Annotated in this window: 62 protein-coding genes and 1 tRNA gene (2 of these 63 only partly in view); 52 read left to right on the forward strand and 11 right to left on the reverse strand. The window is 61.8% G+C overall.

Translation table 11 applies throughout. The features are described 5' to 3' along the window. The 4 genes in view from AC4NN3_RS02215 to AC4NN3_RS02230 are tightly spaced (at most 22 nt apart) and all read right to left on the reverse strand, a layout consistent with a single transcriptional unit that may run on beyond the window. Positions 1-739: the 5' portion of a C4-dicarboxylate TRAP transporter substrate-binding protein gene (locus tag AC4NN3_RS02215; RefSeq protein WP_491925517.1), read on the reverse strand. Its footprint begins 341 nt before the window's first position; 739 of the gene's 1,080 nt are visible here — the first part of the coding sequence; it begins with the start codon at positions 737-739; the stop codon falls past the left edge of the window. 22 nt (positions 740-761) lie between these two features. Next, positions 762-1,166 (reverse strand): YciI family protein, encoded by a 405-nt coding sequence (locus AC4NN3_RS02220; RefSeq protein ID WP_491925518.1) that lies wholly within the window; start codon positions 1,164-1,166, stop codon positions 762-764. Next, on the reverse strand, positions 1,163-2,332 hold the full coding sequence (locus AC4NN3_RS02225; RefSeq protein ID WP_491925519.1) for a CaiB/BaiF CoA transferase family protein: 1,170 nt from the start codon (positions 2,330-2,332) through the stop codon (positions 1,163-1,165). The genes AC4NN3_RS02220 and AC4NN3_RS02225 overlap by 4 nt, the downstream gene beginning before the upstream one ends. Before the next feature lie 21 nt (positions 2,333-2,353). Beyond that, on the reverse strand, positions 2,354-3,163 hold the full coding sequence (locus AC4NN3_RS02230) for a citryl-CoA lyase (protein ID WP_491925520.1): 810 nt from the start codon (positions 3,161-3,163) through the stop codon (positions 2,354-2,356). Positions 3,164-3,264: 101 nt separating this feature from the next. Between AC4NN3_RS02230 and AC4NN3_RS02235 the strand changes: the two genes are divergently transcribed. From AC4NN3_RS02235 to AC4NN3_RS02250, 4 genes are all read left to right on the forward strand, one after another. Beyond that, the gene (locus AC4NN3_RS02235) at positions 3,265-4,098 is read left to right on the forward strand and encodes an IclR family transcriptional regulator domain-containing protein (protein WP_491925521.1); all 834 of its coding nucleotides are present in this window, start codon (positions 3,265-3,267) and stop codon (positions 4,096-4,098) included. Between the two features lie 87 nt (positions 4,099-4,185). Beyond that, a complete protein-coding gene (locus tag AC4NN3_RS02240; RefSeq protein WP_491925522.1) occupies positions 4,186-5,058 on the forward strand; it encodes a DODA-type extradiol aromatic ring-opening family dioxygenase in 873 nt (290 codons plus the stop codon). Beyond that, a complete protein-coding gene (locus tag AC4NN3_RS02245) occupies positions 5,055-5,420 on the forward strand; it encodes a hypothetical protein (RefSeq protein ID WP_491925523.1) in 366 nt (121 codons plus the stop codon). The genes AC4NN3_RS02240 and AC4NN3_RS02245 overlap by 4 nt, the downstream gene beginning before the upstream one ends. Positions 5,421-5,590: 170 nt before the next feature. Continuing rightward, positions 5,591-7,057, forward strand: a complete 1,467-nt coding sequence (locus tag AC4NN3_RS02250) for an amidohydrolase family protein (RefSeq protein ID WP_491925524.1) — start codon at positions 5,591-5,593, stop codon at positions 7,055-7,057. A 66-nt stretch (positions 7,058-7,123) separates the two neighbouring features. Here AC4NN3_RS02250 and AC4NN3_RS02255 read toward each other — a convergent pair whose 3' ends face one another. After that, positions 7,124-8,161, reverse strand: a complete 1,038-nt coding sequence (locus tag AC4NN3_RS02255; RefSeq protein WP_491925525.1) for a LacI family DNA-binding transcriptional regulator — start codon at positions 8,159-8,161, stop codon at positions 7,124-7,126. A 235-nt stretch (positions 8,162-8,396) separates the two neighbouring features. On the opposite strand from AC4NN3_RS02255, the gene AC4NN3_RS02260 reads away from it, so the two are divergent. From AC4NN3_RS02260 to AC4NN3_RS02285, 6 genes are all read left to right on the forward strand, one after another. After that, positions 8,397-10,715 (forward strand): alpha-L-rhamnosidase, encoded by a 2,319-nt coding sequence (locus AC4NN3_RS02260; protein ID WP_491925526.1) that lies wholly within the window; start codon positions 8,397-8,399, stop codon positions 10,713-10,715. A 58-nt stretch (positions 10,716-10,773) separates the two neighbouring features. Next, positions 10,774-12,072: an ABC transporter substrate-binding protein gene (locus tag AC4NN3_RS02265; RefSeq protein WP_491925527.1), complete on the forward strand. Its 1,299-nt coding sequence runs from the start codon at positions 10,774-10,776 to the stop codon at positions 12,070-12,072. Between the two features lie 77 nt (positions 12,073-12,149). Next, on the forward strand, positions 12,150-13,055 hold the full coding sequence (locus AC4NN3_RS02270; RefSeq protein WP_491926449.1) for a carbohydrate ABC transporter permease: 906 nt from the start codon (positions 12,150-12,152) through the stop codon (positions 13,053-13,055). Beyond that, the gene (locus AC4NN3_RS02275; RefSeq protein WP_491925528.1) at positions 13,052-13,879 is read left to right on the forward strand and encodes a carbohydrate ABC transporter permease; all 828 of its coding nucleotides are present in this window, start codon (positions 13,052-13,054) and stop codon (positions 13,877-13,879) included. The genes AC4NN3_RS02270 and AC4NN3_RS02275 overlap by 4 nt, the downstream gene beginning before the upstream one ends. Before the next feature lie 4 nt (positions 13,880-13,883). Continuing rightward, the gene (locus AC4NN3_RS02280; protein WP_491925529.1) at positions 13,884-14,963 is read left to right on the forward strand and encodes an ABC transporter ATP-binding protein; all 1,080 of its coding nucleotides are present in this window, start codon (positions 13,884-13,886) and stop codon (positions 14,961-14,963) included. Between the two features lie 277 nt (positions 14,964-15,240). After that, positions 15,241-19,167, forward strand: coding sequence for a CHASE domain-containing protein (locus AC4NN3_RS02285; protein WP_491925530.1), 3,927 nt, complete (start codon positions 15,241-15,243; stop codon positions 19,165-19,167). Between the two features lie 6 nt (positions 19,168-19,173). On the opposite strand, the gene AC4NN3_RS02290 is transcribed toward AC4NN3_RS02285, so the two are convergent. From AC4NN3_RS02290 to AC4NN3_RS02300, 3 genes are all read right to left on the reverse strand, one after another. Next, positions 19,174-19,545, reverse strand: a complete 372-nt coding sequence (locus tag AC4NN3_RS02290; RefSeq protein WP_491925531.1) for a response regulator — start codon at positions 19,543-19,545, stop codon at positions 19,174-19,176. A gap of 108 nt (positions 19,546-19,653) precedes the next feature. Further along, the gene (locus tag AC4NN3_RS02295) at positions 19,654-19,806 is read right to left on the reverse strand and encodes a hypothetical protein (RefSeq protein ID WP_491925532.1); all 153 of its coding nucleotides are present in this window, start codon (positions 19,804-19,806) and stop codon (positions 19,654-19,656) included. Between the two features lie 101 nt (positions 19,807-19,907). Continuing rightward, positions 19,908-20,495: a HupE/UreJ family protein gene (locus AC4NN3_RS02300; protein ID WP_491925533.1), complete on the reverse strand. Its 588-nt coding sequence runs from the start codon at positions 20,493-20,495 to the stop codon at positions 19,908-19,910. Between the two features lie 199 nt (positions 20,496-20,694). Between AC4NN3_RS02300 and AC4NN3_RS02305 the strand changes: the two genes are divergently transcribed. Continuing rightward, positions 20,695-21,087, forward strand: a complete 393-nt coding sequence (locus AC4NN3_RS02305; RefSeq protein WP_491925534.1) for an MAPEG family protein — start codon at positions 20,695-20,697, stop codon at positions 21,085-21,087. 56 nt (positions 21,088-21,143) lie between these two features. Next, a tRNA-Trp gene (locus tag AC4NN3_RS02310) sits at positions 21,144-21,219 on the forward strand. Positions 21,220-21,270: 51 nt separating this feature from the next. Here the strand turns inward: AC4NN3_RS02310 and AC4NN3_RS02315 are convergent. Then, a complete protein-coding gene (locus AC4NN3_RS02315) occupies positions 21,271-21,552 on the reverse strand; it encodes a hypothetical protein (protein ID WP_491925535.1) in 282 nt (93 codons plus the stop codon). A 245-nt stretch (positions 21,553-21,797) separates the two neighbouring features. Between AC4NN3_RS02315 and secE the strand changes: the two genes are divergently transcribed. The 40 genes from secE (at position 21,798) to AC4NN3_RS02515 (ending at position 53,926) form a co-directional block, all read left to right on the forward strand. Then, positions 21,798-21,992 (forward strand): preprotein translocase subunit SecE, encoded by a 195-nt coding sequence (gene secE, locus AC4NN3_RS02320; protein ID WP_449527828.1) that lies wholly within the window; start codon positions 21,798-21,800, stop codon positions 21,990-21,992. A gap of 41 nt (positions 21,993-22,033) precedes the next feature. Further along, the gene (gene nusG / locus AC4NN3_RS02325) at positions 22,034-22,564 is read left to right on the forward strand and encodes a transcription termination/antitermination protein NusG (RefSeq protein ID WP_193335620.1); all 531 of its coding nucleotides are present in this window, start codon (positions 22,034-22,036) and stop codon (positions 22,562-22,564) included. A gap of 196 nt (positions 22,565-22,760) precedes the next feature. Continuing rightward, positions 22,761-23,189, forward strand: coding sequence for a 50S ribosomal protein L11 (rplK, locus tag AC4NN3_RS02330; RefSeq protein WP_491925536.1), 429 nt, complete (start codon positions 22,761-22,763; stop codon positions 23,187-23,189). Positions 23,190-23,192: 3 nt separating this feature from the next. Beyond that, positions 23,193-23,879, forward strand: coding sequence for a 50S ribosomal protein L1 (gene rplA, locus AC4NN3_RS02335; protein ID WP_491925537.1), 687 nt, complete (start codon positions 23,193-23,195; stop codon positions 23,877-23,879). Positions 23,880-24,190: 311 nt separating this feature from the next. Further along, entirely contained in the window at positions 24,191-24,712 is a 522-nt protein-coding gene (rplJ, locus tag AC4NN3_RS02340) for a 50S ribosomal protein L10 (protein ID WP_193335623.1), read from the forward strand. Between the two features lie 66 nt (positions 24,713-24,778). Then, positions 24,779-25,150: a 50S ribosomal protein L7/L12 gene (rplL, locus tag AC4NN3_RS02345; RefSeq protein WP_491925538.1), complete on the forward strand. Its 372-nt coding sequence runs from the start codon at positions 24,779-24,781 to the stop codon at positions 25,148-25,150. Between the two features lie 351 nt (positions 25,151-25,501). After that, positions 25,502-29,644, forward strand: a complete 4,143-nt coding sequence (rpoB, locus tag AC4NN3_RS02350) for a DNA-directed RNA polymerase subunit beta (protein WP_491925539.1) — start codon at positions 25,502-25,504, stop codon at positions 29,642-29,644. Positions 29,645-29,724: 80 nt separating this feature from the next. After that, positions 29,725-33,909 carry a DNA-directed RNA polymerase subunit beta' gene (rpoC, locus tag AC4NN3_RS02355; RefSeq protein ID WP_491925540.1) on the forward strand — a complete coding sequence of 1,395 codons (4,185 nt, stop codon included), beginning with the start codon at positions 29,725-29,727 and terminating at the stop codon, positions 33,907-33,909. Between the two features lie 614 nt (positions 33,910-34,523). After that, complete coding sequence (gene rpsL, locus AC4NN3_RS02360; protein WP_046136734.1) at positions 34,524-34,895, forward strand: 30S ribosomal protein S12; 372 nt, start codon at positions 34,524-34,526, stop codon at positions 34,893-34,895. Between the two features lie 12 nt (positions 34,896-34,907). Continuing rightward, entirely contained in the window at positions 34,908-35,378 is a 471-nt protein-coding gene (rpsG, locus tag AC4NN3_RS02365; RefSeq protein ID WP_193335627.1) for a 30S ribosomal protein S7, read from the forward strand. Positions 35,379-35,390: 12 nt separating this feature from the next. Further along, positions 35,391-37,481, forward strand: a complete 2,091-nt coding sequence (gene fusA, locus AC4NN3_RS02370) for an elongation factor G (RefSeq protein ID WP_491925541.1) — start codon at positions 35,391-35,393, stop codon at positions 37,479-37,481. A 55-nt stretch (positions 37,482-37,536) separates the two neighbouring features. Continuing rightward, entirely contained in the window at positions 37,537-38,727 is a 1,191-nt protein-coding gene (gene tuf / locus AC4NN3_RS02375) for an elongation factor Tu (protein ID WP_491925542.1), read from the forward strand. A 68-nt stretch (positions 38,728-38,795) separates the two neighbouring features. After that, positions 38,796-39,104, forward strand: a complete 309-nt coding sequence (gene rpsJ, locus AC4NN3_RS02380; protein ID WP_056232628.1) for a 30S ribosomal protein S10 — start codon at positions 38,796-38,798, stop codon at positions 39,102-39,104. Between the two features lie 84 nt (positions 39,105-39,188). Further along, positions 39,189-39,890, forward strand: coding sequence for a 50S ribosomal protein L3 (rplC, locus tag AC4NN3_RS02385; protein WP_193335630.1), 702 nt, complete (start codon positions 39,189-39,191; stop codon positions 39,888-39,890). Continuing rightward, positions 39,891-40,511 (forward strand): 50S ribosomal protein L4, encoded by a 621-nt coding sequence (gene rplD / locus AC4NN3_RS02390; protein ID WP_491925543.1) that lies wholly within the window; start codon positions 39,891-39,893, stop codon positions 40,509-40,511. Then, positions 40,508-40,801: a 50S ribosomal protein L23 gene (locus AC4NN3_RS02395; protein ID WP_193335632.1), complete on the forward strand. Its 294-nt coding sequence runs from the start codon at positions 40,508-40,510 to the stop codon at positions 40,799-40,801. The genes rplD and AC4NN3_RS02395 overlap by 4 nt, the downstream gene beginning before the upstream one ends. A 16-nt stretch (positions 40,802-40,817) precedes the next feature. Continuing rightward, positions 40,818-41,657, forward strand: a complete 840-nt coding sequence (gene rplB, locus AC4NN3_RS02400; RefSeq protein ID WP_193335633.1) for a 50S ribosomal protein L2 — start codon at positions 40,818-40,820, stop codon at positions 41,655-41,657. Between the two features lie 3 nt (positions 41,658-41,660). Continuing rightward, on the forward strand, positions 41,661-41,939 hold the full coding sequence (gene rpsS, locus AC4NN3_RS02405; protein WP_193335634.1) for a 30S ribosomal protein S19: 279 nt from the start codon (positions 41,661-41,663) through the stop codon (positions 41,937-41,939). 1 nt (position 41,940) lies between these two features. Next, positions 41,941-42,321, forward strand: coding sequence for a 50S ribosomal protein L22 (rplV, locus tag AC4NN3_RS02410; RefSeq protein ID WP_193335635.1), 381 nt, complete (start codon positions 41,941-41,943; stop codon positions 42,319-42,321). Then, a complete protein-coding gene (rpsC, locus tag AC4NN3_RS02415) occupies positions 42,321-43,067 on the forward strand; it encodes a 30S ribosomal protein S3 (protein WP_193335636.1) in 747 nt (248 codons plus the stop codon). Before rplV ends, rpsC begins: the two co-directional genes overlap by 1 nt. A 15-nt stretch (positions 43,068-43,082) precedes the next feature. Beyond that, positions 43,083-43,496: a 50S ribosomal protein L16 gene (rplP, locus tag AC4NN3_RS02420; RefSeq protein WP_193335637.1), complete on the forward strand. Its 414-nt coding sequence runs from the start codon at positions 43,083-43,085 to the stop codon at positions 43,494-43,496. Positions 43,497-43,507: 11 nt separating this feature from the next. Next, positions 43,508-43,702, forward strand: a complete 195-nt coding sequence (gene rpmC / locus AC4NN3_RS02425) for a 50S ribosomal protein L29 (protein ID WP_108459098.1) — start codon at positions 43,508-43,510, stop codon at positions 43,700-43,702. Between the two features lie 12 nt (positions 43,703-43,714). Then, positions 43,715-43,972 carry a 30S ribosomal protein S17 gene (gene rpsQ / locus AC4NN3_RS02430; protein WP_193335638.1) on the forward strand — a complete coding sequence of 86 codons (258 nt, stop codon included), beginning with the start codon at positions 43,715-43,717 and terminating at the stop codon, positions 43,970-43,972. Next, a complete protein-coding gene (gene rplN, locus AC4NN3_RS02435) occupies positions 43,969-44,337 on the forward strand; it encodes a 50S ribosomal protein L14 (RefSeq protein WP_046138380.1) in 369 nt (122 codons plus the stop codon). Before rpsQ ends, rplN begins: the two co-directional genes overlap by 4 nt. Continuing rightward, positions 44,337-44,648, forward strand: coding sequence for a 50S ribosomal protein L24 (gene rplX / locus AC4NN3_RS02440; RefSeq protein ID WP_193335639.1), 312 nt, complete (start codon positions 44,337-44,339; stop codon positions 44,646-44,648). Before rplN ends, rplX begins: the two co-directional genes overlap by 1 nt. After that, positions 44,641-45,198 carry a 50S ribosomal protein L5 gene (gene rplE, locus AC4NN3_RS02445; protein WP_193335640.1) on the forward strand — a complete coding sequence of 186 codons (558 nt, stop codon included), beginning with the start codon at positions 44,641-44,643 and terminating at the stop codon, positions 45,196-45,198. The genes rplX and rplE overlap by 8 nt, the downstream gene beginning before the upstream one ends. Positions 45,199-45,228: 30 nt before the next feature. Further along, complete coding sequence (gene rpsN / locus AC4NN3_RS02450) at positions 45,229-45,534, forward strand: 30S ribosomal protein S14 (protein ID WP_193335641.1); 306 nt, start codon at positions 45,229-45,231, stop codon at positions 45,532-45,534. A gap of 12 nt (positions 45,535-45,546) precedes the next feature. Beyond that, positions 45,547-45,945 carry a 30S ribosomal protein S8 gene (gene rpsH, locus AC4NN3_RS02455; RefSeq protein ID WP_193335642.1) on the forward strand — a complete coding sequence of 133 codons (399 nt, stop codon included), beginning with the start codon at positions 45,547-45,549 and terminating at the stop codon, positions 45,943-45,945. Positions 45,946-45,984: 39 nt separating this feature from the next. Then, a complete protein-coding gene (gene rplF, locus AC4NN3_RS02460; RefSeq protein ID WP_491925544.1) occupies positions 45,985-46,518 on the forward strand; it encodes a 50S ribosomal protein L6 in 534 nt (177 codons plus the stop codon). Positions 46,519-46,530: 12 nt separating this feature from the next. Next, on the forward strand, positions 46,531-46,893 hold the full coding sequence (gene rplR, locus AC4NN3_RS02465) for a 50S ribosomal protein L18 (RefSeq protein WP_193335644.1): 363 nt from the start codon (positions 46,531-46,533) through the stop codon (positions 46,891-46,893). A gap of 22 nt (positions 46,894-46,915) precedes the next feature. Then, positions 46,916-47,446 (forward strand): 30S ribosomal protein S5, encoded by a 531-nt coding sequence (gene rpsE / locus AC4NN3_RS02470; protein ID WP_193335645.1) that lies wholly within the window; start codon positions 46,916-46,918, stop codon positions 47,444-47,446. Positions 47,447-47,458: 12 nt separating this feature from the next. Next, a complete protein-coding gene (gene rpmD / locus AC4NN3_RS02475; RefSeq protein ID WP_193335646.1) occupies positions 47,459-47,647 on the forward strand; it encodes a 50S ribosomal protein L30 in 189 nt (62 codons plus the stop codon). A gap of 16 nt (positions 47,648-47,663) precedes the next feature. Next, on the forward strand, positions 47,664-48,164 hold the full coding sequence (gene rplO, locus AC4NN3_RS02480; protein WP_491925545.1) for a 50S ribosomal protein L15: 501 nt from the start codon (positions 47,664-47,666) through the stop codon (positions 48,162-48,164). Positions 48,165-48,295: 131 nt separating this feature from the next. Further along, a complete protein-coding gene (gene secY, locus AC4NN3_RS02485; RefSeq protein ID WP_193335648.1) occupies positions 48,296-49,633 on the forward strand; it encodes a preprotein translocase subunit SecY in 1,338 nt (445 codons plus the stop codon). After that, on the forward strand, positions 49,630-50,199 hold the full coding sequence (locus AC4NN3_RS02490; RefSeq protein ID WP_491925546.1) for an adenylate kinase: 570 nt from the start codon (positions 49,630-49,632) through the stop codon (positions 50,197-50,199). The genes secY and AC4NN3_RS02490 overlap by 4 nt, the downstream gene beginning before the upstream one ends. Before the next feature lie 175 nt (positions 50,200-50,374). After that, positions 50,375-50,743: a 30S ribosomal protein S13 gene (gene rpsM, locus AC4NN3_RS02495; RefSeq protein WP_305579684.1), complete on the forward strand. Its 369-nt coding sequence runs from the start codon at positions 50,375-50,377 to the stop codon at positions 50,741-50,743. Positions 50,744-50,828: 85 nt separating this feature from the next. Then, complete coding sequence (rpsK, locus tag AC4NN3_RS02500; RefSeq protein ID WP_035102656.1) at positions 50,829-51,221, forward strand: 30S ribosomal protein S11; 393 nt, start codon at positions 50,829-50,831, stop codon at positions 51,219-51,221. A 100-nt stretch (positions 51,222-51,321) separates the two neighbouring features. Beyond that, positions 51,322-52,347, forward strand: coding sequence for a DNA-directed RNA polymerase subunit alpha (locus tag AC4NN3_RS02505; protein WP_232846842.1), 1,026 nt, complete (start codon positions 51,322-51,324; stop codon positions 52,345-52,347). A 32-nt stretch (positions 52,348-52,379) separates the two neighbouring features. Beyond that, a complete protein-coding gene (gene rplQ, locus AC4NN3_RS02510; protein ID WP_193335652.1) occupies positions 52,380-52,805 on the forward strand; it encodes a 50S ribosomal protein L17 in 426 nt (141 codons plus the stop codon). Between the two features lie 77 nt (positions 52,806-52,882). After that, positions 52,883-53,926, forward strand: coding sequence for an NAD-dependent epimerase/dehydratase family protein (locus tag AC4NN3_RS02515; protein WP_491925547.1), 1,044 nt, complete (start codon positions 52,883-52,885; stop codon positions 53,924-53,926). On the opposite strand, the gene AC4NN3_RS02520 is transcribed toward AC4NN3_RS02515, so the two are convergent. Next, positions 53,923-54,462: a P-loop NTPase family protein gene (locus AC4NN3_RS02520; RefSeq protein WP_491925548.1), complete on the reverse strand. Its 540-nt coding sequence runs from the start codon at positions 54,460-54,462 to the stop codon at positions 53,923-53,925. The genes AC4NN3_RS02515 and AC4NN3_RS02520 overlap by 4 nt on opposite strands. Before the next feature lie 101 nt (positions 54,463-54,563). Then, on the reverse strand, positions 54,564-55,023 hold the final stretch of the coding sequence (locus AC4NN3_RS02525) for a type III PLP-dependent enzyme domain-containing protein (protein ID WP_491925549.1). 722 nt of this gene lie beyond the right edge of the window; only the last 460 of its 1,182 coding nucleotides appear in the window; its start codon lies off the right edge, out of view — the gene reads right to left on this strand; it ends in the stop codon at positions 54,564-54,566.

Raw genomic sequence — 55,023 nt, forward strand, 5'->3', positions numbered from 1 at the left:
TGTTGATCGCGATCGCGCCGGAGAAGGCGGCCGCCGCGTCAAAGCGGTTGATATAGGGGGCCACTTCGTAAAGCTTGATCGGCAGCACACCGAGCGCCAGGCTCAGTGCACCGTCGGACACGCCGGTCTGCACGTCGGTGTAGAATGTGGTCAGGGCGCCATCGACGGCATTGGCGCCGGTGCCGCGCAGCCAGCTGCCGAGCACGCCCGGTGCCGACAGCTTCATGCCGGAGATGTCGGCAATGCCTTCGAGCGGCTCCTTGGTATAGATGTCGTAGAGATCGGTAGCGGTCAGGCCCAGCACCTTGACGTTGTGGTTTTCCCATTCGGCCTTGAAGGCTTCGTTGCTGACCAGCAGTTCATCGATGACTTCGAGCAGCGCCGGCACGTCGGTCACGGCAAAGGGCGTATTGGTGGACACCTGGCTGAGTGGCAGCTGTGCCGGCTCGAGGAAGGAGAATACCCAGCCTATATCGGTGATGCCATCCTCGACCGAGGAAAGCGTGGCATTGGCCTTGTAGAGCTGGCCGCCAAAGGCCTCGTTCCAGTTGATCTTGTAGGTGCCGGTCTCGGCCAGCAGCTCGTCGGTGCGGGCCATGAAATGGGTCTGGATCATGCCCACCCAGGGCACCACCGTCGGGTGGCTCGAGGCCACGGTCAGGCTGATCTGTTCCTGTGCGGAAACACCGGCCGGCAGCACCAGGGCTGCGGCGGTCAGGACGGCTAGAAACGCTTTCATTGTATTCCTCCCTTTGAAGCGATTAGTTGATGTCGAAAGTCTGCGACGAGAAGTCGACGCGCACCGTGATCGAGCCCTCATTGACCATCCAGGGCCGTATCCGGAAGGTCCGGGCACCGGAGCGATGCATGGGGTCCTGCTCGGCGATTGCCCTGGCGGCCCCTGCCGATTCAGCCCGGATGATGACCATGCCCTCGCCCTCCCAGGAGAGTTCGTCGTCGGTCCAGAGTGGGCCGGCGGCAAACATGATCCCCTGCTTTTCCAGGCTCATCTGGAACTGCAGGTGTTCTTCCATCTGCGCGAAAACCGGGCCGAGTCCGTTGGTCGGGCTGGTAAAAACGGCATAAAGCTGTTTTTGCAGCATGCCGCTGGATGCCGCGCGGACATCCTGTGCCGGCACTGTTTTCAATGCCTGGTCGTCACTCATGAACTCCTCCCCTGGCGTGCTGCCTGGCCGGATTGTTCCATGGCCAATTCAGCGCGGATTTCGGCGCCATGCTCGTCGAGCGTTGGCGGTGGCACGATGGCGAGTTCGGGCTGGCCATCGAAATTGTAGGGCGCCCGCACGGTGGTGAAGGTGCCCATTTCGGGATGCTCGGCCGAGACCTTGATCTGCAGATGCCGTGCCTGCGGGTCCTCCAGCGCCTCGTTGGCGTCATAGGCCGGCGAGAACGGCACTTCATGGGCATCGAGCAGGGCGCACCATTCGGCGCGGTTCTTCTGCCGGAAGATGGGGGTAAAGACCGCGATCAACTCGTCCTGGTGCTGGATGCGCGCCAGGCGCTCAGCAAAGCGCGGATCGTCGTTGAGCTGCTGCTGGCCGGTCGCCGCCAGCAGGGAATCCCAGAACTTGGTGGGCGAGGACAGGTGAAAGGCGATCCAGGTGCCGTCGGCGCATTCGAAGGTATAGGATTGCGACACGACGGGCCGGGACAGCGGCCCCATGATCTCCCCGGCCGAGTAGTAATGGGTGAAGCTGTCGAGGTTGAAGTGAGTCATGGCCTCGAGCATGGAAATGTCGATGCGGCGGCCGGCGCCGCTCTTGCCGCGCTCCAGCAGCGCCGCCAGGATCGCCATGGCGGCATATTGCCCGGTGATGGAATCGGCGATGGCCGGGCCTATGACGCGCGGCTGTTCCGGTGGCGTCAGCAGGCGCAGATAGCCGCTGGCCGCTTGCGCCACCGTGTCATAGACTGGCCGGTGGCTGGCCGGACCGGTATTGCCGAGGCCGGAAATGGCGCAATAGACCAGCGACGGATTGATGCGGCGCAGCTCTTCCTCGCCGGCGCCGAGCTTTTCGGCCACGCCCGGCCGAAAGTTCTGGATGAAGACATCGGCGGAGCGGATGAGGGCGTGGAACACCGCCAGGTCGTCTTCCTGCTTGGTGTCCAGCGCAATCGAGCGCTTGTTGCGGTTATAGGTCTGATAGTGCGGCGAATAGAGCCCGCCCTTGAAGGCGCGGAACGGGTCGCCCGTACCGGGCCGTTCGACCTTGATGACATCGGCGCCCAGGTCGGCCAGGTGCATGCCGGCGGCGGGACCGGTGATATAGGTGCCCAGTTCGATCACCCGCACGCTTTTGAGTATCTTCACCGCAAATTCTCCCTGGCCCGCTCAGCGGGTCTTGATTTCTTTGCCGGACAGCTTGCCGTCATAGGCAATGGCGCGGTCGGCCTGGTTGCTCATGATGAAGCCGATCGAGCGCATGGATTCTTCGAACAGATGGGCGGAAAGGCCTGCCGTGCGGGCCAGCAGCGGCACGGCCTTGAGCGCGCCGAGCGGCCAGCCGGCGTCGAGCATGACGGCGGGGATGGCGCCCGACACATTGATCGGCAGCGGGCGTTCGATGATGCCGGGAGCATGCTCGGCCAGGATGCGCAAAGCGTCGACATAACGGCCCGAGATCCCCAGTTCGTCGGCAATCTCCAGCAGGCGGTGGGCCCGCGGGTCGCCGCCGCTATGCTGCGGGTGACCGAGGCCGGGGACTTTTTTCTTTGCGGCCTTGAGCGCGGCAAGGCTGGTCTTGGCGGCTGTCTGGACGTCAGTGCCGTCACGGGCGGCCTGCTGCAGCACCTCCTCGAGATAGAGGCCGGCGGTTTCCGAGCTGCCGGCAACCACGCTGCCCATGCCCAGCAGGCCCGCCGCCATGGCGCCCTGCCAGGCCTCGGGACCGGCAGCCAGTGTCATGCGCGCCGCCTGCACCGAGGGGACAAGTCCATGCTCGGCGATGGCAACCAGGCAAGCGTCCAGCATCTGGCGCTGCGCCGGGCTGCAGCGCTCGCCCAGCACCAGCAGCCAGAAGTAGTCGGTGAAATTGATCTGGCCGATCAGGTCGGCGCACAGGTCCTCGCCGCGGACGGTGATGGAGTCCGCGTCAGAGGTGGCGATGGCCGTGTTGGCATTGTCCTGCTTGCCGATCCGCATCGTCGCTCCCAAAGTTTTCGCATACCGAAAATAATTGCTCTTGCCGAAAACCTAGCCCTGACTTAGGCTGGCGTCAAGTTACGATCCTGCTCGAGGTAAAAATGGCTTCGGCTCCGGCCCCTGCGCTCCGACCAGACCACACCGACCCACGGCCGCCCGAATTCGTGGAGGCGCTGGCCAAGGGCATCGGCATTCTCGAGAGTTTTGATGCCGCCCATCCCGAAATGACGCTGAGCGACATTGCCCGGCGCGTCGGGCTGAGCCCGGCCGCGGCGCGGCGCAGCCTGATCACGCTGCAGGCGCTGGGCTATGTCGGGCAGAACGGCCGACGCTTTCACCTGCGCCCCAAGGTGCTGACCCTGGGGTCGGCACTGTTCTTCTCGGCGGGAATCGGCGAGGTGCTGCAGCCCGATCTGCGCGAACTGGTCGAGCAGTTCGGTGATGCCTCCTCGATCGGCACCCTCAGCGGCGATGACGTCATCTACATCGCCCACAGCTCGGTGCAGCGGGCGCGCCGCGCCACCGCGACCATCGGCGCGCATTATCCGGCCTATGCAACCTCGCTGGGCCGGGTGCTGCTGGCCGGCCTGCGCGATGACGAACTCGAGGACTATCTGGAGAGGGTAAGGCCGGAGGCGCTGACCTCGAAAACGGTCACCGATGCTGCGGCGCTGCGCACCCTCATCCTGGCGGTTCGGGTGGACGGCTACTCGACCACTGTCGACCAGCTCGACTACGGCATTACCGCGCTGGGCGTCGCCATCAAGGGCCCGGACGGACGGACAGTGGCAGCGCTCAATACCTCGGGCTATTCCGGCATGGTGACCCCGGCCCAGCTCATTGCCGAGCGCCTGCCAACGCTGCATGCCGCCGCCGCGCGCATCGGACAGGCGATCATTCGCTACCCGATCCTGCAATCGATCATGGGCCCCTAGGGCCGCATTGAACACGGTCGTCACCGCGACCCGCCAATGGCGCCCTGCCTGGCACAACGGTGACGCCATTACTGAGGAGGACGCACCTTGGCTGAACTCGTTGCCACCCTGGCTTCAACCCACCATCCGTTTTACCTGCGCGCCACCACCGCTCCGCCCGAGCAGCAGATGCCGCAGGCGCCCGAGTGGAAGCGCAAGGTCGAGGCCTATCGGGAAACCCTGAGCCGGGCCAGGCCGGACATTCTGGTGATGATCGGCTCGGACCATTTCCACCAGATATTCCTCGACAACTGCCCGCAATTCCTGATCGGCAAGGCCGAGCGCTACGACGCTACCTTCTGGAACGAGGAGCGCGAATTCGGTATTCCCAAATATGTGCTGGAGGGCGACGTGGAAATGTCGCGCTTCATGCATCGCGACCTGATGGATCAGGGCTTCGACCTGGCCTTTTCCAACGAGCTCAAGATCGACCATTCCATTATCTGCCCGATCATCACGGTGCGCCCGGACAATGATCTGCCGGTGGTGCCGATCTATACCAATATCTTTGCGCCACCCTTGCCCTCGCCGCGCCGCTTCTACGATCTGGGCCGGGCCATCCGCAAAGCCATTGACGCCTTTCCCTCCGACAAGCGGGTGGCCGCGATCGGCACCGGGCACCTGTCGCTCGAACTGGGCGGGCCGCGGCAGTTCATGGAATCCGGGCCCGATCCGGTATTCGACCGCCAGGCGCTGGAATGGTTCCGCACCGGCGATATCGACGCCATCCTCGCCAGCGTCACCCATGAAAGCATGGCCAAGAGCGGCAATGCCACCCATGGCTTCCTCAACTTCATCCTGATGATGGGCGTCGCCGGGCCGCAGCCGGCCGACTATGTCGACTTCCTCGACCTGTTCCACACCATGGAAGCCTATGTCACCTGGTACCCGCAAGGCGATACAAAGGAGCAGGCAGCATGAGCCGGTATTACGTCAACAAATTCCTCTATCAGGTTGATCGCAATCCAGATTACCTCAAGCGCTATGCCGAGGATCCCAAGAACTTCGTCGCCACCTGGGAGCAGTCGATCGGCCCCAGGCTCAACGAGGTCGAGTTGTCCACCGTGCACAGCCTGACCGAGGCCGAGCGCCGGGCGCTGGTGGAGCATGATTTCGTCGCCCTGTTCGAGATGGGCGCACATTTTTTTCTCAACCTGACGCTGTTCATCGGCATCTATGACGAGCCCTTCATGAAGGAAAACGGCCCGCTCGCCTTCCAGCGCGAGTTTGCCAAAAAGGTCGGCCACTGGACGGGCAAGGATTATCCCAGCGTCGAAAGTTGAGGCCGAAACGGGGGCGACGCTGAATGCAGCGCGCGCCTCGGCGATTACCGGCGTCCGGAGGGAGGAGCCTTCGGGCGTCGCACAGTGAATGAAGCGCACACAGGGAGGAAACCATGTGCAGACTTTGTGATTCGACCCAGCCTGATCTGCCCTGTCCAACCCGGCGCGATGTGCTGACGACCACCGCGGTCGGTGGCGCCGCCTTGCTCGCCAGCGTGCTGCTGACCAATAGTGCCGTCGCCCAGCAGACGGCGCTGTCGACGCTGCCCGAAGGTATCGGCGCGCCGGGCCGCAAGACCCTGATCAAGGGCGGCATCGTGCTGTCGGTCGATGACGCCGTCGGCAATTTTCCGGTCGGCGACGTGCTCATCGAAAATGGCCGCATTATCGAGGTTGCCGCCCGGATCGATGCGCCCGACGCCGCCGTGATCGACGCCACCGGCAAGATCGTCATGCCCGGCTTCATCGATACCCACCATCACCAGTTCGAGACGGCGCTGCGCAGCCAGCTGGCGCACGGCATCCTGATCAATGACGGGCGGGCGGTGAACGCCACCAATTACTACGACACGGTGCTGCAGAAATTCTCCATGGTCTACCGCCCGCGCGATGTCTACATCAACGAGCTGTTCGGCGGCATTGCCCAGCTCGATGCGGGCGTGACCACGGTGATGGATGTCAGCCAGATCCACCATAGTCCCGAGCATTCGGACGCAGCCATCGAGGGGTTGCGCGACGCCGGCCGCCGCGGCGTGTTCGGCTATTTCGAAGGCTGGGGCGAGGGGGCGCGCTATCCCGACGATGCGCGTCGCATCCGCGAGCAGTATTTCGCGTCTGACGACCAGCTGACCACCATGGTCATGGGCGGGGAAATTTACCTGCCGGGCTATGAAAAGGCCTGGAAAGTGGGACGCGACCTTGGCCTGCCCATTGCCCTGCATGTGGTAGGCACCTTCGGCATGCAGCCCACGTTTGACGAACTGGGTGCGGCGGGCTGGTTTGCCGACGACAATATCTTCATCCACATGACCGGCATGTCCGAGGCCGGGTGGAAATATGCGGCGGATGCTGGCGCCCATGTGTCGATGGCGGTGCCGATCGAAATGCATATGCGGCACGGCACGCCACCGATCCAGACCGCGCTCGATCTGGGCATGGGCCTGTCGCTGTCCTCCGATGTCGAATGCACCATGACGGCCGACATGTTTACCCAGATGCGCAGCCTCATCACCCTGCAGCGCATGTTCGTCAATGCGGCGGCGCTCGATGGCGCAGAGGATTTCCCCGACCTGATGCAGCCCATGGATGCCATCCGCCATGCCACCATTGCCGGGGCCGAAGGGCTCAAGCTGGGCAAGGTCACCGGCAGCCTGACACCGGGCAAGGCGGCCGACATCGTGCTGCTGGACGCCCAGGCGCTCAACGTCGCCCCGCTCAACAATGTCGCCGGGGCCGTGGTGACGCTGATGGAACGCAGCAATGTCGATACCGTCATCGTCAACGGGCAGGTCAAGAAGTGGCAGGGCCAGCTGATCGGCGTCGACGTCGAACGCCTCCGCAGCGAGCTGACGGCCAGCCGTGACTATATTTTCGAGCAGGCAGGCATAGAGGTCGACCTGTTCGGCGAACCTGGTTGAACGGGCAAGCCCTGCCTGCCGTCTCTGGCGGCAGGCAGGGCTTGCCGCAGCAGCCTCTGCTCCGGGCTATCGCCTGGTACTGCCGCGTGCGCTCACCACGGGGGTGGTGACATAATGGGCCGCCGTGGTGCGCCCCGCGATGCGTTCGAGCAGTAGGCGGACCGCCTGCCGGCCGATTTCGCGACCGGACTGGTCGATGCTGGTCAGATCGTTCTGGGTGAAGGAACAAGGCTCTGAATTATCATAGCCGATGACGCCGATATCCTCGGGTACCCGCAGCCCCAGGGAACGCACGGCGCTGAGCACTTCGAGGGCGTAATAGTCGGCCCAGCCAAAGATGGCGTCCGGTGGTTCGGGGCTTTCGAGCAAAGCGCGCACGGTGGCGGTGACGTCGTCCAGTTCGGCCTCGGCGGCCTCGATATGGACATGGCGCCCCAGGCCTGCGGCATGCATGGCCTTGGCAAAGCCGACCTCGCGCCGGTCCGACACATCGACCCGGCCCAGTTCGGCCCGGCTGAGGGTGATCATGGCGGGGCGCCGGTAGCCCTGGGCCAGCAGGTGTTCCACCACCAGGGCTCCGCCGCGCTCGTCGTCATTGTTGATGGTGTCGAAGGCGGTGGCAGTGGGTTCGTGATGGGCTACGACCACGACCGGCAGGCTCCTGGCAACGTCGATGAGCCCGGGCGTGTCGAGACGCTGGCCGATCATGATGATGCCATCCATCTGCCGGTCGACCATGGCGTGCACGATGGTGGTTTCGATGGCGGCAATGCTGCGGCCCAGGCCGATCAGCGGGATGTACTGGGTGCCTGAGAGCCCATCATTGATGCCTTCAAAGATCTGCGGGTAGAACGGGTTCTTGATGTCGGCCATCAGGACGCCGATCGTATAGGTCTGGCCGCGCATGCCGCGGGCCGCCGCGTTGGGGCGATAGTTGAGCTCGGCGATCGAGGCTTCGACATTGGCCCGCAGGGCGGCGCTGACGCCATATGCATTGCGCAAGACCTTGGACACGGCCGCGACCGAGACCCCGGCATGTTCCGCCACGGTGCGAATGGTCACGCGCCCCGAGCGGGCTGTTGTCATGTCGCTGTTCTGGCTCACGAAACGTCCTGAAATCTGCTGTGGGACGGGTCTAGGACAGGTCGACCGCCTGCGCAAGCACCGACGCAAAGCTCTCCTCACAGACCGGCTTTACAAGTTTTGTGTATCGGTCTACGGATATCGTTATACGAAATGGCGCAAGCAGACGCCAGAGACTATCGGAGGAGGTTTCGTGGACAATTTGATGCCGCAGGCGGGCGCAGCTCTGGCCCCTGCAATGGCCTGGACGGCGCGCATGATTGCGCCCCTGGCCGACAAGGGTGTCGGCACGCCGGCCAGCTTCGTGCAGCAGGTCTTTACCCTCGATGGCGTGGCCGGCACCGAAGTCCTCCATATCAGCGCGCTTGGGCTTTATCGCTGCTTCATCAATGGTCAGCGCGTCGGCAATGATCTGCTGACGCCGGGCTGGACGAGCTACCACGAACGGCTGTCCTACCAGAGCTATCCGGTGAGCCAGTTGCTCAAGGCAGGCGAGAACACGATCGAAATCTGGCTGGCCGATGGCTGGCTGCGCTCTCCGCTGATGTGGGGCGGCCATCCCATCGTCAATACCTGGGGCAAGGACATCGCCGCCATTGCCGAACTGCGCGCCGGCCCGGGTGCGGCGCCGACGCTGCTGGTCACCGATGACAGCTGGAAGAGCGGCGAATTGCCGATCCGCAAATCGGGTATCTATTTCGGCGAAATCTATGACGCGCGCATCATGCCAACCATTTCGGCCGGGACGCGGGTGCTCGAGCATGACGCCGGGGTTCTCATTCCCCATGAGACGACGCCGGTGCGTGAACTGGCGCCGCTGGTGCCAGTCAGGAGCTGGACCGACGCCGAGGGCCGGACGATCCACGATTTCGGGCAGAATGTCGGCGGCTATGTCGCCTATGGGGTGCAGGGCACGGCTGGTGCCACGGTCACGGTCGAGCATGCCGAAGTGCTCGACAAGGACGGCAATTTCTACAACGTCAATTTCCGTACGGCCGAGGCGATGACCCAGTACACGCTGGCCGGCACTGGCGTTGAGCACTATCGCCCGCACTTCACATTCCAGGGCTATCGCTATGCGCGGGTGACGGTGCAGGGCGACGCCACGCTCACCGCGGTGACCTCGGTGCCGATCAGCTCGATCACCGAGCAGACGGCCAGCTTTACCTCGGCCAGCCCGCTGGTCGACCGGCTGGTGCTCAATACGCTGTGGAGCCAGCGCGGCAATTTCATCGAAGTGCCGACCGACTGTCCGCAGCGCGACGAGCGGCTGGGCTGGACCGGCGATGCCCAGGTCTTTGCCGGTACCGCCGCCTACCTGGGCGACGTGCACAGCTTCCTCACCAAGTGGATCCGGGACGTGATGGCGGACCAGCGCGAGGATGGCGCGGTGCCCCATGTGGTGCCCGATCCGACGCGGCAGGACCCGACCCACTATCCGGGCTTTTACGGCTCCACCGGCTGGGGCGATGCCATCGCCATCGTGCCCTGGCAGCTCTACCTGCATTATGGTGATACCGGCATCCTCAGCGAGGCGCTGCCGGCGATGACCAGATGGGTCGATTTCGTCTGGTCGATCAGCGACGGCCCGATCGTCAATCCGCCCCGGGCCTGGGGCGCACGCGGCTTTTCCTTCGGCGACTGGCTGCAGCCGAGCGGGCCCAGCGCCAAGCCGCTGCCCACCATCAGCGATGAGGCCTCGGCGACGATCTCTCTCTATATCACCTCCTCGCTGGTCGCGCGGATCGCCGGCATTGTCGGCGATGTGGCGACGGCGGAACGGCTGGGCGCCATGGCCAACAGGGTCAAGCAGGCATTCGTGCAGGAGTTCATCACCCCGGCTGGTCGCGTCGGCAGCGACGACCAGACCTCCTATGCCCTGGCTTTCCTGCATGACCTCATCCCTGCCGATCGGCAGGATGCGGCGCGGCAGTATTTCCGCAATGCCATCGCCCGATGCGATGGCCGTATCGGCACCGGCTTCATCGGTACGCCGGCTTTGCTGCCGGCGCTGGTCAAGATCGGCGAGATTGGTCTCGCTGCCGATGTGTTCCTGCAGGAAGAGGTTCCGGGCTGGCTTTACCAGGTCAAGATGGGGGCCACGACGATCTGGGAGCGCTGGGATGCCATCCAGCCCGATGGCACGATCTACAATCCGCAGATGAATTCGTACAACCACTATGCCTATGGCGCGGTGTGCCAGTGGCTGCTGGAGGGAGTTGCCGGTTTCCGGCCGGACGAGAGCGAGCCGGGCTTTGTCAGCATCATTTTCGAGCCCACCATCATTGGCGAACTGTCGCCGGTCAAGGCGAGCCATGCCAGTCCGCGGGGGCTGATCCGGGCCGAATGGACCGTTACCGGCGACAGTGTGCGCTACGCGGTCGAGGTGCCGGCCGGCGCGCATGGCAGGCTGCGGCTCAAGCCGGATTACCGCCAGGCCAGCGTCGATGGCGTGGCCTGGGATGGCGCCGGCGAGCGCGCGCTGGCGGCGGGCCCGCATGTCATCACCTTCACCTATACACCGGTGCCGCGCGCCACGCGGGATCACAACAGCATCAATGCGCGCACGCCCTGACCAACAGGCGGCCGCTGCGAACAGCCCGCATGGTGCGGGCGCAATGGGAGAGAGACCAATGACCACGACGACCCGCAGGACCATGCTGGCCGGCTTCTCAGCCGGCTTGCTGGCCATGACCGCCCTGACCGGCGCCGCCTGGGCGCAGAGCATCAACCTCACCTATCTCATTCCGAGCGGGGCCGACGGCGTGGCCGTGGCCGAGGAGCTGGTGAAGTCGTTCGAGGCGGCCAATCCCGATATCAATATCGACATCGAGACGCGGCCCGGCGGCTCGGAAGGCGACAACCTGGTCAAGACCCGGCTGGCCACCAGCTCCATGACCGACATCTTCCGCTACAATTCCGGCTCGCTGTTCCAGGCCATCAACCCGCAGCAGTTCCTGGTCGATCTGAGCGGCGAGCCCTGGCAGGCCGATGTGCAGGATTCGTTCAAGCAGGTGGTGACGGCGCCCGACGGCACCGTGCGCGGGGCGCCGATGGGCGCGGCCATGGGCGGCGGCATCTATTACAACCGCGCCATCTATGCAGAGCTCGGCCTCTCCGTGCCCAAGACCTGGGCCGACTTCATGGCCAATAATGAAAAGATCAAGGCGGCCGGCAAGGTCGCGGTGATCCAGACCTATGGCGATACCTGGACCAGCCAGCTCTTCGTGCTGGGCGATTACTACAATGTCTCGGCCGCCGATCCGGAATTTGCCAGCCGCTATACGGCCAACGAAGCCAAGTTCGCCACCACGCCGGCTGCCCTGCGTGGCTTTGAAAAGCTGCAGGAAGTGTTCGAGGCCGGCTATCTCAACGAGGATTTCGGCGCCGCCAAATATGACGACGGCATCCGCATGGTCTCGGCCGGGGAGGGCGCGCATTATCCCATGCTGACCTTTGCCACCACCGCCATTGCCGCCACCTATCCAGAAAACATCGCCAATGTCGGCTTTTTCGCCCAGCCCGGCGACGACGCGGCCAGGAATGGCCTCACCGTGTGGATGCCCGATGGGCTCTACATTCCGCAGACGACGTCCAACCTGGATGCCGCCAAGCGCTTCGTGGCCTTTGTCGCCAGCGTCGAGGGCTGTGACGCCCAGACCCGGGCCGGCGGCGCATCCGGCCCCTATCTGGTCAATGGCTGCACGCTCCCTGATGACGTGCCGCCGGCGGTGACCGACATGCTGCCCTACTTTGCCGAAGGCGGCCAGAACGGGCCGGCGCTGGAATTCCTCTCGCCCATCAAGGGCCCGGCGCTGGAGCAGATCACGGTCGAAGTCGGCTCGGGCATCCGCCCTGCCGCCGATGGCGCCGCGCTCTACGACGAGGACGTGCGCAAGCAGGCCCAGCAGCTTGGCCTCCCGGGCTGGTAGGCTCTTGCACTTGAGGCGGCCCCGGGTGTCTGCTCGTGCCCGGGGCTGCCGACCTTGAGGAGGCGTTGATGGCCGTTATGACCCAGTCCGGCATGGCACAAGCCGCCGGCAGACCCAGAGCCGTGCAGCGCCGCTCACCCTATCCCGGCTGGTTCTTCATTCCGGCGGCGGTAATCTATATCGTGCTGTTCCTGCTGCCGACCTTCGCCTCGCTCTATTTCAGCCTGACGCGGTGGACCCTGTTCAACTCCACCTTTATCGGGCTGGAGAATTTCGCCCAGTTCCTGCGCGAGCCCTTTCTGATCAAGGGGCTGATCAATACCGTGCTCTATGCCGCCATCACCTCGGCGCTCAAGGTGGTGCTGGGCCTGCTGCTGGCGGTGCTGCTGACCAGCCAGATCGCGGCGCGCGGCTATCTGCGCTCGGTGGTGTTCTTTCCCGTTCTCGTCTCGACGGTGGGCGTGGGCATTACCTTTACCGTGCTGATGCACCCGACCAATGGCATGATCAATGAGGGCCTGGCGCTGCTGGGCATCAGGGGGCCGGGCTGGCTGGTCGATCCCAATCTGGCGCTGTTCTCGGTGGCGCTGGTGGATGTGTGGAAGGGCGTGGGTCTGGCCACCGTCATCTACATTGCCGGCATCGTCGCCATTCCAAAGGATTATTACGAAGCCGCCCGCATCGATGGCGCCACCAGGCTGCAGAACTTTTTCTATATCACCCTGCCGCTGAGCCGGCCGGCGACGACGACCGTCATCATCCTCAGCTTCATCGGCGGCCTGCGCACCTTTGACCTGATCTGGGCGATGACGCGGGGCGGGCCGGGCTTTGCCTCCGATACCGTGGCCTCGGTGATCTACAAGCAGTACCAGTCGGGCTTTTACGGTCTCAGCACCGCCGGCAATGTCGTGCTGTTCATCCTGATCGCCGCGCTGGTCATTCCGCTGACCATGCTGCTCAACCGCAAGGAGGGGCATGAATGAGCCTGATCCGCAATTACTGGCTGAGCGCGGTGGCGATCCTGGTGTCGATCCTCGTTTTCCTCGTGCCCTTCGCCTTCATCATCCTGATGACCTTCAAAGGGCAGAAGCAGGCGGCGCTGCTCGATTTTTCCTGGCCTGAAGGCAATGCGCTCTGGGGCAATATCGTCGAGGTGGTGACCACGCGGAACTGGATGCTGGTGACCGCCTTCGTCAATTCCTCCATCCTCACCGTGGTCAGCGTGACGCTGCTGGTGGTGTTCGGGGCCATGGTCGGCTTCGTGCTGCAGCGGCGCAAGACCCGGTTCAACGGGCTGATCGAGTTCCTGATCCTGGCCGGGCTGATGCTGCCACCGGCCGTGGTACCCACCATCTGGCTGCTGCAGGGCATGGGCCTGTTCGGCCGGCTGCACGGGCTGATCCTGATCGAGGTGGCCTATGGCCTGCCCTTCACCATCCTGCTCTATCGGGCCTTCATCGCCACCATTCCGCGCGACCTGGACGAGGCGGCCATCATCGACGGGGCGCGGCCGTTCGACGTGTTCTTCCGCATCATCCTGCCGCTGCTCTGGCCGGTGACGGTAACCAATATCGTGGTGCAGTCGGTGGCCATCTTCAACGATTTCACCAACCCGCTCTACTACTTGCCGGGCAATGCCAATGCGACGGTGCAGCTGACGCTCTACAATTTCCAGAGCCAGTTCAGCACCTCCTACAATCTGCTGTTCACCAATATCGCGCTCATCACCATTCCACCGCTGCTGGTGTTCCTGTTCTTCAACCGGCAGATCGTGGCAGGCATGACCGCTGGCGCCGTCAAGGGATAGACATATGGCCGGACTGGAACTGAAATCGCTCTACAAGAGCTATGGCGCCGTCGAGGTCATCAAGGGCGTCGACCTCAGCGTCACCCATGGCGAGTTCGTGGTGTTTGTCGGCCCCTCGGGCTGCGGCAAGTCCACCCTGCTGCGCATGATTGCCGGCCTTGAGGATATCAGCGGCGGCGAGCTATGGATCGGCGACACGTTATGCAATGACGTCGAGCCGCGCGACCGCGGCATCGCCATGGTGTTCCAGTCCTATGCGCTCTATCCGCATATGACGGTCTACGACAATGTCGGCTTCGGGCTCAAACTGGCCAAGACCCCCAAGGATGTGCGCGATCGCAAGATTCGCGAGGCGGCGCGCATCCTGCAGATGGAACACCTGCTCGACCGCAAGCCGGGGCAGTTGTCCGGCGGGCAGCGCCAGCGGGTGGCCATCGGAAGGGCCATTGTGCGCCAGCCGGAAGTGTTCCTGTTCGACGAGCCGCTGAGCAATCTCGATGCCGCGCTGCGCGTCGACATGCGCATGGAGCTGTCGCGCCTGCACCAGGATCTCGGCGCGACGATGATCTATGTCACGCATGACCAGGTCGAGGCGATGACGCTGGCCGACAAGATCGTGGTGCTCAATGGTGGTGTGGTGCAGCAGGTCGGCACGCCCATCGAGCTCTATCAGCGCCCCGCCAATATCTTCGTCGCCGGCTTCATCGGCAGTCCGAAAATGAATTTCATCACCGTCGGCGTTGGGGCGCAGGGCGCGGGCAAGGTGACCATTGCCGGCCCTGATCTCGCGCCGGTGACCCTGGCGGGCGGCGGCGCAGGGCTCAAGCCCGGCGACACGCTGACGCTGGGCATCCGTCCGCATGCCCTAATGGAGCAGAGCTCGGGTGCCGTGGCGGGACGAGTGGCGCTGGTGGAGCGGCTGGGCAACGAGACCAATGTGAGCGTCGATCTGCCCTCCGGGGCGCCGTTGCTGGCGGTGCTGGATGGCGACAGGGAGCTCAAAGTCGGGCAGCAGATCGCCTTCGCCTTTGCGCCGGGAAGCGTCGTGTTCTTTGACGGCGATGGGCAGGCGCGAACGCTCTAGGCTCCCTAAAGTCCTCGGGTCCGAGGATGGCGCTGGGCCGCATTCGGGCCTGGCGATCGGTCTGCTGATTCTGTTGCACTGGCTCGAAAAGCGCTCCTCGGCCCCGACCTGGGCTCGCCAGAAGGCTCTGCTCGGGCGTCAAAACAGCCAAAACCGACACGATCTCTGGTAAAACTGCCAATAAATGCTGCCCAAGCAGTTATTCTGGGGTGCAGGAATATACCCGCCGGTCCATTCTGCCTAAACTGGGCGCGTGGATGCGTACGGAGGCAACTCGATGACAACGGGGGCGCCGTCAGGATGGAGCGACCTCGCCGGCCCGGCCCGGTCCGAGGCACCGAACAGGTCGGCAGCCTTGCCGGTCTGGCGGCTGCTCGGTCTTACCCTGGCGCTCGCCATCGCCTATGGCGGTCTGGGGCTGCTGGGCCTGGAACTCGCGGTGCCGCCAGGCTATGCCACGCTGATCTGGCCGGCCTCCGGCATGGCGGTTGCCGCGCTGCTGATCTTTTCGCCGCGCCTGGCGCCAGGCGTGTTCCTCGGTTCACTGACGGTCAATGCCTTTATTGGCGGGGTGCTGGAGGGTGGCAGTCTTGACGGGCGGGCCCTGGCGGTGGCCGTGGCCATTGCCAGCGGCTCCACCCTGCAGGCGCTGGCGGGCGCCTGCGCCGCCCGGCGCCTGTTCGGCATTCCCACCATCCTGACGTCGCCGCGCGACGTCGCGGTGTTTGCCGGCCTTGTCGGTCCGCTGGCCGGATTGATCGCCGCCACTGTGGGCACCGGCGCGCTCTATGCCAGCGGCCTGGTGACGGCCGAGCAGGTGGCGGGCAACTGGCTGACCTGGTGGCTGGGTGACGTCATCGGCATCCTGGTGGTACTGCCGCTGGCCCTGCTGGGTCCGTGGCGGCGCTGGGGCGCGGGCTGGTCCCGTGGCAATGCTGCGAGCCTGCGCGCCATGTCGATTGTGGCGTTGTTGGTCCCGCTCGGCCTGACATTCTATGGCTGGAAATGGACCAGCATGGTTGCCTATGAACGAGGGGAGCTGGCCTTTGCCGCCCTGGCTGATGAAGGCGAGCGGGCCCTGCTGCACCGGCTCAGCTCCTATGTGCAGGGGCTCGATGGCGCCGCCGGCCTGTTCCATGCCTCCAGCCAGGTGTCGGCAGCCGACTGGCGCGCCTATGTGGAAGCCCTCGATATTGGCCGCACGCTGCCCGGCATCTTCGGCATGGGCGTAATCGACGATGTCGCCCACGGCGATCTGGCGGCCTATACGGCCGGCTTGCGCGCGCTCGGTGTCGACGAATTCGTGGTCGATCCCGGCCATGGCGCCCGCGCCCACCATTTCATCATCCGCTTCATCGAGCCGCTGGCCGCAAACCGGCCGGCGCTTGGGCTGGACATCGCCTATGAAAGCCATCGCCGCGATGCTGCGGAGAGGGCGCGCCTGAGCGGGCAGCCGACCATTACCCGGCGCATTTTTCTCGCGCAGGACGACCGCCTGCGGGCCGGCTTTCTGCTGCTCAGGCCGCTCTATGCCGAAGCGGCACCGATCGACACCGTCGAGCAGCGTCTGGCCGCCTTCACCGGTTGGGTCTATGCGCCCTTTGTGGGTTCACGCTTCATGGCGGGCCTCACGGGGAGCCAGGACAGGACTCTCGAGATCGCGGTCTATGACGGCCCGCAGGTCGATGCGAACCAACAGATCTTTACCAGCCGAAGCGCGGACGAGGCGGCCGGACGCTCGACCTATACCGTTGCCAAGACCATGCCGGTGCTGGGCCAAACCTGGACCCTGGTATGGACCAGTACCGATCAGTTTGACGGCGCTATCAAGAACAATGAAGCGCTGTTCGTGCTGCTGGCGGGCCTGCTGGTGTCGGCGCTGTTTGCCGGTTTCCTGCTCAGCCATGCGCGGCGCGAACAGACCATTCAGCGCATGGTGGTGCGTAAAACCCGGGAAATTGTCGCCCGGGAGGATGAGAACCGGGCGGTGGTCAATACGGCTGTGGTGGGGATCCTGCTACTCGATGAGCAGGGCCGCGTGCTGTCAGCCAATGAGGCGGCGCTGGATATTTTCGGCGTCCAGCCGGAGGACGTGCCGCAGATGTCGATAAAGGACCTGATTCAGACCGGCCCGGGTCTGACGGGAGCCGAAATCCTGGGTGCCTTCCGATCCACCCGCTCGGCGCCGACCAAGCCCGTCTCCGGCCGCAGTCGCAGCGGCCAGCCGCTGGAGCTGGAATTCCAGCTCAATCCCTGGATTACCGTGGAGGGGCAGCATCGCTATACGGCCATTGTCCGGGACGTCACGCGCCAGCGCCAAATCACCGTCGCCCTGGAAGAGGCCGAACTGCGCTGGAGCAGCGCCCTGCGTGGCGCCCGGATCGGCGTGTTTGACGTCAATCTGGCGCGCGGCACCTCCATCGTCTCCGACACCTGGCTGGAAATGCTGGGCCTGGACGGCGACGGGCCGATCGATCCGCAATGGGAATGGCGCCGGCGCGTGCATCCGCAGGATCTGCTTGTGGTCGACGCGGCAGACGCCGCCTGTCTGGCGGGCTGGACGGCGCGATCGGAGAGCGAGTACCGCATTCGCCACGCCGATGGCCGCTGGATCTGGCTGCGATCGGAAGCGTCGGTCACCCAGCGGGACGCGGCGGGGCGGGCGCTGCGGCTGGTGGGCACGCAAACCGACATCACCGCGCTCAAGGAGGCTGAGGCGGCCCTGCGCTCGAGCGAGGAGCGCCTGCGCAGCGCCATCGAACATGCGCCCATCGGCATGGCGCTGGTTGATCCCGCCGGCGCCTGGATCAATGTCAACGAGGCACTGCTGACCTTCTTGGGCTACGCGGCAGACGAGTTCCTGCAGCTCGACTTTCGGGATCTCAATCATCCCGACGATGCCGGGCTGGACGAGGAGCTCATTGCCCAGCTGGTGGCGGGCGACATCTCGCACTACCAGCTGGAAAAGCGCTATCTGCACCGGGCCGGCCATGCCGTCTGGGGGCTGCTCAACGTTTCGGCGGCGCGCGGGGCCGACGGCGGCGTGGATTACTTCATCGCCCAGATCCAGGATATCCAGCACCGCAAGGAAATGGACCGGCTCAAGAGCGAGTTCATTTCCAATGTCAGCCACGAACTGCGCACGCCATTGACCTCGATCCGCGGATCGTTGGGCCTGGTCATGGGCGCCATGGCCCAGCAGATCCCCCCCGGGGTGCTGCGCCTGCTGGGCATTGCCCACAAGAACAGCGAGCGGCTGATCCTGCTGATCAATGACATTCTGGACCTCGAGAAGATGAGTTCGGAGAAGCTGCAATTTGCCGTTGGGCCGCACCGGCTGCGCCCCGAGGTCTTGCTGGCGATGGATATCAACCACGCCTATGCGGCCCAGTTCGATGTGGCACTGGTGCTCGACGAAACCGGGTATGACCCGGAATGCGCCTATGACAGCGCGCGCCTGCAGCAGGTGCTGTCGAACCTGCTGTCGAATGCGGCAAAGTTCTCGCCCCGCGGCGGTACCGTCCATCTCAGCATCAAGCGGATCGGCGCCATGGCCCGGGTGGGCATCGCCGATAGCGGCCCGGGCATCCCCGCCGGCTTTCGCAGCCAGATCTTCTCGGCCTTCTCGCAGGCCGATGCCTCGGCGACGCGCGAAACCGGGGGCACCGGGCTGGGACTGCACATCTCCAAGCAGATGATGGAGAAGATGTCGGGCGATCTGGACTATTCCAGCGTGGAGGGACAGGGCAGCACGTTCTGGATCGATGTGCCGCTGACGGCGACGACGGCCATGGCCGCACCGGCAAGGGCTTCAGCACAGCCGTCGCCGCTGCCCCATGTGCTGCATGTCGAAGATGACGAGGACTTCCGCGCCTTCATCGCCACGGCGCTTGAGGGCCAGGTCACCGTCGCGCATGCCGGGACGTTGAATGCGGCCCGCAGCGCGCTGGCGCGAGAGCGCTTCGACCTCATCCTGCTCGATCTCAGCCTGGCCGACGGCAATGGCCTCGAGCTGCTCGATGACGTGACGCTGCAGCATGCCGGTCAGGTGATCGTGCTGACGGCGACCGAGAGCGTCGTCGTCGACGACCGCGTGAGCGCGGCGCTGGTCAAGTCGCGGACACCCGAATCCGTGATCGTGGAGACGATCCTGACGGCAATCCGGCCGGCGCCGTCCGTCAGGCGGCACGGCGCGAAGGGCTGAGTCCGGTCAGCTCGGCCAGCCCATCAGCTCGGTCACCTGCCTGGCCAGCGACATCGGATCGAACGGCTTGGCGATGACGCCGGTGACGTCGAGGGCCAGCAGCCGCGCCAGCTCGGAGGGCTGGGTGCGCGCAGTGACGAAGACCACCGGAATGTCGGCCGTCGCCGGGTCGTCCCGCAGGGCCGCACGGGTCATGGGCCCGTCCATTTCCGGCATCATCACGTCCAGCAGGACGACATCGGGCCGCCAGTCGCGGGCGATCTGCAGGGCCAGGGCGCCACTGGCGCATTCCTGCACGTCAAAGTCCGGATGCAGTTGCAGGCTCATTCCGGCCACGGTGCGAATGTCGGGCTCGTCGTCAACATACAAGATGCGCATGGGCCATCCGGGTCGCTGCAGCACCATCAGGGGTCTGCCAGGGTGAAGCAGAAGCTAGCGCAAGTCGCCCCGCCTGGACATGGGCCGGGTGCCTGTCCGCGGGGCGGCTCAGGCGAAATGGCTGCCCAGATAATAGGGCCAGATGACCAAGCCAAACAGGCCCTGCATGAAGTCGAGATGCAGAAAGCCGATGCTGAACAGCCAGCCGGCGAACCAGCCGGCGCCGAGCGAGCTGTGCTGGGTAATGTGGATGCGTTCCATGGGGTGTCTCCTTGTGACACCTCATTGTGACGGCGCCGGCCAGCGCGGCATTGATCCCGGTCAACTGTCGTGCTGGTCGGGAGCCGGTCAGAGCCAGCCGGTCAGAGCCAGCCGGACAGCAGGCCCACGCCGCCCAGGGCGATGGCGCCGCCGGCGATGCGGCTGACGAGGCGGGCATGCCGGCCGGTCAACTGCACCATGCCGATGGTGCCGGCCAGACCGGCCAGGTGGAGCAGGGCGGTGGCGGAAAGGAAGCCGGCGGCGTAGTCGAGCCCTTGGGTGGTGGCGGGCATTTCCGCGCCATGGGCATGGCCGTGGAACACGGCAAAGACGGCCACCAGCGCCATGGCAGCAGACAGGGGCAGGGGACGGCGCGTCATGGCGGCCAGACCGATCGCCACGCTCGACAGGGCAATGCCCAGTTCCACCAGGGGCAGCTCGACCTGCAGCAGGCCCAGGGCAAAGCCGAGCAGCATGACGCCCATGAAGCTCAGGGGCACCAGCCACAGGGCCCGGCCGCCGAGCACCGCGGCGAGGACGCCCACAGCCAGCATGGCCAGCACGTGGTCCAGCCCGCCCAGCGGATGCGCGAAACCGTGCAGGAAGCCCATGGTGTCGCCGGCGCCGGTATGGGCCATGGCGAGGGTGGGGGAAAATGCCAGGATGGCGAGGGCGAGAACGAAGCGCATCGTTGTCCTTCCGGGATCGGCAGATCCCTGAATGAATGGTGTCGACACCCGCCATGGCTTCCAAACTCGCCCGACCTTTATTGGTCGAATGGCGATGTTTGTAAATGCCATGGTGCCGCCGTGCCGCAATCCACTAATAGGTGACCGTCAAGGTTAGCAGTCTGCTAGCCAATTCCATCCAAAGGTGAAGGCTTATCGAATGCTGCTGCTGATCTTTTTGACCCTGCTGCTGCTGCTGGTCCAGGTGTTTATGCCCGGCTACTATCTCACCCAGCAAGTGGGGCCTCAGGCCCAGATGGGGCCGCGCGACGACCTGCCCGAACCCAGCCAGGCGCTGGGCCGGGCGCGCCGGGCGCTCGCCAATCTGCAGGAAACCCTGCCGATATTCTTCGTGCTGGCGCTGCTGGCGATCATTTTTGGTGAAGAGGGCTGGCTGGCCCTGGCCGGCGCGGCGCTGTTTCTGCTCGGCCGGATCGGCCATGTGGTCTGCTATATGGGCGGGATATCCCCGTGGCGCTCGATCAGCTTTACCATTGGGCTGTTCGGCCTGCTGCTGATGGCGCTGCCTTTGCTGCCCCATATCTGGTCGTGAGGCTCCGAAGGGTCTTGCGAAACGGCGGCTTTGCCATTAGACACAGCCTCGCCTGAAGGGGTTTAGCTCAGTTGGTAGAGCATCGGTCTCCAAAACCGAGGGTCGTGGGTTCGAGTCCCCCAGCCCCTGCCAGGCACAAATACCAACAAATTCAAATAGTTAGCGCCGGCATCCGGTCGGCGCCTATTCTGCTGCCCGGGGCAGCTTGTCGGCATGACGGGCCTTGAGCCGGTTCAGCTGATGGGCGGCATGGGCGAGCAGGGCGGTGCGCACTTGGGCGGCGGCGACGTGGCCGACATCGGCTTTCACTTTGAGATCAAGGGGATAGACCGTCACATTGCCCATGAAGTGCTCTTCGATCTGGACGCGGACGACCCCGGTGACCCGCCCGACAATGGTGGGGTGCGGCCCGAAGTAGCGCAGTTCACAGGCTGTGACGTCGAAAGAGGACTTTGCTACACCCACGGCACGCCTCCGCTCACCAGTTCGTTCCGCCGCAGTGCTATTTAAGTGCTGCGGGCGCGGCGAATCAAGAGCGAATCAGCGTGACACTGTCGTGTCGTTAATGGCCGGCGGCGGGATGGCCGGGAAAACTTGGGGCCGCCTGTTGCAATTGGCAGGGAGTTTCTCTAGATACCCACATTCGAGCCGTGCGGGATTCCTGCGCGGCCTTTGGTTTTGCACCAAAACACCAAAGAGTAGATTTGCCGATGGCCCGTACCAACCCAATCACGTTCCTGCAGCAAGTGCGGCAGGAAGTTTCCAAGGTCACTTGGCCCGGCCGGAACGAAGTGCTGATCTCCACGATCATGGTGATCGTCCTGGTTATCGCGGCGAGCCTGTTTTTTCTTGCAGCCGATCAGGTCATTTCGTGGCTGGTCGGACTGATGCTTTCGATCCGCTAGTCGGGTCACGGACCTACAACTACTAGGAGCGGCGACGCTTTATGGCCATGCGCTGGTATATCGTTCAAGCTTACTCGAACTTCGAGCGCAAGGTGGCGGAAGACATCCGCCAGAAAGTTGCGCAGAAAAAGCTCGAGCACCTGTTTGAAGACGTGATCGTGCCGACCGAAAAGGTCGTTGAGATCCGCCGTGGCCGCAAGGTCGACGCCGAACGCAAGTTCTTCCCGGGCTATGTGCTGGTGAAGATGGACATGACCGACGAGGCCTTCCATCTGATCAAGAACACGCCCAAGGTTACCGGTTTCCTCGGGTCGGACAACAAGCCGATGCCGATCTCGGAAAAGGAAGCCCAGGGCATTCTGCAGCAGGTGCAGGAAGGCGTGGAGCATCCCAAGCCCTCCATCTCGTTCGAAGTGGGCGAGAATGTCCGCGTGTCGGACGGTCCCTTTGCCAGCTTCAATGGCGTGGTGGAAGAAGTCGACGAAGAGCGCGCCCGCCTCAAGGTGGAAGTGTCGATCTTCGGCCGCCCCACCCCGGTGGAGCTCGAATACAGTCAGGTCGAGAAGGTCTGATATCGGCGCTGCGCCGCAGCGCCTTGCAAATTCCGGCGTGAGCCGGGAACGCCAGGGCAACCTGGTGAAATCTGTGGAAGAGGGCGGTGGCTGCCAGGCTGCCGATCAAACTCTCGGACCACAGCGTCAAACGGTCCGCGTGACAGCGGGCGAACAGCAGGGCGTCGCGCAAGCGCGCCAACTTTAAAGGACGATTATGGCAAAGAAAATCGTTGGCTACGTAAAGCTCCAGGTGCCTGCGGGTTCCGCAACACCATCCCCGCCAATCGGCCCAGCACTGGGTCAGCGCGGTCTGAACATCATGGAATTCTGCAAGGCGTTCAATGCCGCCACGCAGGAACTGGAAAAGGGTTCGCCCATTCCGGTCGTGATCACCGCCTATGCCGACAAGAGCTTCACTTTCGAGATGAAGTCTCCACCGGTCAGCTTCTTCATCAAGAAGGCCGTGAACCTGAAGTCGGGCAGCAAGCTGCCAGGCAAGGAATCGGCCGGCACCATCACGCTGGCACAGCTGCGTGACATCGCCGAAAAGAAGATGAAGGATCTCAACGCCGACAATCTCGATGCTGCGGTATCGATGATTGCAGGCTCTGCCCGTTCCATGGGCATTCAGGTCGAGGGCTGATAAATGGCTGGTAAGAATCTCACCAAGTCCCGCGAGGGCATTGATCGCAACAAGCTGTACAAGCTTGATGAAGCCGTCAAGATGATCAAGTCGCGTGCGACCGCCAAGTTCGACGAGACCATCGAACTTGCCATCAACCTGGGTGTCGATCCGCGCCACGCCGACCAGATGGTCCGCGGCGTCGTGACCCTCCCCAACGGTACCGGCAAGACCGTCCGCGTGGCCGTGTTCGCCAAGGATGCCAAGGCTGACGAAGCCCGCAAGGCTGGCGCCGACATCGTTGGCGCCGAAGACCTGATGGAAGCCATCATGGGCGGCAAGATCGATTTCGATCGCTGCATTGCCACGCCTGACATGATGCCGCTGGTCGGTCGTCTGGGCAAGATCCTCGGGCCACGCAACCTGATGCCAAACCCCAAGGTCGGCACGGTTACGCCCGATGTTGCCGGTGCCGTCAAGGCGGCCAAGGGCGGCGCTGTCGAGTTCCGCGTCGAGAAGGCCGGTATCCTGCATGCTGGCGTGGGCAAGGTGTCGTTCTCGGACGAAGCCCTGCTGCAGAACATCAAGGCGTTCACCGACGCCGTGCTGAAGTCCAAGCCGGCTGGTGCCAAGGGCACCTATGTCAAGCGCGTTGCCGTGTCCTCTACCATGGGCCCGGGCGTGCATGTGGAAGTCGCTTCGGCGCTGTAATTCCCAATTCCGGGCGGTTTCGACCGCCCGGTTTTTGTCGCTCCCTGTGAGCGGCAACAAGTCCTGTCCGAGACTGCCGGTGCCAACCGATCTGGGTTGGCTTAATGTCGCAAGATGCCAGCATAGATGGGGTGACAACCGAAATTTCTGTCCGCAAGGGCAGGGTGGCGGTTCGAACCAGGCCAGTTGCCCTTTGGGCAGCACGGTTGACAGGCGTTTAACCGTTGCTCCTCTCCTCCCTCGGGAGATCGGAGGGCAGCAATTGGCAATGGCCCGGCTGACTTTTGCCGGGCTCAATGTGGAGACTAGCAGTGGAAAGAGCGGAAAAGCGTGAGCTTGTCGCATCGCTTCAGGCAGCCCTATCGGGCGCTGGATCGATCGTCCTTGCGCAGAACACCGGTCTGACCGTCGCCAACCTTGAATCGCTTCGCCGCGACATCAAGGGTGCAGGTGGCCAAGTCAAGATCGCGAAGAACCGTCTTGCCAAGCTTGCTCTTAAAGAAACCGACAATGCGGACATGTCGAGCCTCCTGGTAGGCCCGATCGTCATCGCTTATGCGGCCGACCCCATGACTGCGCCCAAATTTGCGGCAAAGTTTGCTGAAAAGAACGCGAAATACGTCGTTCTTGGTGGCGCCATGGGCAAGACCGCGCTTGACGCGAATAACGTCAAGGCGCTGGCGACCATGCCCTCGCTGGATGAACTGCGCGCCACGCTGGCCGGGATGCTCAAGCAGCCCGCCACGCGTATCGCTTCGGTCATCGTGGCACCAGCAAGCGGCATTGCCCGCGTGTTGGCCGCTCATGCGGAAAAGAGCAACGAAGCAGCGTAACCCCATCGGTCCCCGCAAGGGACCACTTTGGTTTGAACTGAACACCTAAAAAGAGAGATTTATCAAATGGCTGATCTCGCCAAGATCGTAGACGACCTGTCTGCCCTGACCGTTCTGGAAGCGTCGGAACTGTCGAAGATGCTGGAAGAGAAGTGGGGCGTTTCCGCCGCCGCTCCTGTTGCTGCTGCTGCCGCTGGCGGCGCTGCTGCTCCGGCTGTCGAAGAAAAGACCGAATTTGACGTGATCCTCGCCTCCTTCGGCGAAAACAAGATCAACGTCATCAAGGAAGTTCGCGCCATCACCGGTCTGGGCCTGGGCGAAGCTAAGGCTCTCGTCGAAGCTGCTCCCAAGGCCGTCAAGGAAGGCGTCAACAAGGCTGAAGCTGCCGAGATTCAGAAGAAGCTCGAAGCTGCCGGCGCCAAGGTCGAACTCAAGTAGTTCTGCCACTGCCCTTGAAATTTGCGAAATGGCGCGTTATGTGCCATTTCGCTCCTTCGTCTCTACGAGATGATTCGCCGGACCGGTTGGATAGGTCCTTGGCGGCAATTTGCGGAATATATGAAGAATTTGATGTCTGAGGTGCGCTGACGTCCGTTAGACCTCCCGGCTGCTGGCCTGGAGGTATTTGGCGTTTTGCGCACTGATGCCGTTCCTTTGGCGTGGAATTGCACAATGAGACATCACCCAGCCTGAGAAATTTGAAGGGCACATATCCCGAGACCCGACGGCTGATAGTCGGATCTTTGGATATTTGCCTCCGAGACAATCGCACCAGAAACAGGAGCTTTCATGGCTACCACGTTCAACGGCCGCCGCAAGGTACGCAAGTCCTTCGGGTCCATTCGCGAAGTCACGGAGATGCCCAACCTGATCGAGGTCCAGAAGGCCTCCTATGATCAGTTCCTCCTCGTGGACGAGCCCAAAGCCGGCCGTCCCGATGAAGGGCTTCAGTCCGTGTTCCGTTCGGTCTTTCCGATCACCGACTTTTCGAACACTGCCTCTCTCGAATTCGTGAAGTACGAGTTCGAGCAGCCCAAGTATGACATTGATGAGTGCCGTGCGCGCGACATCACGTTCGCTGCCCCGCTCAAGGTCACGCTGCGCCTGATCGTGTTTGAAGTGGACGAAGAGACCGGCGCCCGGTCCGTCAAGGATATCAAGGAGCAGGACGTCTATATGGGCGACATGCCCTTCATGACGAGCAACGGCACCTTCATCGTCAACGGCACCGAGCGCGTCATCGTCTCGCAGATGCACCGTTCGCCTGGCGTGTTCTTCGATCACGACAAGGGCAAGACCCATTCGTCGGGCAAGCTGCTGTTTGCCGGCCGTATCATTCCCTATCGCGGCAGCTGGCTCGATATCGAGTTCGACGCGAAGGATGTGGTGTTCGCGCGTATCGATCGTCGCCGCAAGATCCCCGTGACCAGCCTGCTCAAGGCGCTGGGCATGGATACCGAAGAGATCCTGTCGACCTATTACAATACCCTGACCTATACCAAGACGGCTTCGGGCTGGCAGAAGCCCTACGACGCCGAAAAGATGAAGAATGCCAAGCCAAGCCATGACCTGATCGACGCCAAGACCGGCGACGTGGTGCATGAAGCTGGCAAGAAGCTCTCGGCCCGCCAGGCCAAGAAGCTGGCCGATGACGGCCTGACGCACCTGTTGGCGGTCGATGAAGACCTCTACGGCATGTATGTCGCCGAGGACCTGATCAACATGCAGACCGGCGAGGTCTACATGGAGGCAGGCGACGAGCTCGACGAGAAGAATCTCGAACTGCTCGTGGGCCTCGGCTTTGACGAGCTGCCGATCCTCGACATCGATCACATCAGCATTGGCGGCTACATCCGCAACACGCTGGCCGTGGACAAGAACGAGTCGCGTGAAGACGCGCTGTTCGACATCTATCGCGTCATGCGTCCCGGTGAGCCACCGACCGTGGACACAGCCGAAGCCATGTTCCAGTCGCTGTTCTTCGACAGCGAGCGCTATGACCTGTCCGCTGTGGGCCGCGTCAAGATGAACATGCGCCTCGAGCTCGATGCTCCCGACACCATGCGCACCCTGCGTAAGGAAGACATTGTCGAAGTCGTCCGCACCCTGGTCGACCTGCGCGATGGCCGCGGCGAAATCGACGACATCGACAACCTGGGCAACCGCCGCGTTCGCTCCGTCGGCGAGCTGATGGAAAACTCCTATCGCCTTGGCCTGCTCCGCATGGAACGCGCCATCAAGGAGCGCATGAGCTCGGTCGAAATCGACACGGTCATGCCGCAGGATCTGATCAACGCCAAGCCGGCTGCCGCCGCTGTGCGCGAGTTCTTTGGCTCGAGCCAGCTCAGCCAGTTCATGGATCAGACCAATCCGCTGTCGGAAATCACCCACAAGCGTCGCCTGTCGGCGCTTGGACCTGGTGGTCTGACCCGCGAGCGTGCCGGCTTTGAAGTCCGTGACGTGCATCCGACCCACTATGGCCGCATCTGCCCGATCGAGACCCCCGAAGGTCCAAACATTGGTCTGATCAACTCGCTGTCGACCTTTGCCCGCGTCAACAAGTACGGTTTTATTGAGACCCCGTACCGCAAGATCGTCAACGGCAAGCTGACCGACGACGTGGTCTACCTCTCCGCCATGGAAGAGGCCAAGCACTACGTCGCCCAGGCCAACGTGACCTTCAACGACAAGCTTGAGCTCGAGCATGATCTGGTGGTGGCCCGCCACGCCGGTGACAACGGCCTGACGCCCAAGGAAAACGTCGATCTGATGGACGTATCGCCCAAGCAGATGGTGTCGGTTGCTGCCTCGCTGATCCCGTTCCTTGAAAACGACGACGCCAACCGTGCCCTGATGGGCTCGAACATGCAGCGTCAGGCCGTGCCGCTGCTGCGCGCCCATGCGCCGTTTGTCGGCACCGGCATGGAAGCCATCGTGGCCCGTGACTCCGGCGCCGCCATCGTGGCCAAGCGCAAGGGCATCGTCGATCAGGTTGACGCGACGCGTATCGTTATTCGGGCGACCGAAGAAACCGATGCGTCCAAGTCGGGCGTGGACATCTACAACCTGATGAAGTTTCAGCGTTCGAACCAGTCCACCTGCATCAACCAGCGTCCGCTGGTGGTTGTCGGTGACCACATCAACCAGGGCGACATCATCGCCGACGGCCCCTCGACCGAACTGGGCGATCTGGCGCTGGGCCGCAACGTGCTCGTCGCGTTCATGCCCTGGAATGGCTACAACTTCGAAGATTCGATCCTGCTCTCTGAAAAGATTGCCATGAACGACGTCTTCACCTCGATCCATATCGAGGAATATGAAGTCATGGCTCGCGACACCAAGCTTGGTCCTGAGGAAATCACCCGCGACATTCCGAACGTGTCGGAAGAAGCGCTCAAGAATCTCGACGAAGCCGGTATCGTGCACATTGGTGCCGAAGTCGCCCCTGGCGACATTCTGGTCGGCAAGATCACCCCCAAGGGTGAATCGCCGATGACCCCGGAAGAAAAGCTCCTCCGCGCCATCTTCGGCGAGAAGGCAAGCGACGTTCGTGACACCTCCCTGCGCGTGCCGCCGGGCGATGCTGGTACTGTTGTTGAAGTGCGCGTGTTCAATCGCCACGGCATCGACAAGGACGAGCGCGCCATGGCCATCGAGCGCGAGGAAATCGAGCGTCTCGCCAAGGACCGTGACGACGAACAGTCGATCCTCGACCGTAACGTCTATGCGCGTCTCAAGGAGATGCTGTTCGGCAAGGCAGCAACGGCCGGCCCCAAGGGCTATGTCGTCGGCACCAAGCTCAATGACCAGATGTTCGAGGCTCAGCCCCGTTCGAAGTGGTGGCAGTTCGCGGTCGATGACGACAAGGTCATGACCGAGATGGAAGCCCTGCACGCGCAGTATGAAGAGAGCCGTCGGCTCTTGGAACAGCGGTTCATCGACAAGGTGGACAAGCTGCAGCGCGGTGACGAGCTGCCTCCAGGCGTGATGAAGATGGTCAAGGTCTTCATCGCCACCAAGCGCAAGATCCAGCCAGGCGACAAGATGGCTGGCCGTCACGGCAACAAGGGCGTGGTTTCGCGCATCGTGCCGATCGAAGACATGCCTTATCTGGAAGACGGCACTTCGGTTGACATCGTGCTGAACCCGCTGGGCGTGCCATCGCGCATGAATGTGGGCCAGATCCTCGAGACGCATCTGGGTTGGGCCTGTGCCGGCATGGGTCGCAAGATCGATGAGATGGTTCGCGCCTATCATCGCAATGGCGACCTCAAGCCACTGCGCCTGGAAATCCAGGACCTGTTTGCCGGTGATGAATCCATCACCGATCTTGATGACGACGGCATGGTCCGTCTCGGCGAGCACCTCTCCAAGGGTGTCTCGATCGCGACCCCCGTGTTCGACGGCGCCAAGGAAGCCGACATCGTGGTGATGCTGGAGCGGGCAGGGCTGAAGGCGTCGGGTCAGTCGACCGTGTTCGACGGCCGTAGCGGCGAGCAGTTCGATCGTCAGGTGACGGTTGGCTATATCTACATGCTCAAGCTCGACCATCTGGTGGACAACAAGATCCACGCGCGTTCGATCGGTCCGTACTCGCTGGTCACCCAGCAGCCACTGGGCGGCAAGGCGCAGTTCGGCGGGCAGCGTTTCGGCGAGATGGAAGTGTGGGCTCTGGAAGCCTACGGCGCGGCGTATACGCTGCAGGAAATGCTTACCATCAAGTCGGACGACGTTGCCGGTCGTACCAAGGTCTACGAAGCCATCGTGCGTGGCGACGATACGTTCGAAGCGGGCATCCCCGAGAGCTTCAACGTTCTGGTCAAGGAAATCCGTTCGCTCGGCCTCAATGTCGAACTCGACATGCGCGAGATCGAAGACGGTTCCGAACAGGCCGAAGCGGAGCTCGCACCTCCTCAGGAAGCGGCGGAGTAATCCGGCACTTCCTACCCCCATTCATTTGCCGTTCATACCCGTGACCAAATTCGGGCATGGACGGCTAGAGGAGAGAATTGATGAACCATCATTCCCACGTCATGGACCCGTTCAATCCGGCGGTTCCGGTGCAGACCTTCGATCAGATGAAGATCTCGATTGCCTCACCAGAGAAGATCCTGAGTTGGTCCTATGGCGAGATCAAGAAGCCAGAGACGATCAACTATCGTACGTTCAAGCCTGAACGCGATGGCCTGTTCTGCGCGCGCATCTTTGGCCCGGTAAAGGACTATGAGTGCCTGTGCGGCAAGTACAAGCGCATGAAGTTCAAGGGCGTCATCTGCGAGAAGTGCGGCGTCGAAGTCACCCTGAGCCGCGTTCGTCGCGAGCGCATGGGTCACATCGAGTTGGCCGCACCCGTCGCCCACATCTGGTTCCTGAAGTCCCTGCCGTCGCGCATCGCGCTGCTGCTCGACATGACGCTCAAGGACATCGAGCGTATCCTGTATTTTGAGAACTACGTCGTTCTCGATCCAGGCCTCACGCCCTTCACCCAGCATGAACTGCTGAACGAAGAGCAGTTCCTCGACGCCCAGGACGAATATGGTGCCGACAGCTTCACCGCCAAGATCGGCGCCGAAGCCATTCGCGACATCCTGCTGGCGCTCGATCTGGAAAAGATCGCGGCCAACCTGCGCGTGGAAATCGCCGAGTCGACCACCGAGCTCAAGCCAAAGAAGCTGGCCAAGCGCCTCAAGATCGTCGAGCAGTTTATTGTCTCCGGGAATAAGCCGGAGTGGATGATCATGACCATCATCCCGGTCATTCCGCCCGAGCTGCGCCCGCTGGTGCCGCTGGATGGCGGGCGCTTTGCCACGTCCGATCTGAACGATCTCTATCGTCGCGTCATCAACCGCAACAACCGCCTCAAGCGCCTGATCGAGCTGCGTGCCCCTGACATCATCATCCGCAACGAAAAGCGCATGTTGCAGGAAGCCGTTGACGCGCTGTTCGACAACGGCCGCCGTGGCCGCACCATTACCGGTGCCAACAAGCGTCCGCTCAAGTCGCTGTCCGACATGCTCAAGGGCAAGCAGGGCCGCTTCCGCCAGAACCTGCTCGGCAAGCGCGTCGACTATTCGGGTCGTTCGGTCATCACCGTGGGTCCGAACCTCAAGCTGCACCAGTGCGGCCTGCCCAAGAAGATGGCGCTCGAGCTGTTCAAGCCCTTCATCTATTCGCGCCTCGAAGCCAAGGGCTTCAGCTCGACGGTGAAGCAGGCCAAGAAGCTGGTCGAGAAGGAAAAGCCGGAAGTCTGGGATATCCTCGATGAGGTGATCCGCGAGCATCCGGTGCTGCTCAACCGCGCACCGACCCTGCATCGCCTTGGCATCCAGGCCTTCGAGCCCATCCTGATCGAAGGCAAGGCCATCCGTCTGCATCCGCTCGTCTGCTCGGCCTTCAATGCCGACTTCGACGGTGACCAGATGGCCGTGCACGTTCCGCTGTCGCTCGAAGCGCAGCTGGAAGCGCGCGTGCTGATGATGAGCACCAACAACATCCTGCACCCTGCCAATGGCCAGCCGATCATCGTGCCGAGCCAGGACATCGTGCTCGGTCTCTACTACCTCTCGTTGATGAACGAGAAGGAGCCTGGCGAAGGCATGGCGTTCGGTTCCTATGCCGAGCTCGAGCATGCCATCGACAACAAGGTCGTCACCCTGCACACCAAGATCAAGGGCCGTGTCACGTCCTTTGACGCCGATGGCAAGCAGACCACCGAGATCGTGGAAACGACCCCGGGCCGCATGCTGATCGGGCAGATCCTGCCCAAGAGCGCCAAGGTGCCGTTCTCGACCGCCAACCAGCTGATGACCAAGAAGATGATCTCCAAGATGATCGACACGGTCTACCGCGGCTGTGGTCAGAAAGAGACCGTCATCTTCTGCGATCGCGTCATGCAGCTTGGCTTCAAGAATGCCTGCGATGCCGGCATTTCGTTCGGCAAGGACGACATGGTTATCCCTGCTTCCAAGTACACCATCGTGGAAGCCGCGCGTAAGCAGGTCGAAGAGTTCGAGCAGCAGTACAATGACGGCCTGATCACTCAGGGCGAAAAGTACAACAAGGTCGTCGACGCTTGGGCAAAGTGTGGCGACAAGGTTGCCGAAGAGATGATGGACGCGATCCGCACCGTGCAGATCGACGAGGAGACCGGTCGTCAGAAGCCGATCAACTCGGTCTACATGATGAGCCATTCGGGTGCCCGTGGTTCGCCGGCGCAGATGAAGCAGCTGGCCGGCATGCGCGGCCTGATGGCCCGTCCCGACGGCTCGATCATCGAGACCCCGATCACGGCCAACTTCAAGGAAGGCCTCAACGTTCTCGAGTACTTCAACTCCACCCACGGTGCCCGCAAGGGCCTGGCGGATACGGCGTTGAAGACCGCGAACTCGGGTTACCTGACGCGTCGTCTCGTCGACGTGGCGCAGGACGCGATCATCGTGTCGACCGATTGCGGCACCGAGCGTGGCCTGACCATGGAGCCCATCGTTGATGCGGGCCAGGTCGTGGCTTCCATCGGTCAGCGCGTGCTGGGTCGTACCGCTGCCGACGACATCTTCCACCCGCTGACCGGCGCGCTGATTGCCGCCAAGGGCCATCTGCTGGAAGAAAAGGATGTCGACGTCATCGAAGAGGCGCGCATCCAGTCGATCCGGATCCGCTCGCCCCTGACTTGCGACATGCGCCAGGGTACCTGCGCGGCCTGCTATGGCCGTGACCTTGCTCGCGGTACGCCCGTGAACATGGGTGAAGCTGTGGGCGTCATCGCCGCACAGTCGATCGGTGAACCCGGTACCCAGCTGACCATGCGTACGTTCCACATTGGTGGCACGGCACAGGTGGTCGACTCCTCGTTCCTTGAATCGGGTGCAGAGGGCAAGATCGCCATCCGCAATCCGAACGTGGTCAAGGTGGAGGGCGACAAGCTGGTCGTCATGGCTCGTAACGTGTCGCTGGCCGTGCTCGATGCGGACGGCAAGGAGCGCGCGACGCACAAGGTGGCCTATGGCGCCAAGTTGCTGATCAAGGAAGGCGACATGGTTCGCCGTGGTCAGCGTCTGGCCGAATGGGACCCCTACACCCGTCCGATCCTGGCCGAAGTCGAAGGCGAGGTCGTGTTCGAGGATCTGCTCGACGGCACCTCGGTTGCGGAAAACACCGACGAGGCAACGGGCTTCACCAAGCGCGTCGTGATCGACTGGCGGACCAATCCGCGTGGCGAAGGGCTCAAGCCAGCCCTGGCCATTGCGCGGGATGGTGCCGTGCTCAAGGTGGAACGTGGTGGCGAAGCCCGTTACCTGCTCTCGGTTGATGCGGTCATTGCCGCTGAGCCGGGCGAAAAGGTATCGCCGGGTGACGTGCTGGCGCGTATTCCGCTGGAAAGCGCCAAGACCAAGGACATCACGGGCGGTCTGCCGCGCGTGGCTGAATTGTTCGAGGCCCGTCGTCCCAAAGATCACGCCATCATCGCCGAGATCGATGGCACGATCCGCTTCGGTCGCGACTACAAGAACAAGCGTCGCGTCATCATCGAGCCGCATGAAGAGGGCGGTGAGCCGGTCGAGTATCTGATCCCCAAGGGCAAGCCGTTCCACCTTCAGGAAGGCGATGCCATTGAAAAGGGTGAATATATCCTCGACGGCAACCCAGCGCCGCACGACATTCTGGCCATCAAGGGCGTGGAAGAGCTTGCTCGTTACCTCGTCAATGAAATCCAGGAAGTCTATCGTCTGCAGGGCGTGATGATCAACGACAAGCACATCGAGGTGATCGTTCGCCAGATGCTGCAGAAGGTCGAGATCGTCAATCCAGGTGACTCCGGTCTGCTCAAGGACGAGCAGCTCGACAAGCTGGACTTTGACGAGCTCAACGACGCGCTGGTTGCTGACGGCAAGAAGCCGGCAACGGCCAATCCCGTGCTGCTCGGCATTACCAAGGCGTCGCTGCAGACCCGGTCATTCGTGTCGGCTGCCTCGTTCCAGGAAACCACCCGCGTGCTGACCGAAGCTGCCGTATCCGGCAAGGCCGATCTGCTCGAAGGCCTCAAGGAAAACGTGATCGTCGGTCGCCTGATCCCGGCTGGTACGGGTGCCGGCATCTCCTCGGCCAAGCTCATCGCTTCCAAGCGCGATGACCTGATCCTGGACGAGCGCCGCCGCCAGGCCAACACGCCCAAGATTGCCGCGCCGGCTGCTGAATAGGCCGCAACGCGGATAGAAGATGAGGGAAGGGGGCCGAAAGGCTCCCTTTTCTTTTGGTCCGAACGGTCAGATTGCGCCTTCCAGGCTCGGACCGATCTCGCCGAGAACGCATCGGGCTGGCTGCCAAGGGGCAGGGGACGGTCGTCAGCAGCCGGAAGGTCTGGGGCGGACATCGGTCCCCCATTGTACCATTACTGGACAGTTAATGCCGTTTGGGTCGACTGGGCGTGGACCCGCCAGCACTTCTTCCACACGCCGCCAAGTCGGATCGGGTATGCACCAAGACGACGCCAAAGCAAGGCAGCGCATGGCTCCCACGCGGATTTTCACGAAAGAATCCTTGACGGGCGGGCGAGTCGGCTCTAAACAGCGCTTACCTAAGCGGTCGGTCGTGATTGTCACACCGGGTACCTGCCATCTTGTGCGGGCATCCAGGACACTCAAACACACTGTCGGGTAACTAGACGAAGCAAATCCTTGTGCGCATGACTGCCCTTTTCGGGGTGGTCCGCTGCAATTAAGGCGCCGCCGTTCCCCAGTCTGGGGTCGGATGAGCGCCGTTTTGGTTTGCTTGGGCTAGACCGCAATGAATTTTGGACGATGGAAAGAGCGAAATGCCCACCATTAATCAGCTGATCCGCAAGCCACGCGCCAGCAAGCCAAAGCGGAACAAGGTTCCGGCGATGGAAGCAAACCCGCAGAAGCGCGGCGTTTGTTCACGTGTCTATACGACCACTCCAAAGAAGCCAAACTCGGCTCTGCGCAAGGTTGCCAAGGTTCGCCTGACCAATTCGCGCGAAGTGATCTCGTACATTCCAGGTGAAGGCCACAACCTTCAGGAGCACTCGGTGGTCCTGATCCGTGGTGGCCGCGTTCGCGACCTTCCCGGCGTTCGCTATCACGTGCTCCGCGGCGTCCTCGACACGCAGAGCGTCAAGGACCGCAAGCAGCGCCGGTCCAAGTATGGCGCGAAGCGTCCGAAGTAAGGAGATAGATCTATGTCCCGTCGCCACCGCGCAGAAAAGCGTGACGTTATTCCGGACGCAAAGTTCGGCGATCTCGTCCTTACCAAGTTCATGAATTCGCTCATGAAGGACGGCAAGAAGTCGGCCGCCGAAAGCATCGTTTACGGTGCCTTCGACATTGTCGAAGCCAAGGTCAAGCAGAACCCCGTCGAGGTGTTCCACACGGCCCTGGAAAACATCCGTCCATCGGTTGAAGTGCGTTCGCGCCGCGTTGGCGGTGCTACGTACCAGGTCCCCGTTGAAGTCCGTGCTGACCGTCAGCAGGCCTTGGCCATTCGTTGGCTGATCGACTCCGCTCGCAAGCGCGGCGAGAACACCATGCGTGAACGCCTGTCGGGCGAGCTCATGGATGCTCTCAATGGTCGTGGTCAGGCCGTCAAGAAGCGCGAAGATACGCACCGTATGGCTGACGCCAACCGTGCTTTCTCGCACTACCGCTGGTAGTAGGAGCGCCCCATGGCACGCGAATATCCAATCAATCTGTATCGTAACTTCGGCATCATGGCCCACATTGATGCTGGCAAGACGACCACGACCGAACGCATCCTGTACTATACCGGCAAGTCCCATAAGATCGGCGAAGTCCATGACGGCGCCGCCACCATGGACTGGATGGAGCAGGAGCAGGAGCGTGGCATCACGATCACCTCGGCTGCCACCACCACGTTCTGGAAGGACCGTACCGGTACCCAGCATCGCTTCAACATCATCGACACCCCCGGCCACGTCGACTTCACCATTGAAGTCGAACGTTCGCTGCGCGTGCTCGACGGTGCCGTTGCACTGCTGGACGCCAATGCCGGCGTCGAGCCCCAGACCGAGACGGTCTGGCGCCAGGCCGACAAGTACAGCGTTCCGCGCCTCGTCTTCGTCAACAAGATGGACAAGATCGGCGCCGATTTCTATCGCTGCGTCGAGATGATCGGCACGCGCCTCGGCGCCAAGGCCGTTCCTGTCCAGCTGCCGATTGGCGCTGAGAATGATTTCAAGGGCGTCGTCGATCTGATCGAGATGAATGCCCTGGTCTGGCGCAACGAAGAGCTGGGTGCCCAGTGGGACGTTGTCGAGATCCCCGACGACCTCAAGGAAGCTGCCACGAAGTATCGTGAGCAGATGATCGAGGCCGCCGTCGAGATCGACGACGATGCCATGGAAGCCTTCCTCAACGGCGAAGTCCCGAACAACGAGACCATCCGTCGCCTGCTGCGTCGCGGCACGATCGATGCCAAGTTCTTCCTGATCTTTGCGGGCTCGGCCTTCAAGAACAAGGGCGTTCAGCCGCTGCTGGACGGCGTTATCGATTACCTGCCGTCGCCAATGGACGTGCCGGCTATCCAGGGCATCGATGCCAAGACCGAACTGCCGATCGAGCGTCATGCTGACGACAGCGAGCCGCTGTCGATGCTGGCTTTCAAGATCGCCAACGACCCGCACATGGGTTCGCTGACGTTCTGCCGCATCTATTCGGGTCACGTCGAGCAGGGCGCGATGCTGGAAAACACGGTCAAGGAAAAGCGCGAACGCGTTGGCCGCATGTTCCAGATGCACGCCAATAGCCGTGAGCAGATCACTGAAGCTTTCGCTGGCGACATCGTCGCTATCGTGGGCCTCAAGGACACCACGACTGGCGACACGCTCTGTGCGCAGAATGCCCAGGTCATCCTGGAACGCATGATCTTCCCAGAGCCCGTGATCGACATCTCGGTGGAACCCAAGTCTAAGGCCGACCAGGAAAAGATGGGCCTCGCGCTCAATCGTCTGGCTGCTGAAGATCCAAGCTTCCGCGTCAAGACCGACGAAGAATCCGGCCAGACCATCATTTCTGGTATGGGCGAGCTTCACCTCGACATTCTCGTTGACCGTATGCGTCGCGAGTTCAAGGTCGAGGCCAATATCGGTCAGCCGCAGGTTGCCTATCGCGAGACCATCACGCGCGCCGCCGATGTGGACTATACCCACAAGAAGCAGTCGGGTGGTTCGGGCCAGTTTGCCCGCGTCAAGCTCTCGATCGAGCCAGGCGAAGTCGGCAAGGGCCTCGAATTCGTGAACGCCGTCGTCGGCGGTTCGGTGCCACGGGAATATATCCCGGGCGTCGAAAAGGGCGTGAAGTCGGTTATGGGTTCCGGCCCATTGATCGGGTTCCCCATCGTTGACGTCAAGGTGACGTTGACCGAAGGCGCCTACCATGACGTCGACTCCTCGGTTCTCGCCTTTGAAATCGCTGGTCGTGCTGGCTTCAACGAAGCCATCCGCAAGGCGTCGCCAAAGATCCTCGAGCCGATCATGAAGGTTGAAGTTGTCACGCCAGACGATTACATGGGCGACGTTATCGGCGACCTCAATTCACGACGTGGTCAGATCCAGGGCACTGAAAGCCGTGGTGTTCTCCAGGTTGTGGATGCCTTCGTACCGCTCGCGAACATGTTTGGTTATGTGAACTCGCTGCGCTCCATGAGCCAGGGTCGTGCACAGTACTCGATGACGTTCGACCACTACGAGCAGGTGCCGCAGGCCGTCGCCGACGAAGTCCAGGCCAAATACGCCTAAACAATAAACTGAAACTCAAGGTTGGCCGCTGGGCTAACGAATACGGAGAGAAGCGATGGGCAAGGAAAAGTTTTCCCGCAATAAGCCTCACTGCAACATCGGCACCATTGGTCACGTTGACCATGGCAAGACTTCGCTGACAGCTGCGATCACCAAGGTCCTGGCTGAAACCGGCGGCGCTGTGTTCAAGAACTACGCGGACATCGATGCTGCGCCTGAAGAGAAGGCACGCGGGATCACCATCAACACTGCTCACGTTGAGTATGAGACGGCCAACCGTCACTACGCTCACGTCGACTGCCCAGGCCACGCCGACTATGTGAAGAACATGATCACCGGCGCTGCCCAGATGGATGGCGCGATCCTGGTCGTGTCGGCTGCCGACGGCCCGATGCCCCAGACCCGTGAGCACATCCTGCTTGCCCGTCAGGTTGGCGTTCCTGCCCTGGTGGTGTTCCTGAACAAGTGCGATATGGTCGACGATCCCGAGCTGCTCGAGCTCGTCGAGCTCGAAGTGCGCGAGCTGCTGTCGTCCTATGAGTATCCCGGCGACGACATCCCCGTCGTCAAGGGTTCGGCTCTTGCCGCTCTCGAAGACAGCGATCGCAAGCTTGGCCACGACGCCATTCTCGAACTGATGGCTGCCGTGGATAGCTATATCCCACAGCCAGAGCGTCCGATTGACCAGCCGTTCCTGCTCCCGATCGAAGACGTGTTCTCGATCTCGGGCCGTGGCACCGTGGTTACCGGCCGTGTCGAGCGTGGCATCGTCAAGGTTGGCGAAGAAGTCGAAATCGTCGGCATCAAGGCAACCCAGAAGACCACCGTTACCGGTGTCGAAATGTTCCGCAAGCTGCTCGATTCGGGCCAGGCTGGCGACAACGTTGGCGCCCTGATCCGTGGTATCGATCGTACTCAGGTTGAGCGCGGTCAGGTTCTGTGCAAGCCCGGCTCCGTGACCCCCCACACCGACTTCGTTGCTGAGGCCTATATCCTCACCAAGGAAGAAGGCGGTCGTCACACCCCGTTCTTCGGCAACTACCGTCCCCAGTTCTACTTCCGTACCACGGACGTGACGGGCATCGTGACCCTGCCAGAAGGCACGGAAATGGTCATGCCAGGTGACAACATCAACATGAACGTTCAGCTGATCGTTCCGATCGCCATGGAAGAAAAGCTTCGCTTTGCTATCCGTGAAGGTGGCCGCACCGTCGGCGCCGGCGTGGTCGCGAAGATCCTGAAGTAAGCCTCATTGAGACATTCGCGGCGCGCGATTAATGCGCGCCGCGATCCATTTTCGTCAGGATTTACAAGATGAACGGTCAGAATATTCGCATTCGCCTCAAGGCGTTTGACCATCGCGTTCTCGACGCATCGACGCGTGAGATCGTCTCGACGGCCAAGCGGACAGGCGCGCAGGTTCGCGGTCCCATTCCGCTGCCGACGCGAATCGACAAGTTTACCGTGAACCGCTCGCCCCACATCGACAAGAAGTCGCGTGAGCAGTTCGAGATTCGGACTCACAAGCGTCTTCTGGACATTGTGGACCCGACGCCTCAGACGGTTGATGCGCTGATGAAGCTCGATCTCGCCGCCGGCGTTGACGTCGAAATCAAGCTCTAAAGTAAGAAGTTTCCGCGCCTACCAAATAACAGGGTCCTCTGAAACCATGACCCGGTATGGCGCCAAGAGAGAAGGTAATAACCGATGCGTTCTGGATTGATCGCACAGAAGCTGGGCATGACCCGCATTTTCGCTGAGGACGGCTCGCACGTTCCAGTGACCGTGCTGAGTCTGCAGAACTGCCAGGTGGTAGGCCAGCGGACGGCTGACAAGGACGGCTACGTCGCATTGCAGCTTGGCTCCGGCCAGGCCAAGGCGAAGAACACCAGCAAGGCCGAGCGCGGCATTTTTGCCGTCGCCAAGGTTGAGCCAAAGCGCCACGTCGCGGAATTTCGCGTCGACGAAGCCAACCTCATCGAGGTCGGCGCTACGTTGCAGGCAGACCATTTCGTCACGGGCCAGCTGGTGGACGTCACCGGTACCTCGATCGGTAAGGGTTTTGCCGGCGGCATGAAGCGCTGGAACTTCGGCGGCCTGCGTGCTTCGCATGGTGTGTCGGTTTCGCACCGTTCGATCGGTTCTACCGGTGGTCGTCAGGACCCGGGTAAGACCTTCAAGGGCAAGAAGATGCCGGGCCATATGGGCGATCGTCGCATCACCACGCAGAACGTCAAGGTCGTCAAGACCGATGTCGAGCGCGGTTTGATCATGATCCAGGGTTCGGTTCCAGGCTCCAAGGGTGCTTGGATCATGATCAAGGACGCGGTGAAGAAGCCAGCCCCTCAGGGCGCTGCTTTCCCGGGCTCGTTCAAGGCCGCCGCTGAAGTTGCGGGGGAAGGTAACTAAATGGAACTCAAGGTCACAACCCTCGACGGCAAGGCTGCTGGCAATATCCAGCTGGCTGACGACGTCTTCGGTCTGGAAGTCCGCCAGGACATCCTGCACCGCATGGTTCGCTACCAGCAGCTCAAGGCAATGTCCGGCACGCACGATGTGAAAAATCGTTCGGAAGGCGTTCGCACGGGCAAGAAGTTCGGCAAGCAGAAGGGTGGCGGCGGTGCCCGTCACGGCGATCGCAAGGCTCCCCAGTTCCGTGGTGGTGGTCGTGCATTCGGTCCGACCCCGCGCAGCCATGCCATTGATCTTCCCAAGAAGGTCCGGGCACTGGCGCTCAAGCATGCCCTGTCGTCCAAGATCAAGTCTGGCTCGCTCATCGTCGTCGATAGCGTGTCCCAGAAGGACAACAAGACGGCCGCGTTGCTCGCCACGTTCGGCAAGCTGGCCTGGACCAATGCGCTGATCATCGATGGTGCAGTTGTCGACCAGAATTTCGTTCTGGCCGCCCGCAACATCCCGCATATCGACGTGCTGCCAGTGCAGGGGATCAACGTTGTGTCGATCCTCAAGCGCGACAAGCTCGTCCTGACCAAGGCAGCGCTGGAAGCGCTGGAAGCGAGGTTCGCATGAACAAGCTCAGCGCTTACGACATCGTCCGGAACCCGGTCGTGACTGAAAAGTCGACCATGGCCTCCGAACATAACCAGGTCGTTTTCGACGTGGCGATTGATGCCAACAAGACCGATATCAAGGCTGCCGTCGAGCAGCTGTTCTCGGTCAAGGTCAAGGCAGTGAACACCCTGGTCCGCAAGGGCAAGGTGAAGCGCTTCCGTGGCAAGGTTGGCACGCGCAACGACGTCAAGAAGGCGATCGTTACCCTCGTCGACGGCCAGTCGATCGACATTTCGACCGGCCTCTAAGGGAAGAGACAGAAAAATGGCTCTTAAGACTTACAATCCTACGTCCCCCGGCCGCCGTCAGCTCGTGACGACCGACCGTTCGGAACTCTGGAAGGGCAAGCCGGTCAAGACTTTGACCGAAGGCCTCTCCAAGTCCGGTGGCCGTAACAATCGCGGTCGCATCACTGCCTTCCATCGTGGTGGCGGTCATAAGCGCACCTATCGCATGATCGATTTCAAGCGTGTCAAGTTCGACATGGTTGGTACGATCGAGCGCTTGGAATACGATCCCAACCGTACGGCTTGGATCGCTCTGGTGAAGTACGAAGACGGCGAACTCGCCTATATCGTTGCACCACAGCGTCTGGGTGCTGGCGACAAGGTGATCTCGTCGGCCGGTACGGTTGACGTCAAGCCAGGCAATGCGATGCCGCTCGAGAACATGCCGGTCGGTACGATCGTGCACAATATCGAGCTCAAGCCCCGCAAGGGTGGCCAGGTTGCCCGTTCGGCTGGTGCTTATGCCCAGTATGTCGGTCGTGACCAGGGTTGGGCGATCCTTCGCCTCAAGTCTGGCGAACAGCGCCGCGTGCATGGCACCTGCCTTGCAACCGTCGGTTCTGTGTCGAACCAGGATCACTCGAACACTTCGCTCGGCAAGGCCGGTCGTTCGCGTTGGCTCGGCCGCAAGCCGGTCAACCGCGGCGTGACCATGAACCCTGTTGATCACCCGCATGGTGGTGGTGAAGGCCGTACTTCAGGTGGCCGTCATCCGGTTACGCCTTGGGGTAAGCCCACCAAGGGCAAGAAGACCCGCAGCAACAAGGCCACGGACAAGTTCATTGTTCGCAGCCGTCACGTGAAGAAGGGCAGGTAAGCCATGACCCGTTCAATCTGGAAGGGGCCGTTTGTCGACGGCTACATGCTCAAGAAGGCCGAGAAGGCCCTCGCGTCTGGTCGCAACGATGTGATCAAGATCTGGAGCCGCCGTTCGACCATCCTGCCACAGTTCGTCGGCGTCACGTTCGGCGTTCACAATGGCCAGAAGCACGTTCCGGTCAACGTCACCGAAGACATGATCGGCCACAAGTTCGGCGAGTTTGCACCGACCCGTACCTATTACGGTCACGCTGCCGACAAGAAGGCCAAGAGGAAGTAAGATGGGCAAGCCAAAAACTGAGCGCGCTCTCAAGGACAACGAGGCTAAGGCTGTTCTGCGCATGCTGCGCATCAGCCCTCAGAAGCTGAACCTCGTCGCGCAGTTGATCCGTGGCAAGAAGGTTGAGAAGGCTTTGGCCGATCTCGAATTCAGCCACAAGCGCATCTCCGGCCAGGTCAAGAAGGTGCTGGAAAGCGCCATCGCGAACGCCGAGAACAACCATGGTCTCGATACCGACGCTCTCGTCGTTGCCGAAGCCTTTGTTGGTAATTCGCTGGTCATGAAGCGCTTCACCGCTCGCGGTCGTGGCCGGTCTTCGCAGATCCAGAAGCCATTCGCGCATCTGACGATCGTCGTCCGGCAAGTTGAGGAGGCCGCATAATGGGCCAGAAGATCAATCCAATCGGCTTCCGCCTGGGCATCAATCGCACCTGGGACAGTCGCTGGTACGCCAACAAGAGCGACTATGGTAACCTGCTTCAGGAAGACCTGAAGATCCGGACCATGCTGCTGGAAGACCTCAAGGCCGCTGCGGTGTCCAAGATCGTCATCGAGCGTCCGCATCGCAAGTGCCGCGTCTCCATTCACACTGCCCGTCCGGGCATCGTGATTGGCAAGAAGGGCGCCGACATCGACAAGATCCGCGCCAAGGTGAAGAAGTTCACCGACAGCGAAGTGCACATCAACATCGTTGAAGTGCGCAAGCCGGAAACCGACGCGACGTTGGTTGCCCAGGGCATTGCCCAGCAGCTGGAACGCCGCGTGGCCTTCCGTCGTGCCATGAAGCGTGCCGTGCAGACCTCGATCCGCATGGGCGCCGGTGGCATCCGCGTGAACGTGGGCGGCCGTCTCGGTGGTGCCGACATTGCGCGTACCGAATGGTACCGCGAAGGTCGCGTTCCGCTGCACACGCTGCGTGCCGACATCGACTACGGTACGGCTGAAGCCAAGACCACCTATGGCATCATCGGTATCAAGGTCTGGGTCTTCAAGGGCGAAGTCCTTGAGCATGATCCGTCCGCGCACGAGCGTCGCGCTACCGAAGGCAATGACGGCGGTCAGCGTCAAGAACGCAGTGAACGTGGTCCCCGCCCTGATCGCGGTGACCGCGATCGCGAACGCGCATAAGAAGGTTAGTTCATTATGCTGCAACCTAAGAAGACAAAGTTCCGCAAGACCCACAAGGGTCGCATCCATGGCGTTGCCAAGGGCGGTACCGATCTGGCATTTGGCCAGTATGCCTTGAAGGCCACCGAACCTGAGCGCGTTACCGCTCGCCAGATCGAAGCGGCTCGCCGCGCGATCACCCGCGAGATGAAGCGCCAGGGCCGCGTCTGGATCCGGATTTTCCCGGACGTGCCGGTGACCAAGAAGCCGACCGAAGTTCGTATGGGTAAGGGCAAGGGTTCTGTTGAATTCTGGGCCGCCCGCGTCAAGCCCGGTCGTATTGTATTCGAGATCGACGGCGTCCCCGAGGACGTTGCCAAGGAAGCTCTGCGCCTCGGCGCGATGAAGCTCCCGATCATGACGCGGGTCGTTACCCGCATTGCTGATTAAGGACGATGAGCATGAAAGCCAGTGATGTGCGGAGCAAGACCGCAGACGAACTGAAAGACCAGCTCGTCGGCCTGAAGAAAGAACAGTTCAACCTGCGTTTCCAGCGTGCTACCCAGCAGCTGGAAAAGCCGACCGAGGTCAAGAAGGTCCGCCGCGATATCGCGCGGATCAAGACGATCCTGGCCGAAAAGAACGCAGCGAAGTAAGGAGCCGCGACCATGCCAAAGCGCGTATTGCAGGGGACAGTTGTCTCCGACGCCAATGATAAGACGGTCGTGGTGCGCGTCGAGCGCCGTTTCACGCACCCGGTTATGAAAAAGACCGTGCGTCGGTCCAAGAAGTATCAGGCCCATGACGAGGCCAATCTGGCCAAGATTGGCCAGATCGTCCAGATCGAGGAATGTGCGCCGATTTCCAAGAACAAGCGCTGGACGCTTGTTGTTGGTTCGGTTCAGCAGGAAGGCGTGACGCCATGATCCAGATGCAGTCCAATCTCGACGTCGCCGATAATTCCGGCGCCAAGCGAGTCATGTGCATCAAGGTGCTTGGCGGTTCGCACCGCAAGTATGCTTCCGTTGGCGACATCATCGTCGTCTCGGTCAAGGATGCCATTCCGCGCGGTCGTGTGAAGAAGGGCCAGGTCATGAAGGCCGTGGTCGTTCGCACCGCGTTCGACATTCGCCGTCCCGATGGCACCGTGATCCGTTTCGACAAGAACGCCGCGGTTCTGATCAACAATCAGAAAGAGCCGATCGGCACTCGTATCTTCGGGCCGGTTCCACGCGAGCTTCGCGCCAAGAACCACATGAAGATCATTTCGCTCGCACCCGAGGTGCTGTAATGGCTGCCAAGATCAAGAAGGGCGACAAGGTCGTCGTCCTGACTGGCAAGGACAAAGGCAAAACTGGCCAGGTCCTGTCGGTTATCCCGACCGAAACGAAGGCACTGGTCCAGGGTATCAACCTGGTCAAGCGCCACACCAAGCAGACCGCGTCGACCGATGCCGGCATCTTCACCAAGGAAGCGCCGATCCATCTGTCGAACCTCGCGATCGCCGACAAGGATGGCAAGCCCAGCCGCGTCGGTTTCCAGATCAAGGACGGCGTGAAGACGCGCGTCGCAAAATCGACCGGAGATTCGATCGATGGCTGAGACCGCTTATACGCCGCGCCTGCGGACCGAATATGACACCACGATCAAGGCCGCTCTGCTGGAGCAGTTCGGCTACAAGAACGTGATGCAATTGCCACGCCTGGACAAGATCGTTCTGAATATGGGTGTCGGCGAAGCCGTCAACGATACCAAGAAGGTCAAGTCGGCCGCTGCCGAGATGGAACGGATTTCTGGCCAGAAGCCGGTTATCACTTACGCTCGCAAGTCGATCGCCGGCTTCAAGGTCCGTGAAGAAATGCCGCTGGGCGTGAAGGTCACGCTGCGCAAGACTCGCATGTATGAGTTTCTTGATCGCCTGGTGAACATTGCACTGCCACGCGTACGTGACTTCCGCGGGCTGAACCCCAATTCGTTTGATGGCAACGGCAACTACGCCCTGGGCATCAAAGAGCACATCATCTTCCCCGAAATCAACTATGATCAGATCGATCAGGTTTGGGGTATGGACATCGTGGTTGCCACGACGGCCAAGACCGATGACGAAGCGCGTGCGCTGCTCAAGGCATTCAACTTCCCATTCCGCACGTAAGCGGATAGGGAAGGGAAAAAGGATCAGGATATGGCAAAGACCAGCTCCATCGAAAAGAACGACAAGCGTCGTGCCCTCGTCAAGCAGTATGCTGCAAAGCGTGCTGCCCTGAAGGCCGCGACCAAGGATCAGACGATCGCACCCGATCAGCGCTTTGCGGCCCAGCTCAAGCTGGCCGAACTGCCGCGCAATTCGGCCAAGGTCCGCATCCGCAACCGTTGTGAAGTCTCGGGTCGTCCCCGCGGCTTCTATCGCAAACTCAAGCTGAGCCGTATTGCTCTGCGTCAGCTTGGCAACCTGGGTCTGATCCCGGGCCTCGTCAAGTCGAGCTGGTAAGGAGAACCGAAGATGAGCTTTTCCGATCCAATCGGCGACATGCTGACCCGTATCCGCAACGCCCAGATGCGTCGCAAGAATTCCGTTTCGACACCGGCATCGACCCTTCGCGGTCGCGTGCTGGATGTGCTCCAGTCCGAGGGTTTTATCCGCGGCTATTCGGAGACCAAGTTCGAGAACGGTGCAGCCGAATACGAAATCGAGCTGAAGTACTCGGATAACGAGTCCGTTATCCGCACGATTGAACGCGTTTCGCGTCCTGGCCGTCGTGTCTATGCGTCGGTCAAGAATATTCCGCAGGTTGCCAATGGTCTTGGTGTCTCGATCCTCTCCACCCCCAAGGGTGTGATGGCCGACCACGAAGCCAAGGCTGCCAATGTTGGTGGCGAGGTACTCTGCCGCGTCTTCTAAGAGACGCGGTAAGACGATTACTCAAAGGTAGAAGTTAGAATGTCACGTACTGGCAAACAACCGGTTGCACCGGTAAGCGGCGTTACGGTTACGATCGATGGTCGTACCGTCAGCGTCAAGGGTCCGAAGGGCGAGATGAGCATTGTGCTCATGGATGTCGTGAATGCCGAGAACGGCGCCGATGGCGTCGTGGTTACTCCGGCCAACGACACGCGCTTTGCGCGCGCCGCCTGGGGCACTACCCGTGCACTGATCCAGAACATGGTCACCGGTGTTTCTGCCGGCTTTGAAAAGAAGCTGGCGATCCAGGGCGTGGGTTATCGCGCCGCACTGCAGGGCAAGGATGTCAAGCTGTCGCTTGGTTTCAGCCACGAAGTGATCTACGAAGCCCCCAAGGGAATCACGCTGGCTGTCCCGGTGCCGACGGAAATCGTCATCACCGGCATCGACAAGCAGGCTGTGGGCCAGGCGGCGGCTGAGATCCGCGCATGGCGCAAGCCAGAGCCCTACAAGGGCAAGGGCGTTCGCTATGCTGGCGAGTTCGTCTTCCGCAAAGAAGGCAAGAAGAAGTAAGGAGCGCCTGCAATGGCTATCAGTGCAAAAGGTGCGGACCGCCGCAAGGCTCGTGTCCGCAAGGCGCTCAAGGCTCGTGCCTTCGGTCGTCCCCGTCTCAGCGTTTTCCGCTCGGACAAGAATATCTACGCCCAGATCATCGACGATACGACAGGCCGCACGCTGGCTGCCGCATCGACGCTGGACAAGGACGTCAAGGCTTCGGTCAAGAACGGCGCCACCGCCGCTGCTGCTGCAACGATCGGCAAGTTGATCGCCGAGCGCGGTACCAAGGCCGGCATTGCCGACGTGATCTTTGATCGCGGCGCTTATATCTATCACGGCCGTGTGAAGGCCCTTGCAGACGCTGCCCGTGAGGGCGGCCTGCAGTTCTAGAACACGGCGAGGAAAGAGAATTATGAGAGACGTTCAAGAACGCGACAGCGAATTCGTCGATCGCCTGGTCCACATCAACCGTGTGGCTAAAGTGGTCAAGGGCGGCCGTCGTTTCGGCTTCGCAGCGCTCGTGGTGGTCGGTGACCAGAAGGGCCGCGTTGGCTTTGGTCACGGCAAGGCCCGCGAAGTGCCGGAAGCCATCCGCAAGGCAACCGAAGCTGCAAAGCGTACCATGATCCGCGTGCCGCTGCGCGATGCGCGTACACTGCACCACGACGTGCAGGGTCGCCACGGCGCTGGCAAGGTCATTCTGCGTGCAGCCGAGCCCGGTACCGGCATCATTGCCGGTGGTCCGATGCGCGCTGTGTTCGAAACGCTTGGCATTAACGACATCGTTGCCAAGTCGCAGGGCACTGCCAATCCGTACAACATGGTGCGGGCTACCTTTGATGCGCTCAAGCGCGTCGACAGCCCACGCTCGGTTGCTTCCCGCCGTGGCCTCAAGGTTTCGGAACTGCAGGCTCGCCGCGGCGAGACCGCGGTCGAAGCTTGATAGGAGAATATCATGGCTGAGAAGAAGACCCTTATCGTCAAGCAGATCGGCTCCCCGATCCGTCGTGACAAAGTGCAGCGTGCGACCCTGATCGGTCTCGGGCTCAACAAGATGAACAAGCAGCGCGAGCTGCTCGACACGCCTGAAGTGCGCGGCATGATCAACAAGCTGCCGCACCTCGTCCGCGTCGTCGGCGAGTAGAGAGAAGGTCTGACTGATGACCCAACTGAACGAACTGCGCGATAATCCCGGTGCCAACAAGCCCCGGATGCGCATTGGTCGCGGTATCGGCTCCGGCAAGGGCAAGACCGGCGGTCGTGGCGGCAAGGGCCAGACGGCACGTTCCGGCGTGGCGATCAACGGCTTTGAAGGCGGCCAGATGCCCCTTCACATGCGTATGCCAAAGCGCGGCTTCAACTCTTTCAATCCCAAGGATTGGAATGAGGTCCGCATTGACCGCGTGCAGGCCTATATCGACTCCGGCAAGCTCGACATCACTGCCGTGATCGACGCTGATGCGCTGATCGCTGCCCGCGTGATCCGTCGCGTCAAGGATGGCGTCCGGCTCATCGGTTCGGCCGGCCTGACCTCCAAGAAGGTTACCTTCAAGGTGAACTACGCGACCAAGGGTGCTCTGGCTGCTGTTGAAGCTGCTGGCGGCAAGGTCGACGTGATTCCGGCTAAGGCGCCCTGGAAGAAGACTCCTCGCGCTGTGTAATGCACTTTGCTGGGCGTACCCGACCATTGGTTGGGTGCGCTCTTTTAGTTTGTTGCGTTAGGGATGCGGCATGAGCCGGTGTCCTGAAGCGTTCCGAGCGCACCTGGCCTTGTAGCCATAGGGAGCGATACATGGCGTCCGCAGCCGAACAGCTGGCACGTAATCTCAATTTCTCGACCTTTGCCAAGGCGAAAGCCCTGCAGCAGCGCATCTGGTTCACACTGGGGGCGCTGCTTGTCTATCGGCTGGGTACTTTCATCCCGCTGCCAGGCATTGATCCCGACGCTTTCGCCGCGACCTTCGCGCAGTCGGAGCAGGGCATCCTGGGCATGTTCAACATGTTCGCTGGCGGCGCCGTGGAGCGCATGGCGATCTTTGCGCTGAACCTTATTCCCTACATTACCGCATCCATCGTGGTGCAGGTGGTGGCGACGGCGTCGCCGCGCCTTGAGGCCCTCAAGAAAGAGGGTGAATCGGGTCGTCGCAAGATGAACCAGTACACCCGCTACCTGGCCGTCGTGTTCTGCGCCGTGCAGGCCTATGGCGTGGCCGTCGGGCTCGAGGCCAGCCAGGGCGTCGTGCTCAATCCAGGCTGGTTCTTCCGCGTCTCGACCGTGATCACCCTGGTGGGCGGCACGATGTTCCTGATGTGGCTGGGCGAGCAGATCACCTCGCGCGGTGTCGGCAACGGCATTTCGCTGATTATCTTTGCCGGTATCGTGGCCAATCTGCCACTGACCGTGGTGCAGACGCTCGAGCTGAGCCGGACCGGGGCTCTGCCCGGGATTGCCGCCTTCGGCATCCTGCTGCTGGCGCTCGTGGTGATTGCGGCCATCGTGTTCTTCGAGCGTGCCCAGCGCCGGCTGCTGATCCAGTATCCGAAGCGCCAGGTCGGCAACAAGATGTTCCAGGGTGATACCTCGCATCTGCCGCTCAAGCTGAACACTGCCGGTGTCATTCCGGTGATTTTCGGCTCGTCGCTGCTGTTGCTGCCCGCCACCATTGCGTCGTTCGCGGCGCAGGGTGATGCGCCGCAGTGGCTGCAGGTGGTCACGGCCCTGCTGGGACGCGGCCAGCCGCTCTACCTGGCGCTGTTTGCCTTCTTCATCATCTTCTTCGCCTTCTTCTACACGGCGATCGTGTTCAATCCGACCGAGACGGCGGACAATCTCAAGCGCTCCGGCGGCTTCATTCCGGGCATCCGCCCGGGCGAGCGGACCGCCCAGCACATCGACTATGTGCTGACGCGCATTACGGTGGTGGGTGCGCTATACCTCACGGTGGTGGCATTGATCCCCGAGATCGTGCACAACCAGCTGGCAGTCAGCCAGTTTATCGGTGGCACATCGCTGCTGATCATGGTGACGGTGACCCTCGATACGGTCAGCCAGATCCAGAGCCATCTGATCGCCCAGCAATATGAGGGGCTGGTAAAGAAGTCCCGTCTTGGAGGAGGCAAGCGTCGATGAGGTTGATTCTGCTTGGACCACCAGGCGCAGGGAAGGGGACGCAGGCCAAGATTCTGGTCGACGCCTATGGCATCCCCCAGCTGTCCACTGGTGACATCCTGCGCTCGGCTATTGCGGCCAAGACCCCTCTGGGGGTCGAAGCCAAGGCGATCGTGGATCGTGGCGATCTGGTGAGCGATGCCATCGTCAACGGCATTGTTTCGGAGCGTCTTGACGCAGACGACTGCAAGCCGGGGTTCATCCTCGACGGCTTCCCGCGCACCATCGCGCAGGCGGAAGCCCTCGACAGGATGCTGGTCGACAAGGGCGCCAAGCTCGATGCGGTCATTGAGATCAAGGCCGATGCTGACGAACTGGTGCGCCGTGTTATACAGCGGGCCAAGGAATCAGGCGGAGCCAGGGCTGATGACAACGAAGACGTGCTGCGCAAGCGGCTCGGCGTCTATCAGGACCAGACGGCTCCACTGGTTGCCTACTATTCCGACAAGGGTCTGATAAGGACCGTTGACGGCATGGCGCCGGTCGATGAAGTCACAGCCGCGATCAAGGCGTCGATTGATCACTAAAGTTTGGGCTTGACTTGGCGGTTGACTCCGCGGAATCGAGCCCTTAAAGAACCGCTTCAGTCTCATGGATTATTGGGCTGGATTCGGTTCTCCAGAATGTTGGGGGTCGGATTCCGGTCCCTTGTTGTTTAATGGCGCCAGCCGTGATGGTTCGCGCTGAATAAGGAGAGCAGACGTGGCTCGTATCGCTGGCGTCAATATCCCGACGAACAAGCGCGTTGTCATCGCGTTGCAGTATATCCATGGGATCGGCGACAAGTTCGCCCTGGATATCTGCACCAAGGTTGGCATTCCGGTTGAGCGTCGTGTGAACGAACTTACCGACGCGGAAGTCATTCAGATCCGTGAAGCCATCGACCGCGACTATGTGGTGGAAGGTGATCTTCGTCGTAACGTTGCGATGAACATCAAGCGCCTGATGGATCTCGGCAACTATCGTGGCCTGCGCCACCGCCGCGGTCTTCCCGTGCGCGGTCAGCGGACCCACACCAATGCCCGCACCCGCAAGGGTCCGGCCAAGGCAATCGCCGGCAAGAAGAAGTAAGAACCCGTTCAATCGGGTTCTTCGATGTAGCTGCCGGGGCCATCTAGGGCTAACGGCAGCGCTGATATCGGATTAGAGGAATTACATGGCTAAGACTGAGACCACGCGCGTCAAGCGCAAGGAACGCAAGAACATCACCTCGGGCGTTGCCCACGTGAACGCTTCGTTCAACAACACCATGATCACCATCGCCGACATGCAGGGCAACACGATTTCGTGGTCCTCTTCGGGCGTGATGGGTTTCAAGGGCTCGCGCAAGTCGACCCCTTATGCAGCCCAGGTTGCTGCTGAAGACGCTGCCAAGAAGGCCCAGGAACACGGCATGAAGACCCTCGAGGTCGAAGTGCGTGGTCCCGGTTCGGGCCGTGAATCGGCGCTTCGTGCGCTGCAGGCTGCTGGCTTCAACGTCACCTCGATCCGTGACGTCACCTCGATCCCGCACAATGGCTGCCGCCCGCGCAAGCGGCGCCGCGTCTAATCTAGACCGTTTAGAGAGCTCCCGGCCGATTGAATGGGCCGGGAGTCTTATTGCGTTTGCGGCGGAGCGGCTCGGGCTGGAGCCGCGATTTTGAAAGGACATAACCGTGACGATCCAGAGGAACTGGCAAGAACTGATCAAGCCGACCAAGCTGGAGATTGTTTCGGGCAGCGACAACGCGCGCGTGGCCTCGGTGGTTGCCGAGCCGCTTGAGCGCGGTTACGGGCTTACCTTGGGTAACGCTCTTCGTCGTGTGCTGCTGTCGTCGCTTCAGGGCGCGGCAGTTACCGCAATCCAGATTGACGGCATCCTGCATGAATTCTCCTCGCTTCCGGGCGTGCGTGAAGACATTACCGACCTTGTGCTCAATGTGAAGGAAATCGCGTTGAACATGGGCGGCGAGGGCCCAAAGCGCCTCGCTCTGTCCAAGCAGGGTCCGGGTGCCGTGACCGCCGGCGACATCAAGGTCACCGGCGACATTGAAGTGCTGAACCCCGAGCTGGTCATCTGCCATCTCGATGACGGCGCCGAAATCAATATCGAGTTCACCGTCGATACCGGCAAGGGTTACGTTGCCGCTGAAAAGAACCGTCCCGAAGATGCACCGATCGGCTATATCCCGGTCGATGCGCTGTTTTCGCCGGTTCGTCGCGTGAGCTACAAGGTCGATGCTACCCGTGCCGGCGAAAGCCTGGACAAGGACAAGCTGACCCTGCAGATCGAGACCAATGGCGCCGTCTCGCCGGAAGATGCACTGGCCTATGCCGCGCGCATCCTCCAGGACCAGCTGTCGGTATTCGTGAACTTCGAAGAGCCCAGCAAGGAAAAGGCCCAGGATTCGGTTCCCGAACTGGCCTTCAACCCGGCGCTGCTCAAGAAGGTCGACGAACTCGAACTGTCGGTTCGTTCGGCCAATTGCCTGAAGAACGACAACATCGTCTATATCGGCGACCTGATCCAGAAGACAGAAGCCGAGATGCTGCGGACGCCCAATTTCGGCCGCAAGTCGCTCAACGAAATCAAGGAAGTCCTGGCTCAGATGGGGCTTCATCTCGGAATGGACGTTGCCAACTGGCCACCCGAGAATATCGATGACCTCGCCAAGCGTTATGAAGATCATTATTGATCGCGCGCTGCCAAGCACTTTAGGAGACCACCATGCGCCACGGTAATTCAGGTCGCAAACTTAACCGGACTGCCAGCCACCGCAAGGCCATGTTCGCCAATATGTCTGCCGCGCTGATCAAGCACGAGCAGATCCTGACCACGCTTCCCAAGGCCAAGGACCTGCGTCCGATCGTCGAGAAGCTGATCACCCTGGGCAAGCGCGGCGATCTGCACGCTCGTCGCCAGGCCATCGCGCAGATGCGCGACGAAGGTCAGGTTGCCAAGCTCTTTGCAGTGCTTGGCCCGCGCTACAAGGAACGCCAGGGCGGCTATATCCGCATCATGAAGGCTGGCTTCCGCTACGGCGACAATGCCCCGCTGGCGATCATCGAATTCGTCGATCGCGACGTCAATGCCAAGGGCCTCGATAGCGGTCCTGTGCAGGTCCGTGAGGACGACGAGTACGAAGCCGCATAAGCTTCTGTCTCGCATAGACTTTTCAAGGCGGCTGCGGTTCATTCCGTGGCCGCCTTTTGCTTGCATGGAGGCCTGACATGCGGACCGGCCAGATATTGGTGACAGGGGCGAGCGGATTTGTCGGCAAGTGGACCGTGATCGAGCTGCTGCGCGCCGGCTTTACCGTGCGTGCCGCGGTCCGGTCCGATGACAAGGCCGAGGCGGTGCGGCAGGCGGTGATCGCCCAATTGGGCGAGGACGTGCTGTACCGCCTAAGTTTCGTCAAGCTCAACCTGCTGCTGGACAATGGCTGGCTGCGGGCGATGCTGCGGATCGATGCGATTATCCATGCTGCAGGCGTTGTGCTGGCCGGGGAGCCGGATAATCCCCAGCGGATCATCGGGCCCGCCGTGGAGGGCACCGAGCGGGTACTGCGCTTTGCCACGCTGGCCGGGGTCAGGCGGATCGTCATGACGTCCTCGGTAGCGGCCGTGGCCTATGGGCATGGGCCGTTGAGCGGGGTGCACAACTTTACCGCTGAAGACGTCACGCAGTTGGACGCGATGCGGCGCCCCGGTGCCGCGTGTGTGGCGGCCACTATGGCGGAGCGGGCGGCCTGGGCTTATGCCCGCCAGGAGGGGGTGGAACTGACGACAATCCATCCCGGACTTATCCTCGGGCTGGCGCTTGATGGCGATGTCAGTGCGTCGCTGCAACTGATTGGCTGGCTGCTGGATGGCTCGCGGCCCCGGCTGCCGGGCAATGGCGTTTCGGTGGTGGATGTACGCGATGTGGCGGCCCTGCTGGTGGCGGCGCTGCACAAGGAGGACAGCATCGGTCAACGCTATCTGGCGGCCTCGGACTATGTCAGTTTCAGCCACATGGCCTTCATCCTGGCCGCGGCTTTTACGGACTGGCCGGTCAGCATGGATATCCTTCCCGATTGGCGCATCCGTCTGTCGGCGGCCTTTGGCGGGCCGCTGGGCGGCTACGTGCATGAGCTGGGCCATGAAAAGCACTATGACCGGGACAAGGCCGAGGCCTTGCTGGGTGGGCCCCTGATCTCCAGCCGGGAGGCCGTGGTTGCCGCGGCGGAGAGCCTGATCCGTTTCGGCCGGGTGACGCTGCCGGGAACGCTCTAGCCGGGATGCGGCAGCGACCAGGCCCGGTAGAGCTGGTCCAGTTCGTCCATCGAGCGGCAGATGACCACGGGAAGGCCGCTGCTCGTGGCCATGCGCCGGTATTTGCTGGCATCGCGCGTCTTCCAGATCCAGGTGATCATCGTCCATTTGACGCTGTCCCGGCCACCCTCGAGACCACCAATACGCTGCGGTTCAAACAGAGTGCGGCGGAAATAGCGGATATAGCGACCGAGGAAATGGTCATCGATGACGATGACCCCGGTGGCGCGGGCATAGCGCTGCGGCATGATCGCGGAGTAATTGCCGTCCATCACCCATTGGTCTGCCAGGATGGCCGCGTCGTGCAGGGCATGGAATTCGGCGACATCGCGCGGTTGCCAGTCGGTGCCGGGCAGGTGGCTGAACTGGTCAAGATGGATGGGCAGGATGCCCAGCCTGACTCCGATAGCGTGGGCGAGCGTGGATTTGCCGGCATTGCTGGGGCCGGTGACCATGATGCGGCGGCCGAGATCGGCCAAGGGCGGAATGGGGTGCATTTTCAGTTCCGATATGGAGGTGGATCGGGGTGGAAAAGGCCGGAAGGTAGAGACGAAAATCCCCGCCGAAGCGGGGATTTGAGCATGGTGGGTGAAGCGGACTATTCGGGCTGCTGGTCTTTGCCGGTATAGGCTTCCTCGACATAGTACTGGTCGCGGCGGTCAAAACCGTTGAACGGGGTCAGCGAGGCCTGGGTATAGGCGCCCATCAGGCCGAATTCGATCCAGTCGTCCTCGTCGATATCGGCCGGCAGGGTGAACACCTGGGGCAGGACGTCATAGCTGTCGCAGGTCGGCCCCCAGATGGTGAAATCGGAAAATTCCTGGTCATTGTCATGCACGCGCGCGCCGCGCCAGACGCGGACCGGCGGGGTGAAGTGCATGAACTTGACTTCCATCAGGCTGCCATAGGCGCCGTCATTGACATAGACCGACTGGCCGCCGCGCTGATGCTTGACGCGCAGCAGCAGCGAGGTCGAGCTGGTCACCAGCGCGCGGCCGGGCTCGATGATCAGCTCGGGCTTGCGCTTCTCGCCGAAGTGGTCGTTGACCGCCGTGCTG

The organism is Devosia sp. MDV22-iso42 (genome assembly GCF_058629155.1).

Excerpts from the sequence above, each read along its gene's own strand:
- AC4NN3_RS02220 (WP_491925518.1), bottom strand. The coding sequence starts at position 1,166 with ATGAGTGACGACCAGGCATTGAAAACAGTGCCGGCACAGGATGTCCGC.
- AC4NN3_RS02230 (WP_491925520.1), bottom strand. The coding sequence starts at position 3,163 with ATGCGGATCGGCAAGCAGGACAATGCCAACACGGCCATCGCCACCTCT.
- AC4NN3_RS02235 (WP_491925521.1), top strand. The coding sequence starts at position 3,265 with ATGGCTTCGGCTCCGGCCCCTGCGCTCCGACCAGACCACACCGACCCA.
- AC4NN3_RS02245 (WP_491925523.1), top strand. The coding sequence starts at position 5,055 with ATGAGCCGGTATTACGTCAACAAATTCCTCTATCAGGTTGATCGCAAT.
- AC4NN3_RS02260 (WP_491925526.1), top strand. The coding sequence starts at position 8,397 with ATGATTGCGCCCCTGGCCGACAAGGGTGTCGGCACGCCGGCCAGCTTC.
- AC4NN3_RS02265 (WP_491925527.1), top strand. The coding sequence starts at position 10,774 with ATGACCACGACGACCCGCAGGACCATGCTGGCCGGCTTCTCAGCCGGC.
- AC4NN3_RS02270 (WP_491926449.1), top strand. The coding sequence starts at position 12,150 with ATGACCCAGTCCGGCATGGCACAAGCCGCCGGCAGACCCAGAGCCGTG.
- AC4NN3_RS02275 (WP_491925528.1), top strand. The coding sequence starts at position 13,052 with ATGAGCCTGATCCGCAATTACTGGCTGAGCGCGGTGGCGATCCTGGTG.
- AC4NN3_RS02280 (WP_491925529.1), top strand. The coding sequence starts at position 13,884 with ATGGCCGGACTGGAACTGAAATCGCTCTACAAGAGCTATGGCGCCGTC.
- AC4NN3_RS02285 (WP_491925530.1), top strand. The coding sequence starts at position 15,241 with ATGACAACGGGGGCGCCGTCAGGATGGAGCGACCTCGCCGGCCCGGCC.
- AC4NN3_RS02290 (WP_491925531.1), bottom strand. The coding sequence starts at position 19,545 with ATGCGCATCTTGTATGTTGACGACGAGCCCGACATTCGCACCGTGGCC.
- AC4NN3_RS02295 (WP_491925532.1), bottom strand. The coding sequence starts at position 19,806 with ATGGAACGCATCCACATTACCCAGCACAGCTCGCTCGGCGCCGGCTGG.
- AC4NN3_RS02300 (WP_491925533.1), bottom strand. The coding sequence starts at position 20,495 with ATGCGCTTCGTTCTCGCCCTCGCCATCCTGGCATTTTCCCCCACCCTC.
- AC4NN3_RS02305 (WP_491925534.1), top strand. The coding sequence starts at position 20,695 with ATGCTGCTGCTGATCTTTTTGACCCTGCTGCTGCTGCTGGTCCAGGTG.
- secE (WP_449527828.1), top strand. The coding sequence starts at position 21,798 with ATGGCCCGTACCAACCCAATCACGTTCCTGCAGCAAGTGCGGCAGGAA.
- nusG (WP_193335620.1), top strand. The coding sequence starts at position 22,034 with ATGGCCATGCGCTGGTATATCGTTCAAGCTTACTCGAACTTCGAGCGC.
- rplK (WP_491925536.1), top strand. The coding sequence starts at position 22,761 with ATGGCAAAGAAAATCGTTGGCTACGTAAAGCTCCAGGTGCCTGCGGGT.
- rplA (WP_491925537.1), top strand. The coding sequence starts at position 23,193 with ATGGCTGGTAAGAATCTCACCAAGTCCCGCGAGGGCATTGATCGCAAC.
- rplL (WP_491925538.1), top strand. The coding sequence starts at position 24,779 with ATGGCTGATCTCGCCAAGATCGTAGACGACCTGTCTGCCCTGACCGTT.
- rpoB (WP_491925539.1), top strand. The coding sequence starts at position 25,502 with ATGGCTACCACGTTCAACGGCCGCCGCAAGGTACGCAAGTCCTTCGGG.
- rpoC (WP_491925540.1), top strand. The coding sequence starts at position 29,725 with ATGAACCATCATTCCCACGTCATGGACCCGTTCAATCCGGCGGTTCCG.
- rpsL (WP_046136734.1), top strand. The coding sequence starts at position 34,524 with ATGCCCACCATTAATCAGCTGATCCGCAAGCCACGCGCCAGCAAGCCA.
- rpsG (WP_193335627.1), top strand. The coding sequence starts at position 34,908 with ATGTCCCGTCGCCACCGCGCAGAAAAGCGTGACGTTATTCCGGACGCA.
- fusA (WP_491925541.1), top strand. The coding sequence starts at position 35,391 with ATGGCACGCGAATATCCAATCAATCTGTATCGTAACTTCGGCATCATG.
- tuf (WP_491925542.1), top strand. The coding sequence starts at position 37,537 with ATGGGCAAGGAAAAGTTTTCCCGCAATAAGCCTCACTGCAACATCGGC.
- rpsJ (WP_056232628.1), top strand. The coding sequence starts at position 38,796 with ATGAACGGTCAGAATATTCGCATTCGCCTCAAGGCGTTTGACCATCGC.
- rplC (WP_193335630.1), top strand. The coding sequence starts at position 39,189 with ATGCGTTCTGGATTGATCGCACAGAAGCTGGGCATGACCCGCATTTTC.
- rplD (WP_491925543.1), top strand. The coding sequence starts at position 39,891 with ATGGAACTCAAGGTCACAACCCTCGACGGCAAGGCTGCTGGCAATATC.
- AC4NN3_RS02395 (WP_193335632.1), top strand. The coding sequence starts at position 40,508 with ATGAACAAGCTCAGCGCTTACGACATCGTCCGGAACCCGGTCGTGACT.
- rplB (WP_193335633.1), top strand. The coding sequence starts at position 40,818 with ATGGCTCTTAAGACTTACAATCCTACGTCCCCCGGCCGCCGTCAGCTC.
- rpsS (WP_193335634.1), top strand. The coding sequence starts at position 41,661 with ATGACCCGTTCAATCTGGAAGGGGCCGTTTGTCGACGGCTACATGCTC.
- rplV (WP_193335635.1), top strand. The coding sequence starts at position 41,941 with ATGGGCAAGCCAAAAACTGAGCGCGCTCTCAAGGACAACGAGGCTAAG.
- rpsC (WP_193335636.1), top strand. The coding sequence starts at position 42,321 with ATGGGCCAGAAGATCAATCCAATCGGCTTCCGCCTGGGCATCAATCGC.
- rplP (WP_193335637.1), top strand. The coding sequence starts at position 43,083 with ATGCTGCAACCTAAGAAGACAAAGTTCCGCAAGACCCACAAGGGTCGC.
- rpmC (WP_108459098.1), top strand. The coding sequence starts at position 43,508 with ATGAAAGCCAGTGATGTGCGGAGCAAGACCGCAGACGAACTGAAAGAC.
- rpsQ (WP_193335638.1), top strand. The coding sequence starts at position 43,715 with ATGCCAAAGCGCGTATTGCAGGGGACAGTTGTCTCCGACGCCAATGAT.
- rplN (WP_046138380.1), top strand. The coding sequence starts at position 43,969 with ATGATCCAGATGCAGTCCAATCTCGACGTCGCCGATAATTCCGGCGCC.
- rplX (WP_193335639.1), top strand. The coding sequence starts at position 44,337 with ATGGCTGCCAAGATCAAGAAGGGCGACAAGGTCGTCGTCCTGACTGGC.
- rplE (WP_193335640.1), top strand. The coding sequence starts at position 44,641 with ATGGCTGAGACCGCTTATACGCCGCGCCTGCGGACCGAATATGACACC.
- rpsN (WP_193335641.1), top strand. The coding sequence starts at position 45,229 with ATGGCAAAGACCAGCTCCATCGAAAAGAACGACAAGCGTCGTGCCCTC.
- rpsH (WP_193335642.1), top strand. The coding sequence starts at position 45,547 with ATGAGCTTTTCCGATCCAATCGGCGACATGCTGACCCGTATCCGCAAC.
- rplF (WP_491925544.1), top strand. The coding sequence starts at position 45,985 with ATGTCACGTACTGGCAAACAACCGGTTGCACCGGTAAGCGGCGTTACG.
- rplR (WP_193335644.1), top strand. The coding sequence starts at position 46,531 with ATGGCTATCAGTGCAAAAGGTGCGGACCGCCGCAAGGCTCGTGTCCGC.
- rpsE (WP_193335645.1), top strand. The coding sequence starts at position 46,916 with ATGAGAGACGTTCAAGAACGCGACAGCGAATTCGTCGATCGCCTGGTC.
- rpmD (WP_193335646.1), top strand. The coding sequence starts at position 47,459 with ATGGCTGAGAAGAAGACCCTTATCGTCAAGCAGATCGGCTCCCCGATC.
- rplO (WP_491925545.1), top strand. The coding sequence starts at position 47,664 with ATGACCCAACTGAACGAACTGCGCGATAATCCCGGTGCCAACAAGCCC.
- secY (WP_193335648.1), top strand. The coding sequence starts at position 48,296 with ATGGCGTCCGCAGCCGAACAGCTGGCACGTAATCTCAATTTCTCGACC.
- AC4NN3_RS02490 (WP_491925546.1), top strand. The coding sequence starts at position 49,630 with ATGAGGTTGATTCTGCTTGGACCACCAGGCGCAGGGAAGGGGACGCAG.
- rpsK (WP_035102656.1), top strand. The coding sequence starts at position 50,829 with ATGGCTAAGACTGAGACCACGCGCGTCAAGCGCAAGGAACGCAAGAAC.
- rplQ (WP_193335652.1), top strand. The coding sequence starts at position 52,380 with ATGCGCCACGGTAATTCAGGTCGCAAACTTAACCGGACTGCCAGCCAC.
- AC4NN3_RS02515 (WP_491925547.1), top strand. The coding sequence starts at position 52,883 with ATGCGGACCGGCCAGATATTGGTGACAGGGGCGAGCGGATTTGTCGGC.
- AC4NN3_RS02520 (WP_491925548.1), bottom strand. The coding sequence starts at position 54,462 with ATGCACCCCATTCCGCCCTTGGCCGATCTCGGCCGCCGCATCATGGTC.